65 protein-coding genes, 1 pseudogene and 1 riboswitch (1 of these 67 only partly in view) are annotated in these 56,361 nt (G+C 40.3%); of the genes and pseudogenes, 42 read left to right on the top strand and 24 right to left on the bottom strand.

Going from position 1 to position 56,361, the window contains the following annotated elements:
- Positions 1-1,557, bottom strand: partial view of an ABC-F family ATP-binding cassette domain-containing protein gene (locus JOC54_RS21130; RefSeq protein WP_035420375.1) — the 5' portion only. 30 nt of this gene lie to the left of the window's left edge; 1,557 of the gene's 1,587 nt are visible here — the first part of the coding sequence; its start codon is at positions 1,555-1,557; its stop codon lies beyond the left edge, outside the window.
- A 153-nt stretch (positions 1,558-1,710) separates the two neighbouring features.
- On the opposite strand from JOC54_RS21130, the gene JOC54_RS21125 reads away from it, so the two are divergent.
- A complete protein-coding gene (locus JOC54_RS21125; RefSeq protein WP_204468982.1) occupies positions 1,711-2,583 on the top strand; it encodes a hypothetical protein in 873 nt (290 codons plus the stop codon).
- Positions 2,584-2,606: 23 nt separating this feature from the next.
- Here JOC54_RS21125 and JOC54_RS21120 read toward each other — a convergent pair whose 3' ends face one another.
- Entirely contained in the window at positions 2,607-3,431 is an 825-nt protein-coding gene (locus JOC54_RS21120; protein ID WP_204468980.1) for an aldo/keto reductase, read from the bottom strand.
- A gap of 338 nt (positions 3,432-3,769) precedes the next feature.
- Between JOC54_RS21120 and JOC54_RS21115 the strand changes: the two are divergent.
- The 3 genes and pseudogenes from JOC54_RS21115 to ytxJ all read left to right on the top strand — a co-directional run.
- Positions 3,770-4,693: pseudogene (locus JOC54_RS21115) on the top strand (PQQ-dependent sugar dehydrogenase); the annotation flags it as partial.
- A 119-nt stretch (positions 4,694-4,812) separates the two neighbouring features.
- Positions 4,813-6,909, top strand: a complete 2,097-nt coding sequence (gene recQ, locus JOC54_RS21110) for a DNA helicase RecQ (RefSeq protein WP_239586862.1) — start codon at positions 4,813-4,815, stop codon at positions 6,907-6,909.
- A gap of 70 nt (positions 6,910-6,979) precedes the next feature.
- Complete coding sequence (ytxJ, locus tag JOC54_RS21105) at positions 6,980-7,312, top strand: bacillithiol system redox-active protein YtxJ (protein WP_035420368.1); 333 nt, start codon at positions 6,980-6,982, stop codon at positions 7,310-7,312.
- Between the two features lie 362 nt (positions 7,313-7,674).
- Here ytxJ and JOC54_RS21100 read toward each other — a convergent pair whose 3' ends face one another.
- Positions 7,675-7,827 (bottom strand): hypothetical protein, encoded by a 153-nt coding sequence (locus JOC54_RS21100; protein ID WP_204468976.1) that lies wholly within the window; start codon positions 7,825-7,827, stop codon positions 7,675-7,677.
- A gap of 147 nt (positions 7,828-7,974) precedes the next feature.
- Between JOC54_RS21100 and JOC54_RS21095 the strand changes: the two genes are divergently transcribed.
- Positions 7,975-8,196, top strand: a complete 222-nt coding sequence (locus tag JOC54_RS21095) for a hypothetical protein (protein ID WP_204468974.1) — start codon at positions 7,975-7,977, stop codon at positions 8,194-8,196.
- A 34-nt stretch (positions 8,197-8,230) separates the two neighbouring features.
- Here the strand turns inward: JOC54_RS21095 and sda are convergent, their stop codons facing one another.
- From sda to JOC54_RS21070, 5 genes are all read right to left on the bottom strand, one after another.
- Complete coding sequence (gene sda, locus JOC54_RS21090; protein ID WP_204468971.1) at positions 8,231-8,416, bottom strand: sporulation histidine kinase inhibitor Sda; 186 nt, start codon at positions 8,414-8,416, stop codon at positions 8,231-8,233.
- 175 nt (positions 8,417-8,591) lie between these two features.
- The gene (locus JOC54_RS21085) at positions 8,592-9,062 is read right to left on the bottom strand and encodes a hypothetical protein (RefSeq protein ID WP_094189976.1); all 471 of its coding nucleotides are present in this window, start codon (positions 9,060-9,062) and stop codon (positions 8,592-8,594) included.
- A 140-nt stretch (positions 9,063-9,202) separates the two neighbouring features.
- A complete protein-coding gene (locus JOC54_RS21080; protein WP_204468969.1) occupies positions 9,203-10,096 on the bottom strand; it encodes a 5'-3' exonuclease in 894 nt (297 codons plus the stop codon).
- A gap of 2 nt (positions 10,097-10,098) precedes the next feature.
- Positions 10,099-10,782 (bottom strand): bacillithiol biosynthesis deacetylase BshB2, encoded by a 684-nt coding sequence (bshB2, locus tag JOC54_RS21075; RefSeq protein WP_035420362.1) that lies wholly within the window; start codon positions 10,780-10,782, stop codon positions 10,099-10,101.
- Positions 10,783-10,803: 21 nt separating this feature from the next.
- Positions 10,804-11,154 (bottom strand): YojF family protein, encoded by a 351-nt coding sequence (locus tag JOC54_RS21070; RefSeq protein WP_204468966.1) that lies wholly within the window; start codon positions 11,152-11,154, stop codon positions 10,804-10,806.
- Between the two features lie 160 nt (positions 11,155-11,314).
- On the opposite strand from JOC54_RS21070, the gene ytvA reads away from it, so the two are divergent.
- The gene (gene ytvA / locus JOC54_RS21065) at positions 11,315-12,109 is read left to right on the top strand and encodes a YtvA family blue-light photoreceptor (protein ID WP_054793073.1); all 795 of its coding nucleotides are present in this window, start codon (positions 11,315-11,317) and stop codon (positions 12,107-12,109) included.
- On the top strand, positions 12,096-12,866 hold the full coding sequence (locus tag JOC54_RS21060) for a S1C family serine protease (protein ID WP_204468964.1): 771 nt from the start codon (positions 12,096-12,098) through the stop codon (positions 12,864-12,866). The genes ytvA and JOC54_RS21060 overlap by 14 nt, the downstream gene beginning before the upstream one ends.
- Here the strand turns inward: JOC54_RS21060 and JOC54_RS21055 are convergent.
- Positions 12,859-13,269, bottom strand: coding sequence for a DUF2188 domain-containing protein (locus tag JOC54_RS21055; RefSeq protein WP_204468962.1), 411 nt, complete (start codon positions 13,267-13,269; stop codon positions 12,859-12,861). The two genes, JOC54_RS21060 and JOC54_RS21055, sit on opposite strands and share 8 nt — an antisense overlap.
- 115 nt (positions 13,270-13,384) lie before the next feature.
- Between JOC54_RS21055 and JOC54_RS23290 the strand changes: the two genes are divergently transcribed.
- The 5 genes from JOC54_RS23290 to JOC54_RS21035 all read left to right on the top strand — a co-directional run bounded on the left by JOC54_RS23290 (position 13,385) and on the right by JOC54_RS21035 (position 15,764).
- Positions 13,385-13,516: a hypothetical protein gene (locus JOC54_RS23290; protein ID WP_275582736.1), complete on the top strand. Its 132-nt coding sequence runs from the start codon at positions 13,385-13,387 to the stop codon at positions 13,514-13,516.
- Between the two features lie 76 nt (positions 13,517-13,592).
- A complete protein-coding gene (locus JOC54_RS21050; RefSeq protein WP_367617848.1) occupies positions 13,593-14,741 on the top strand; it encodes an acyl-CoA dehydrogenase family protein in 1,149 nt (382 codons plus the stop codon).
- 9 nt (positions 14,742-14,750) lie between these two features.
- Entirely contained in the window at positions 14,751-15,059 is a 309-nt protein-coding gene (locus tag JOC54_RS21045; RefSeq protein ID WP_035420355.1) for an antibiotic biosynthesis monooxygenase family protein, read from the top strand.
- Positions 15,052-15,456: a hypothetical protein gene (locus JOC54_RS21040; RefSeq protein WP_054793076.1), complete on the top strand. Its 405-nt coding sequence runs from the start codon at positions 15,052-15,054 to the stop codon at positions 15,454-15,456. Before JOC54_RS21045 ends, JOC54_RS21040 begins: the two co-directional genes overlap by 8 nt.
- Positions 15,457-15,461: 5 nt before the next feature.
- Positions 15,462-15,764, top strand: coding sequence for a MazG-like family protein (locus JOC54_RS21035; RefSeq protein ID WP_035420354.1), 303 nt, complete (start codon positions 15,462-15,464; stop codon positions 15,762-15,764).
- A gap of 132 nt (positions 15,765-15,896) precedes the next feature.
- Here JOC54_RS21035 and JOC54_RS21030 read toward each other — a convergent pair whose 3' ends face one another.
- Complete coding sequence (locus JOC54_RS21030; protein ID WP_204468960.1) at positions 15,897-17,291, bottom strand: transporter permease; 1,395 nt, start codon at positions 17,289-17,291, stop codon at positions 15,897-15,899.
- 308 nt (positions 17,292-17,599) lie between these two features.
- On the bottom strand, positions 17,600-17,824 hold the full coding sequence (locus tag JOC54_RS21025; RefSeq protein ID WP_204468958.1) for a hypothetical protein: 225 nt from the start codon (positions 17,822-17,824) through the stop codon (positions 17,600-17,602).
- Positions 17,825-18,380: 556 nt separating this feature from the next.
- Between JOC54_RS21025 and JOC54_RS21020 the strand changes: the two genes are divergently transcribed.
- Positions 18,381-18,623: a hypothetical protein gene (locus tag JOC54_RS21020; protein WP_054793079.1), complete on the top strand. Its 243-nt coding sequence runs from the start codon at positions 18,381-18,383 to the stop codon at positions 18,621-18,623.
- Positions 18,624-18,637: 14 nt separating this feature from the next.
- On the opposite strand, the gene JOC54_RS21015 is transcribed toward JOC54_RS21020, so the two are convergent.
- From JOC54_RS21015 to JOC54_RS21005, 3 genes are all read right to left on the bottom strand, one after another.
- Complete coding sequence (locus JOC54_RS21015; RefSeq protein WP_204468956.1) at positions 18,638-19,084, bottom strand: GNAT family N-acetyltransferase; 447 nt, start codon at positions 19,082-19,084, stop codon at positions 18,638-18,640.
- A gap of 23 nt (positions 19,085-19,107) precedes the next feature.
- Complete coding sequence (locus JOC54_RS21010; protein ID WP_035442040.1) at positions 19,108-19,413, bottom strand: hypothetical protein; 306 nt, start codon at positions 19,411-19,413, stop codon at positions 19,108-19,110.
- Positions 19,414-19,511: 98 nt separating this feature from the next.
- On the bottom strand, positions 19,512-19,829 hold the full coding sequence (locus JOC54_RS21005) for a hypothetical protein (RefSeq protein ID WP_204468954.1): 318 nt from the start codon (positions 19,827-19,829) through the stop codon (positions 19,512-19,514).
- Positions 19,830-19,969: 140 nt separating this feature from the next.
- Here JOC54_RS21005 and JOC54_RS21000 point away from each other — a divergent pair, with 140 nt between their 5' ends.
- Both JOC54_RS21000 and zwf read left to right on the top strand, forming a co-directional pair.
- Positions 19,970-20,917, top strand: coding sequence for an alpha/beta hydrolase (locus tag JOC54_RS21000; RefSeq protein ID WP_367617847.1), 948 nt, complete (start codon positions 19,970-19,972; stop codon positions 20,915-20,917).
- A gap of 227 nt (positions 20,918-21,144) precedes the next feature.
- Entirely contained in the window at positions 21,145-22,632 is a 1,488-nt protein-coding gene (gene zwf / locus JOC54_RS20995; protein ID WP_204468950.1) for a glucose-6-phosphate dehydrogenase, read from the top strand.
- A 43-nt stretch (positions 22,633-22,675) separates the two neighbouring features.
- Here zwf and gnd read toward each other — a convergent pair whose 3' ends face one another.
- Both gnd and JOC54_RS20985 read right to left on the bottom strand, forming a co-directional pair.
- Positions 22,676-24,082, bottom strand: a complete 1,407-nt coding sequence (gene gnd, locus JOC54_RS20990; RefSeq protein WP_204468947.1) for an NADP-dependent phosphogluconate dehydrogenase — start codon at positions 24,080-24,082, stop codon at positions 22,676-22,678.
- Between the two features lie 123 nt (positions 24,083-24,205).
- Positions 24,206-24,937, bottom strand: a complete 732-nt coding sequence (locus tag JOC54_RS20985) for a class I SAM-dependent methyltransferase (protein ID WP_204468946.1) — start codon at positions 24,935-24,937, stop codon at positions 24,206-24,208.
- A gap of 295 nt (positions 24,938-25,232) precedes the next feature.
- Between JOC54_RS20985 and JOC54_RS20980 the strand changes: the two genes are divergently transcribed.
- Positions 25,233-26,276 (top strand): peptidoglycan-binding protein, encoded by a 1,044-nt coding sequence (locus tag JOC54_RS20980; protein WP_204468943.1) that lies wholly within the window; start codon positions 25,233-25,235, stop codon positions 26,274-26,276.
- A gap of 24 nt (positions 26,277-26,300) precedes the next feature.
- On the opposite strand, the gene JOC54_RS20975 is transcribed toward JOC54_RS20980, so the two are convergent.
- A complete protein-coding gene (locus tag JOC54_RS20975; RefSeq protein WP_204468941.1) occupies positions 26,301-27,191 on the bottom strand; it encodes a cation diffusion facilitator family transporter in 891 nt (296 codons plus the stop codon).
- 290 nt (positions 27,192-27,481) lie between these two features.
- Between JOC54_RS20975 and JOC54_RS20970 the strand changes: the two genes are divergently transcribed.
- The 6 genes from JOC54_RS20970 to JOC54_RS20945 all read left to right on the top strand — a co-directional run bounded on the left by JOC54_RS20970 (position 27,482) and on the right by JOC54_RS20945 (position 33,076).
- On the top strand, positions 27,482-28,567 hold the full coding sequence (locus tag JOC54_RS20970; RefSeq protein ID WP_204468939.1) for a branched-chain amino acid aminotransferase: 1,086 nt from the start codon (positions 27,482-27,484) through the stop codon (positions 28,565-28,567).
- A gap of 19 nt (positions 28,568-28,586) precedes the next feature.
- Positions 28,587-29,378 (top strand): HAD family hydrolase, encoded by a 792-nt coding sequence (locus JOC54_RS20965; protein ID WP_204468937.1) that lies wholly within the window; start codon positions 28,587-28,589, stop codon positions 29,376-29,378.
- A 62-nt stretch (positions 29,379-29,440) separates the two neighbouring features.
- A riboswitch (TPP riboswitch) is annotated at positions 29,441-29,542 on the top strand.
- A 112-nt stretch (positions 29,543-29,654) separates the two neighbouring features.
- The gene (locus JOC54_RS20960; RefSeq protein ID WP_204468935.1) at positions 29,655-30,263 is read left to right on the top strand and encodes an ECF transporter S component; all 609 of its coding nucleotides are present in this window, start codon (positions 29,655-29,657) and stop codon (positions 30,261-30,263) included.
- A complete protein-coding gene (locus tag JOC54_RS20955) occupies positions 30,260-31,702 on the top strand; it encodes an ABC transporter ATP-binding protein (protein ID WP_204468933.1) in 1,443 nt (480 codons plus the stop codon). Before JOC54_RS20960 ends, JOC54_RS20955 begins: the two co-directional genes overlap by 4 nt.
- Positions 31,686-32,486, top strand: coding sequence for an energy-coupling factor transporter transmembrane component T family protein (locus JOC54_RS20950; protein WP_204468931.1), 801 nt, complete (start codon positions 31,686-31,688; stop codon positions 32,484-32,486). The genes JOC54_RS20955 and JOC54_RS20950 overlap by 17 nt, the downstream gene beginning before the upstream one ends.
- A gap of 17 nt (positions 32,487-32,503) precedes the next feature.
- On the top strand, positions 32,504-33,076 hold the full coding sequence (locus JOC54_RS20945; RefSeq protein ID WP_204468929.1) for a DNA-3-methyladenine glycosylase: 573 nt from the start codon (positions 32,504-32,506) through the stop codon (positions 33,074-33,076).
- Positions 33,077-33,110: 34 nt separating this feature from the next.
- On the opposite strand, the gene kynA is transcribed toward JOC54_RS20945, so the two are convergent.
- From kynA to JOC54_RS20925, 4 genes are all read right to left on the bottom strand, one after another.
- Positions 33,111-33,935 carry a tryptophan 2,3-dioxygenase gene (kynA, locus tag JOC54_RS20940; RefSeq protein WP_204468926.1) on the bottom strand — a complete coding sequence of 275 codons (825 nt, stop codon included), beginning with the start codon at positions 33,933-33,935 and terminating at the stop codon, positions 33,111-33,113.
- A 1-nt stretch (position 33,936) separates the two neighbouring features.
- Positions 33,937-34,572, bottom strand: a complete 636-nt coding sequence (gene kynB / locus JOC54_RS20935) for an arylformamidase (protein WP_204468924.1) — start codon at positions 34,570-34,572, stop codon at positions 33,937-33,939.
- A complete protein-coding gene (gene kynU, locus JOC54_RS20930; protein WP_204468922.1) occupies positions 34,572-35,852 on the bottom strand; it encodes a kynureninase in 1,281 nt (426 codons plus the stop codon). The genes kynB and kynU overlap by 1 nt, the downstream gene beginning before the upstream one ends.
- 174 nt (positions 35,853-36,026) lie before the next feature.
- On the bottom strand, positions 36,027-36,926 hold the full coding sequence (locus JOC54_RS20925) for a C40 family peptidase (RefSeq protein WP_204468920.1): 900 nt from the start codon (positions 36,924-36,926) through the stop codon (positions 36,027-36,029).
- Positions 36,927-37,354: 428 nt separating this feature from the next.
- Here JOC54_RS20925 and JOC54_RS20920 point away from each other — a divergent pair, with 428 nt between their 5' ends.
- Together JOC54_RS20920 and JOC54_RS20915 are read left to right on the top strand one after the other, a co-directional pair.
- Positions 37,355-37,504, top strand: coding sequence for a hypothetical protein (locus JOC54_RS20920; protein WP_204468918.1), 150 nt, complete (start codon positions 37,355-37,357; stop codon positions 37,502-37,504).
- A gap of 48 nt (positions 37,505-37,552) precedes the next feature.
- Positions 37,553-37,948, top strand: coding sequence for a YheC/YheD family protein (locus tag JOC54_RS20915; RefSeq protein ID WP_367617849.1), 396 nt, complete (start codon positions 37,553-37,555; stop codon positions 37,946-37,948).
- A gap of 43 nt (positions 37,949-37,991) precedes the next feature.
- Here the strand turns inward: JOC54_RS20915 and JOC54_RS20910 are convergent, their stop codons facing one another.
- Both JOC54_RS20910 and JOC54_RS20905 read right to left on the bottom strand, forming a co-directional pair.
- Positions 37,992-40,106: an ATP-dependent Clp protease ATP-binding subunit gene (locus JOC54_RS20910; protein ID WP_204468914.1), complete on the bottom strand. Its 2,115-nt coding sequence runs from the start codon at positions 40,104-40,106 to the stop codon at positions 37,992-37,994.
- A 216-nt stretch (positions 40,107-40,322) separates the two neighbouring features.
- The gene (locus JOC54_RS20905; protein ID WP_204468912.1) at positions 40,323-41,531 is read right to left on the bottom strand and encodes a GNAT family N-acetyltransferase; all 1,209 of its coding nucleotides are present in this window, start codon (positions 41,529-41,531) and stop codon (positions 40,323-40,325) included.
- Between the two features lie 149 nt (positions 41,532-41,680).
- Between JOC54_RS20905 and JOC54_RS20900 the strand changes: the two genes are divergently transcribed.
- The 7 genes from JOC54_RS20900 to JOC54_RS20870 all read left to right on the top strand — a co-directional run bounded on the left by JOC54_RS20900 (position 41,681) and on the right by JOC54_RS20870 (position 48,107).
- On the top strand, positions 41,681-42,667 hold the full coding sequence (locus tag JOC54_RS20900; RefSeq protein WP_204468910.1) for an LLM class flavin-dependent oxidoreductase: 987 nt from the start codon (positions 41,681-41,683) through the stop codon (positions 42,665-42,667).
- 306 nt (positions 42,668-42,973) lie between these two features.
- Positions 42,974-43,747 carry a type II toxin-antitoxin system SpoIISA family toxin gene (locus JOC54_RS20895; RefSeq protein WP_204468908.1) on the top strand — a complete coding sequence of 258 codons (774 nt, stop codon included), beginning with the start codon at positions 42,974-42,976 and terminating at the stop codon, positions 43,745-43,747.
- 46 nt (positions 43,748-43,793) lie between these two features.
- On the top strand, positions 43,794-43,940 hold the full coding sequence (locus JOC54_RS20890) for a hypothetical protein (RefSeq protein WP_157684408.1): 147 nt from the start codon (positions 43,794-43,796) through the stop codon (positions 43,938-43,940).
- A 109-nt stretch (positions 43,941-44,049) separates the two neighbouring features.
- Positions 44,050-45,048 (top strand): LLM class flavin-dependent oxidoreductase, encoded by a 999-nt coding sequence (locus JOC54_RS20885; RefSeq protein ID WP_204468906.1) that lies wholly within the window; start codon positions 44,050-44,052, stop codon positions 45,046-45,048.
- 138 nt (positions 45,049-45,186) lie between these two features.
- Complete coding sequence (locus JOC54_RS20880) at positions 45,187-46,113, top strand: PLP-dependent cysteine synthase family protein (RefSeq protein WP_204468904.1); 927 nt, start codon at positions 45,187-45,189, stop codon at positions 46,111-46,113.
- The gene (locus JOC54_RS20875) at positions 46,110-47,246 is read left to right on the top strand and encodes a bifunctional cystathionine gamma-lyase/homocysteine desulfhydrase (RefSeq protein WP_204468902.1); all 1,137 of its coding nucleotides are present in this window, start codon (positions 46,110-46,112) and stop codon (positions 47,244-47,246) included. Before JOC54_RS20880 ends, JOC54_RS20875 begins: the two co-directional genes overlap by 4 nt.
- A gap of 102 nt (positions 47,247-47,348) precedes the next feature.
- Positions 47,349-48,107, top strand: coding sequence for an exodeoxyribonuclease III (locus tag JOC54_RS20870; RefSeq protein ID WP_204468984.1), 759 nt, complete (start codon positions 47,349-47,351; stop codon positions 48,105-48,107).
- Positions 48,108-48,129: 22 nt separating this feature from the next.
- Here JOC54_RS20870 and yxiS read toward each other — a convergent pair whose 3' ends face one another.
- Positions 48,130-48,420 (bottom strand): protein YxiS, encoded by a 291-nt coding sequence (gene yxiS, locus JOC54_RS20865; protein ID WP_035420699.1) that lies wholly within the window; start codon positions 48,418-48,420, stop codon positions 48,130-48,132.
- Positions 48,421-48,485: 65 nt separating this feature from the next.
- On the opposite strand from yxiS, the gene JOC54_RS20860 reads away from it, so the two are divergent.
- The 11 genes from JOC54_RS20860 to JOC54_RS20810 all read left to right on the top strand — a co-directional run bounded on the left by JOC54_RS20860 (position 48,486) and on the right by JOC54_RS20810 (position 56,258).
- Positions 48,486-48,944 carry an NUDIX hydrolase gene (locus JOC54_RS20860; protein WP_204468900.1) on the top strand — a complete coding sequence of 153 codons (459 nt, stop codon included), beginning with the start codon at positions 48,486-48,488 and terminating at the stop codon, positions 48,942-48,944.
- A 5-nt stretch (positions 48,945-48,949) separates the two neighbouring features.
- On the top strand, positions 48,950-49,255 hold the full coding sequence (locus tag JOC54_RS20855; RefSeq protein WP_204468897.1) for a hypothetical protein: 306 nt from the start codon (positions 48,950-48,952) through the stop codon (positions 49,253-49,255).
- A 131-nt stretch (positions 49,256-49,386) separates the two neighbouring features.
- A complete protein-coding gene (locus JOC54_RS20850; protein WP_204468895.1) occupies positions 49,387-50,295 on the top strand; it encodes an ATP-binding cassette domain-containing protein in 909 nt (302 codons plus the stop codon).
- Entirely contained in the window at positions 50,267-50,992 is a 726-nt protein-coding gene (locus JOC54_RS20845; RefSeq protein ID WP_204468893.1) for a hypothetical protein, read from the top strand. Before JOC54_RS20850 ends, JOC54_RS20845 begins: the two co-directional genes overlap by 29 nt.
- Positions 50,989-51,696 (top strand): hypothetical protein, encoded by a 708-nt coding sequence (locus JOC54_RS20840; protein ID WP_204468891.1) that lies wholly within the window; start codon positions 50,989-50,991, stop codon positions 51,694-51,696. Before JOC54_RS20845 ends, JOC54_RS20840 begins: the two co-directional genes overlap by 4 nt.
- A gap of 1 nt (position 51,697) precedes the next feature.
- Complete coding sequence (locus JOC54_RS20835) at positions 51,698-52,084, top strand: GntR family transcriptional regulator (RefSeq protein WP_035420694.1); 387 nt, start codon at positions 51,698-51,700, stop codon at positions 52,082-52,084.
- Positions 52,081-52,962 (top strand): ATP-binding cassette domain-containing protein, encoded by an 882-nt coding sequence (locus tag JOC54_RS20830; RefSeq protein WP_204468889.1) that lies wholly within the window; start codon positions 52,081-52,083, stop codon positions 52,960-52,962. Before JOC54_RS20835 ends, JOC54_RS20830 begins: the two co-directional genes overlap by 4 nt.
- Positions 52,962-53,699, top strand: coding sequence for a hypothetical protein (locus tag JOC54_RS20825; protein ID WP_204468886.1), 738 nt, complete (start codon positions 52,962-52,964; stop codon positions 53,697-53,699). Before JOC54_RS20830 ends, JOC54_RS20825 begins: the two co-directional genes overlap by 1 nt.
- Positions 53,699-54,418 (top strand): hypothetical protein, encoded by a 720-nt coding sequence (locus JOC54_RS20820; protein ID WP_204468884.1) that lies wholly within the window; start codon positions 53,699-53,701, stop codon positions 54,416-54,418. Before JOC54_RS20825 ends, JOC54_RS20820 begins: the two co-directional genes overlap by 1 nt.
- Before the next feature lie 82 nt (positions 54,419-54,500).
- Entirely contained in the window at positions 54,501-55,217 is a 717-nt protein-coding gene (locus JOC54_RS20815) for a YebC/PmpR family DNA-binding transcriptional regulator (protein ID WP_204468881.1), read from the top strand.
- A gap of 108 nt (positions 55,218-55,325) precedes the next feature.
- A complete protein-coding gene (locus tag JOC54_RS20810; protein ID WP_204468879.1) occupies positions 55,326-56,258 on the top strand; it encodes an ATP-grasp domain-containing protein in 933 nt (310 codons plus the stop codon).
- Positions 56,259-56,361: the final 103 nt, after the last annotated feature.

The following is a 56,361-nucleotide window of genomic DNA, read 5'->3' as shown; positions in this document are numbered from 1 at the left end:
CGAATCAACGTCAATAATACCATCTGGCGTTAGCTCAATGATGCGATTAGCGATTGTGCGAATAAACTGTTGGTCATGTGAACTGAAGATCATTGATTCTTTGAAATTAATTAGACCGTTGTTTAACGCTGTAATGGATTCTAAGTCAAGGTGGTTCGTAGGTTCATCAAGCATTAAGACGTTAGCTCCACTAAGCATCATTTTTGATAACATACAGCGTACTTTTTCGCCACCGGAGAGAACATTTGCTTCTTTTAGTACTTCTTCGCCAGAGAATAACATTCTGCCGAGGAAACCTCGCAAGAACGTTTCACTATCATCTTCTGGAGAGAACTGTCTAAGCCAGTCGACCAAGTTTAAGTCACAGCCTTCAAAGAAAGCAGCGTTGTCTTTTGGAAAATACGATTTAGATGTCGTAATTCCCCACTTAAATGTGCCACTATCTGGCTCCATTTCTCCAGAAAGAATTTTAAATAATGTTGTTTTTGCAAGATCATTTGAACCGACAAGTGCAATTTTATCGTCTTTATTCATACGAAACGAGACGTTGTTTAGTACATTGACGCCATCAATTTCTTTCGTCAAACCTTCGACAAGCAATACATCATTTCCAATCTCGCGTTCTGCCGAGAAGTGAATATATGGATATTTACGCGATGATGGTTTAATATCATCTAACGTGATTTTTTCGAGCTGTTTTTTACGTGATGTTGCTTGTTTTGATTTAGAGGCGTTCGCACTAAAGCGAGCTACGAAGCTTTCGAGCTCTTTTATTTTTTCTTCTTTTTTCTTATTGGAGTCTTGCGCTAATTTTAAAGCAAGTTGACTAGACTCATACCAGAAATCATAGTTCCCGACGTAAAGTTCAATTTTCCCGAAATCCAAATCAGCGATATGCGTACACACATTGTTTAAGAAGTGGCGGTCATGGGAAACAACGATTACCGTGTTTTCAAAGTTAATTAAGAAATCTTCTAGCCACTGAATCGCTTTTAGATCAAGTCCGTTTGTTGGCTCATCGAGCAGAAGGACATCAGGCTGACCAAATAGCGCTTGTGCAAGCAAAACCTTTACTTTGTCTGACTCAGCTAGTTCAGAAAGGGTTTTGTCATGCTGCTTTTCTGTAATGCCCAATCCTTTTAGGAGAACAGCTGCATCTGATTCGGCTTCCCAACCGTTTAATTCCGCAAATTCTCCCTCAAGCTCAGCCGCACGCATGCCGTCTTCATCAGAAAAATCTTCTTTCATATAAATCGCGTCTTTTTCTTTCATTACTTCATAGAGGCGGGCATGCCCCATGATAACAGTGGATAAAACCTGTTCATTTTCATATTCAAAGTGGTTTTGTTTCAATACGGCCATACGAGAACCTGGCTTCATTGATACATGTCCAAGCTGTGATTCTAGTTCTCCCGATAAAATCTTTAAGAATGTCGATTTACCGGCACCGTTTGCTCCAATAAGACCATAACAGTTTCCTGGGTTAAATTGAATATTTACATCTTCAAATAACTTACGGCCGCCAAATTGCAAACCAACGTTTGATACAGTAATCATATATAGAACCTCCTACGCTGTGAAGCGACTCAATCATTCATTCATTTTGTCCACATTCTAGTTTACCGTCAAAGGGCACTAGTGTAAACGAAAATCAGCGATTTTATACAAAAACGTTGCAATTCAGTCGCTCAAGCAGGAAAAAATAAGCGATTGTCGAAGTTTGTCTTTAGAAATGGGGAAGAAACGATGCTCGTTTGCCGACGATATGATGAAAAAATCGATAAAAAAAGAGTTTCTTCTTTTATCTCTCAAATCAATAAAAAAGGACACCATCCTTTATCTGAAGACAGCTATGTCATATACGAACATAACCAACTCACTGCAGCTGTATCTTTCTATCAGTCTTATTATCATCCTCATGTTGTTTATTGCAAGCCCTATTTTTCACTTGGGGAAGAACGAATTGAGCAGTTAGTTGCTTTAATAAAGCTAGAGGCAAACATACAATTACCAATCCAAATTTTATTTAATGAGAAAGAGATTTGGCGCCATATGCCACCCAGCTTTATACAAATCCGAACTACTTATATTGCTCGTTTATCGCTTGAACAGTGGCAAGTTCACTCTGAACTAGCTTCAGCAGAGCAACGCTCGTTAAATGAGTTAACGAAGCAAGAGAAACGTACTTATCAAAAGCTCGTTGCAAAGACGTATCAGGAAATGCATCTAGCTAATCCTGTGCGAACATTAACGGATAATGAGTGGAGAGAGCTCGTATTTGCAGAGGATTTATGTATGGACGATTCACTCGTTTATATCAATGGTGATGTTCAAGGTTATGTTCGTTGTCACACAACGGAAATGGATGATGAAGTAGAAATCGGCTGGATCGGAGAAAAGGGAGATTGTCAGCTGATTATTTATGATTTGTTGAGAGCGGTGTTTACTCGGCTGAGAAAGAGAGGGATTGCAACTGTTGAAGTGGAATTAGATTCAACCGATCCAGTTGCCATACGAGTTCTGGCAGCATTTCCTTTTGCAATAAAAACGCGTTTAGTGACAATTCAACAAAGACAGCCCTAGCCGGTAGGCTAGGGCTGTTGTTCTTAACGTGCGTGCATGTCGCTTGGGTCAGCACCTCGACGCTGATTGCGATCAAGAGCATGGAGTGCATCCATTTCTTCAGTTGATAGTTCAAAATCAAACACGTCAATATTTTCTTCAATACGTGTCGGTGTAACGGATTTAGGAATGACAATCGTTCCCTGCTGTAGATGCCATCTTAAGACAACTTGAGCAGCTGTTTTTTTGTGGCGCTCAGCAATTGCTGTAACAGCCTGATCTTGCAACAGCTCGCCCCCTTGATCAAGTGGACTCCACGCCTCTACATGGATTTGATGTTGGTTACAGAAATCTTTTAACTCGCGTTGCGCAAGGTATGGATGGCATTCCACTTGATTTAATACAGGTGGTACGTCACATTCTTTGAGTAAACGTTCAAGGTGTTCAATGTGGAAATTACAAACCCCAATTGCCCGAACCTTGCCTTCTTTATACAAATGTTCAAGCGCCTTATATGTATCAATATATTGGTCAAAGTCCGGTGTTGGCCAATGAATTAAATACAGATCAATATAATCAAGTCCTAGTAATGATAGGCTTGTTTCAAATGCGTTTAACGTCTGATCATAGCCTTGATCGGCATTCCACACTTTTGTTGTGATGAATAGTTCTTCACGATTGATGCCTGATTCAGCAATTGCTTGCCCGACTCCTTCTTCATTGCGATAAATCATTGCTGTGTCAATCGAGCGGTAGCCGGATTTTAAGGCATGTGCAACGGCTGGCTTTGCTTCTTCTGCTTTTACTTTCCATACTCCAAATCCAAGTTTTGGCATCGTAATGCCGTTATTTAATGTAATGTAATCCATCTTTTCAGCTCCCTTTTTGTCGATCAAATCAAGTATACAACATTGGCCGTTTCAGTCGGAAGCAGAACAACTTATTGATTTTTTCGGTAAATAGCATTTTTTTGAAAGAACGTTTTAACACAATGAAAATCGTTAATATAAAGAGTACAGATAGAGGAGGTGCCCAGATGAAAAAATGGTTGATGGTCACTGGTGGAGTGATCGTCCTAGCTGCTTGTACAGGAGCGGACGATGAGGAAGTAACGGATGGTGCGGCTGATACACCTGGATAAGAACAGAGTGAGCCGGTTCAAACAGATTCAGAAGGAACGGTTCTTGCAGAAGACTTACAAAGCCCTTGGAATACCATTATTCATAATGAAATGGCCTATATTCCGACGCGAGAAGGAATCATTTACGTTGTGGAAGATGGGGAACTCACAGAGCAAACGGTTCAACTAGAAGAAGACGTTTTGCAGGAGTCTGAGTCTGGGCTGCTTGGCATGGTTCTTCATCCTGGCTATCAAGAAAATAAATTAGCGTATTTGTATCATAGTTATCAATCAGGTGATGGCATTGCAAATCGAATTGTTCAAGTTTCTCATGATGAAGATGAAGGAACTTGGAGTGAAGAAATGGCTTTGGTTGAAGAGATTCCAGGGGCAGGCATCCACAATGGAGGTCGGTTAGCAATCGGTCCAGACGATAAGCTTTATGCAACGACTGGAGATGCGGCAGAGCCGGATTATGCTCAAGATGAAGAAAATTTGGCAGGAAGTATTCTGCGAATGGAGCTGGACGGTGCTGTTCCGGAAGATAACCCATTTACCAATTCCATTGTTTACTCCTACGGGCACCGTAATCCCCAAGGACTGGCATGGTTAAGTGATAATAAGATGTATAGTTCTGAACATGGGCAAACGGGTCATGATGAAATCAATCTTATCGAAGCAGGTAACAACTATGGTTGGCCAGAAATTGAAGGAGATGAAATGATGGACGGCATGGAGACGCCGATCATTCACTCGGGCAACGATACATGGGCACCTTCAGGTATTGCTGTTCACAATGATCAATTGTATATAGCTGGTTTAAGAGGAGAGGCTGTGTTTCAGTTTAATCCAGCAAACGAAGGTGGACTAAATACAGTTATTGAAGATTACGGTCGAGTTCGTGACGTGACGGTTGTTGCCAATTCACTTTACTTTATAACAAATAACACGGATGGACGAGGTGTTCCATCAAATACGGATGACCGCCTGATTGAATGGCAACTTGAATAAAGGATTGAAGCCGATTGCGAAATCATTAAGCGATCGGCTTATTTGAGGCTATGTCGTTTTCAACAAACGTTTCTTGCTTTATACTCAACGTATAATGGTTATGTATAGGAAGTGAGCTCTTGATAAATACACATATGGAACAAGCGAAGCAACTTTTAAAAAAAGCATATGGCTACGATTCTTTTCGTCAAGGTCAAGCAGATGTTATCAATGCTTTGTTAAACGATGATGATGCACTTGTTGTGATGCCTACTGGTGGCGGAAAATCTCTGTGCTATCAGATTCCAGCGCAAGTAAAAGGAGGGACAACCCTTGTTATTTCTCCGTTAATCGCTTTAATGAAAGATCAGGTTGATGCGTTAAATCAAATAGGGGTTCAAGCAAGCTATATTAATAGTTCTTTGACGAAAGAGGAAGAGCGAGCACGGCTTAGGGATGTGCAAAATAATCAATGTACGCTCCTGTATGTTGCACCAGAACGCCTGTACGAACCACATTTTATACAAGCAATTTCCCAAACAAAACTGTCACTAATTGCAATCGATGAAGCGCACTGTCTCTCGCAATGGGGGCACGATTTTAGACCAAGCTACTTACATATTAAGCAGTGGATTGACGGACTCGATGATCGCCCGCCACTCGTCGCCTTAACAGCAACAGCGACACATGAAGTTGCTGATGACATTCGCGCTCATTTAGGAATTGATGAAAACAAACAACATTTATTTGGCTTTAAACGAGACAATATTACGTTTCGACAGATAAAAGGTGAGAAGAAAGAAACGTATATTCCCCACTACGTGAGCTTGCATCAAAATCAATCAGGCATTATTTATACATCAACAAGAAAAGAAGCAGAAAAACTTTACGATCGCTTGAATAAAAGCCATCGCGTGGCTCTTTATCATGGAGGGTTATCTGAATTTGCCCGAACTGAGGCGCAAGAATCATTTGTTCGGGATGATGTCGACGTTATGATTGCGACAAACGCATTTGGTATGGGAATTAATAAAGCCAATGTTCGTTACATTGTCCATGCCAATATTCCTGGCACACTTGAAGCCTATTACCAGGAAGCAGGGCGTGCTGGACGAGACGGCGAACCGAGTGAATGTATTTTAATGTACCAAGCGCAAGACTTACAGACACAACGTTTTTTTATTGAGCAATCCAATGGCGAACCATCGAAAAAACAGCACGACTTTGAGAAATTACAGCAAATGAATCGATATGCCCACACGAATGAGTGTTTAGAGCAATTTATTTTGGCTTACTTCGGTGATGACGACACATCTCCTTGTGGAAAATGCAGCAATTGCACACGTACAGGTGAGAAAGAAGACGTTACAAGAGATGCGCAGATGGTGCTTTCCTGTGTGGTTCGTCTGAAAGAACGGTTTGGCAAAGGCATTGTTGCACAAGTGTTAACAGGGTCTCGAAACAAGAAAATGGAGCAATTCGATTTGACAAACTTACCGACGTACGGTCTTATGAGCAATCGAAGTGCTAAAGATGTTCAAGTGTTTATCGACTTTTTGATATCTGAGAATTATTTAGGGCTTACGCCGACCTCGTACCCAGTTATTCAGTTAACAGAACAAGGATTGGGTGTTTTAAAAGGAAAAGCGCAAGTTTTTCATTATAAAGAGCCGATCGAAGAAGCGGGAGAAGGCGACAACCAAGCATTTGAACAGTTACGGAAGAAAAGAAAAGAACTTGCAGACGAACAGGGAATACCGCCCTATCTCGTTTTTTCTGATAAGACGTTAAAAGAAATGATTAACTTGCGACCGCGTTCGCTCGAGGAATTTTCGCAAATCAGTGGTGTAGGCGAGCAGAAGCGTGAACAATATGGAGAAATGTTCATTGCATGGCTAGGTGAGCTTGGTTTAACTGAGAAGAAAGCAAGGAAGTCTTCAGGCAAAGCGAGACTTGACGTGAATCAAGCAATTGCTTTGTATCAAGAAGGTAAAACGATCGAAGCAATTGCTGAGGAACTATCTTTTTCAACCCAAACAATTGTCAAACATTTAATAGAGGCGGAAAAAGAAGATCAGATTTCAGGTCTTCTAGAGTTAGTGGACCAAGCAAAACAAGATCGAATTAATGAAGCAATCTCAAAGTGTGGGAAAGAGTTTCTTAAGCCAATCAAAATGGAAGTCGGCGAAGATATTTCATACACAGAAATTATGTTGATGGTTGAATTGGGGAGCTAACAAGATTCGTTGCATCTCTGTTAGCACTATGGTAAAACGTAAGTAGACAAGAAGAAAAGGATGGATAAAAATGACTCAATTAAACGAATTAAAAACAGAACAAGACTGGAATGACCTGTACGAGCAATCACAACAAAAAAAGGTGCTTTTGTTCAAACATAGTACGCAATGTCCTGTTAGTGCTGAAGCCTTTGAAGAATTTCAAGCTTTTGTTGAAGAGAATAGTGACCATACGTATGCTTATGTAAAAGTAATTGAATCACGACCCGTTTCAAATCAAATTGCTGAAGACTTAAATACCGTTCACAAATCACCACAACTCTTTATTTTGGAAAACAAAGAAGTAAAATGGACGGAATCACACTGGAACATTAAGAAAAAAACCATTGCAGAAGTCATCTAAGAAAACGAGATGAATGTTCATTTGAAGCTGTTGAGAAGCGATTTATCGACAGCTTTTTTGACTAATTGCTGATGTTAGAAGGTAGAGGATAACGTTGTTATTCTAATTGAACGAAAACCTTAGCCAATCCTCCTTGGCAAATTCAGTCATTGACAAATACCTTTTAAATAATACGAAGAGGTTGGGACAAAAGGAGCAGCGTACAAAGAGGATGAAAATTAATCGTTTATCGAAACGAGTGTAGAAGAAAGCATGACTTCTGCGGGGACAGCATGCGGTTGAGTCTCTAAAGCGTTTTTTCGCAGAAGAGGCCGAGGCTGTGCCCGCAAAAAGCGAAGGATTCTTCCTGCAGCGGGTTTGTTTCAATGTTCGTGTTTTCGAGTAGAATACGATGTTTTCTGACCGCTTTTTTGTTTAGCTGCTTTATCTTGTTTTAAAATACAATAATAGGTAAAAACGACAAAGCCAACAACAAATAATGAACAAACGCGTTGAACAACTGGAATCCAGTCCATTTCTGATCACCTCTAACAGATAGGGTTGCCAGTCGCGGGAGCACTATGCAAATGGCCTTGGCCATTTCTCCATTTTCAGACTTGGCAAGGCTGATAAACAAGCTTTAATTTTGGGATCTGCATACTTTACGGTATGGAGGTGATCAATTGAATTCAACTTTTTATGCGGTTAGTTTATTTGTTTTTATTGTACTAGGTATTACGAGTACGTTTGCTGCATTTTTAGCATTTGTTTCTGGTGCAGGAGCGTTTACGTTGTTGTCTTGGGTAGGTATCGCTGCTTTTTCGTTTCTCGTATTGTATGTGATTGAATTGAGTGAGCGAGTGGCTGTACTTGAAGCGCGCTTAGATGAGGAAGAAGAGGAATAGAAAAAAGCGACATCTGTCGCTTTTTTGCATTATGTTAGAGAGAATGAAGTATGGAATTATGTACCAAATGTAGATTCGCTAGCTTATTTTTGGCAATTGGATGTAGATCGCGTTGGTGAAGTTCACTTTCTAAAATAAAGATAAAATCTTCTTCAAGCTTATGTTGACGTGCTTTAACATAAGCTTCAAGTAAAACAGAATTTGATAAATGTGCAAGCATCGGACAAACTCTCCCTTTAAGATGATACGAATCTCTTTTTAGATACCCAATTTAAACAAGAATGAAACAAAAATATTTCGACAAAAATGAGTTCGTTTCTAACTAAAAGAAAAAGCATGATTCAACGCGTTACTAAGAACGTATTCAACCATGCTTTTATTAAATCGCGCAAGTATTAGCCAGTCCAATTAACGCGGCCATGCTTTTTTTCTTCATTAATTTCGACCGAGAATGAATGCTTTTTATAAAAATGAGTGAGTCTATCCAAATGAGCCCAATCGCGTTTTACTAAGTTCCCTCTTATTGTACAATTTTCAGCCCAAGCTGTTTCTTTGAGGTAAGCCATGCAAATCGAACCAAAACCTTGGCAAGGTTCTCCTTTTATATCATCAATAAAGAGAGCATGATCGGCTGTATATTCTGCCTGTAAAGCAAAATCCCATTTCCCTCTGTACGGAGAGCCACAATGATTGATCATCAACTGTAAGGTTTGATGATCACTTGTTTTGGATACAATCACCCATTCTTCATCATTCACTTGTTCAATACCAATAACTTCTTTATTCGATTCTTTTGCAATCTCTTTTACTTGTTGTTGCATACGAATAAGCTGTAATTCGGTTTGATCCGCTTTTCGTAATTCCATGGTTGTCACTTAATCACTCCTACTCTATGAAAGAAAATCCGTCTACCAGTATAAAAGATTCAGGTATAAGGTGCAAGGTTATTGAAATTGAAAAACCATTAAAGCCGATTACACTTAACCTGTAATCGGCTTTAACCGTGTTAGAAAAGACTTCCTTGTTCGAAAGGAACTCGAATCTTTAAGCGTGTAAGCTCTTCTTCAATGGTTTCTCGGTGAAGGGAGAGCGCAAAAGAAGAAAGACTAGGCAAATCTGGAATATCACGGATAATTGACGCGAGTTTTTTTGATAAATACGTGACGTCTTTCCCATTGTCTAGCTTTGATTTTACTCGTTTAAATTGGGGATCAAGATCTGCAAGCGTTTCATGAAGATTTTCAATAGATCCATAGGTTTGGATTAACGGCAATGCCGTTTTTTGCCCTACTCCAGGACAGCCAGGAATGTTATCGCCAGGATCTCCAAGTAGAGCTTTAACGTCAATCCATTGATCGGGTTGAATGCCATGCTCTAACTGAAAGGCCTGAGCATCATAGATGAATTCTTGTTTTTTCTTATTGATAATCTGGTGGGTACGTTCGCTGAGCAGTTGGTATAAGTCTTGATCATTGGAGTAAATCAAGCAAGATCCTGCCGTTTGCTGTTCCCATTGTAAGCTCAAGGCACCAATTAAATCGTCGGCTTCATAAGGGGCAAGCGTTAGTTGACTAATAGACATTTTCTCAAGAACTTGTTTGAGCAATACATACTGTTCAATCAATGGGTCTGGTAATTCTCCACGCGTTTGTTTGTACTCAGGATAGTCGAGACGACGAATTGATTCATCACGAGGAACATCCCAAGTAACAACACAGTGCGTAACTCCATGTGTTTGAATTAGTTTAAATAATTTTTGCATGAATACGCGTAAACCATTAACCGTTATACCATCCTCATTGCGTTCAAGCGCTTCAATAGGGCGGTTAAAGCTTGTTGCAAAATAGCCACGGCTTAACAAATTAAATCCGTCAATTAGTAGTAAGCGTTCGTTTTGCATCGTTAATTCCTCTCTAAATCAGACGAATAATAAGTCCAAAATCGCTCTTTTGTTAAACGTTCAACCGCTTCAGGCACACCCTCGTGGTAAGCTTTTTCCATGCTTGGCAATGTCCAAGCAAGCTGCGAGGCATGTGCACGTAATGTATCTAACTTCCGTGTTGCATAGTTGCTCACATCATGAATAATATCGGCTGGACCAATATCATTCTCATGGTTGTTTGAAAAAGCAACGGCATAAAATACAGGACGTGTAGTTGGATCTAATTCATTTAAAGCGGCAACCACGGCTTCACCAGTTGCGTCGTGGTCAGGGTGTACGGCATATCCAGGGTAAAAGGAAATAACTAATGAAGGCTGTAATTCAGCAAGTAAATCAAGCACCATTTGTTTCATTTTTTCAGGTTGCTCGAATTCAATTGTTTTATCGCGCAGCCCCATCATTCGAAGATCTGTTATTCCCATCACCTTAGCAGCCTCTTCTAATTCTTTACGGCGTATTTCTGGTAAAGACTCTCTCGTAGCAAAAGGGGGGTTACCTAAATTCCGACCCATTTCACCGAGGGTTAAGCAAGCGTAGGTTACAGGAATTCCAGCATCAATATATGAGGAAATCGAGCCGGAAACACCAAATGCTTCATCATCGGGATGAGGAAAAATGACGAGTACATGTTTTTCTTGTTTCATTCTAGTTCACTCCAAGCCAAATTAATTTTTAAAAGGGGTTTTTGACAGTTCTAAGGCAATTGCTAGTTTGCCGTCAGCTCCATGCCCTGCTAGTAAGAGTTGTTGATCGCCTATCATTTCAAAATGAGTCAATCCTTCCCCGTAAATCCAACCAATTTCAAGTTTCAAACCGACACGATAAGGTCCGTCTCCGGCGATTTTTCCATGCTCATACGTAACGAAAGCGTTGCGAATATAGGCGCTTGCCGAAAAAAAAGACTCATCAAAATGCGAAGCATAAGCACCATTTGTTGTTTCTAAGTGTAAATAAACTGCTTGATTTGCAAAGAAATCAATTAACGTTTGGACTTTTTCTTTTTCAATTGGTTCCATTAGTAGCCTCCAACAATAGGGTAATGTGTATCGCTTATTATAAGCGAACAGAACCATTCATTCAATGAAGTCGCTTTAGAGCATGGTGCCTAAATTGGGAAAAACGAGCCAAATAATGATATACTAATGCATATACTGACCTGCAGGAGGCCGTTGTTCCATGTTACAAGACGTTATTAAGCAAGCTGAATTATTAGTAAAAGTACTTGATTATACCCGTGTAGGTGTACTTATAACGGACCCTGATTTAGAAGACAACGCAATTGTTTATGTGAGTGAAGGTTTTTCAAAGATGACTGGCTACTCTAGAGACGAAGTCTTAGGGACAAATTGTCGATTTCTTCAAGGTGCCGATACGGAAAAAAGCCAAGTAGATGCTTTGCGACAAGCGATTGCAGCAAAAGAACCAGCATTAGTCGAGATTTTAAATTACAGAAAAGATGGCAGTTCTTTTTGGAACGAGTTAACAATTGATCCCGTTTATTTACCAGAACAGGACAAGCTTTATTTTGTCGGCGTTCAGCGTGATATTACCCAACAGAAAGAAGCAGAATTGGAATACAAGCGATCGGTCCAGCAAATTAAATCGATTTCTACACCAATTGTGCCTCTGTTAGATGGTTTGGCCATTTTACCGCTAATTGGAGAGATCAATAAAGAGAGATTTAATATGATGTTTGAGACCGTCACAGAAGAAGTTGGCAAAACGGGCATTAAAAAGCTTGTTGTTGATGTTTCTGGAATTACGAAATACGATTCCTTTGTTGTGGCAGGTATTTTTCAATTAAGAGATGTTCTTAAGTTAATAGGCACTGAGCTGGTCATTACGGGAATGGCCCCAGATCTCGCAATTAAATCAGTCATGATGGAAGCCAATCAGCTTGACTCGATCTCAACTGCACGGTCTGTTAAATCAATTTTACAGGAAGCATATGAGATTCGTGCGAAGAAGTGAGGACGAGCCAAGAAATGAGTTAGATGACTATGATGAGCCGCCGATTGAAGCATTTGAAGAAGACGAAGAGCCATTACCTTCCTCAAAAAGAAGAAGATTGATTGTTAAAGTTATCGCTGCTTTGATTGCCTTTGCTATGATTTTTCAAGTTGGTTCTTTCTTTTTGGAACACTTTAATTTAAATGCGCTACAGTTTTTAAGTGAAAGCAATGAGTTAGCGGAGGATGGTTCTTTTGCAGAATTAGAAGAAGCTGTTGTTGCCGTGCAAACAGGAACAGGTCACGGAACAGGGTTCTCCATTACAAAAGAAGGGCAAATCCTGACGAATGAGCATGTAGTTAGGGATGCTCTTGAGATCATTGTCTCGTTTTCTGACGGTGATTTGTATTATGCCGAAGTAGTGAAGGCGGAAAGGGAGAGTGATTTAGCGTTGCTGAAGTTAATAGATACAAAGGGCCGCAATTTTCCTTCTTTATCGATTGCTTCTGCACCAGCAGAGCCAGGAGATAGCGTATTTGTGATGGGTCATCCATTAACACATTCTTATATTATCAATGAGGGTGTTGTAAAAGAATCAACACGGGCCTATCAAGTGGTTGATATTACAAATGCAGTCTATCCAGGACATAGTGGTTCACCCGTCCTCACAACTCAGCAGGAGGTTGTTGGCGTTGTCTACGCACGACAAGCTGGAGGAGACGAGAGTGGTCAAGGTCTCGCTGTTCCTCTCCATGTCGTCAATACGTTCCTTAATTAATAATGGTCACTTTAGTTCCTTTGTTTTCCGCAATCTCATTTGCGCGCTTAATCGCACGTTGTTTGTCGGAAAAGACGTCAGAAGCTTGTTTTGCTCCATCAGCAATAACAGCCCAGCCATTGTCATGCTTTACTACCTTCTGATTGCGGTTTGTCAACGACGGTGATGAGTGTGTTTCTCTTGTTTTTGCCGGTAACACTTGCGCATTTTGATTAAAATCCTCTATTTCTTTTTTGCTAGCATTTTCGATCCATTCTTTTGCTTGTTTTGTTGCAATTGGCAAAGCGTCCCTTTCATTATAGCCATCATCAATCATGGCATTTGCTATTTCAATTGTCTTTTTTCGGATAGGTTTATCAAAATTTTTTAATGAATCAGGGTAATTTTCCATTGTCCAAGGCATGGCGATCACATCCTTTTTTGAATGTAGATAGCCTTTATGAAAAAAATGAAACATGATTGGCAAGTATCTATAACGGGTAAAGTATAAGTGGAAAGCGAAGAAAGGAGTGGAACTCATGAACGACGAGAAAAAGAAAAACAAGGATGAATCAGGCGAGGAAAAAGTAAAGAGACAATTTGACGAAGCGCTTGAGCAAGGCACGGCTGAAGATGATAAAAAGAAAGAACAAGAGAAAAGCGATAAATAAATGAAGAAAGCATGTGTAACACATGCTTTCTTTGTATTCTGTTTTAATCTGAATTTTCGGAGAAGGTGTGTGTAACGTGTCCTTACTTAACTTAACGACAGCTGATGAACGAATGAAGAAACTAACCTCTTTAATAAAACCATTTAAAGAAATAGGTGCTGTACATGATCGACAACAAACGGTGCCTGTTGAGAATATTCATAAATTGCGTCAATCAGGCTATACGGCATTGCCTGTTGAAAGACGTTTTGGTGGAGAAGAAATCTCATTAACTGAATTAATTTCCATGCAGGAACAAATTGCTCAAGCTGATGGGCCAACAGCACTTTGCATTGGTTGGCATATGGGAACGATGTATCAGCTTGCTCAGGAAAAAAACTGGCCTGCCGCTATGCAGGAGCGTATATTAACCGAAGTTGTCACGAAAGGAGTTCTTCTTAATACAGCCGCAACGGAAAAAGCTACAGGCAGTCCAACCCGGGGTGGTATTTTTCAAACAACAGCTCGAAAAGTTGGCGAAAACTGGATTCTAAATGGGAGTAAGACGTTTACAACGCTTGCAGAAGAGCTCGATTATTTTCTTATTTTGGCAATGGTTGAAGGTGAGCAGCAGCCAGGACTCTTTCTTGTACCACATGAAACGGCAGGTATTGAGATTGAAAAGACGTGGGATATGATGTCTATGGGTTCTACGGGAAGTCACGATTTACATTTAAAGGATGTAACGCTACCAGCTGAATTCTTCTTGAAATACCAAGTGAAGGCGAACACACCACAAGCTTGGTTGTTACATATTCCTGCATGTTACCTAGGAATCGCGCTCGCGGCTTTAAAAGAAGCGAGCGCTTTTGCAAAATCCTATTCGCCAACAAGTATTAAAGGGACGATTTCAGAACTGCCAGCAGTAAGACAAAAATTAGGAGAAGCTCGCATCTTATATGAACAAAGTAAACGCACTCTATATAGTGTTTCAACGGAATGGGATGGCGGAAATGAAGACTATCGAAAAACGATGACCGCTGCGCTGGCAATTGCAAAGTACACGGTTGTAAACCAAGCACAGCAAATAGTGGACTTGTCGATGCGAGTTGTTGGCGCCCATAGCTTAGCTCACGCATCGCCACTGTCAAGGCATTATCGAAACGTGCGTGCCGGCCTGCATAACCCGCCGATGGATGACAAAACGATTGAAGATGCCGCAGCACTAATACTTTCAGAAGAATAGAGGGGAACCATGTACGTAGTTCATTCAACGTTTCGTGCGCCAGACGAAAAGGCAAATGAAGTCATTGAGATTTACAAAAATCGATCACGAAAAGTGGATCAAGCCAAGGGGTTTCGCTCATTTCGGTTGTTGCAACACCATAAAAAACAAGGTGAGTTAACAGTAGAAATTGAGTGGGACTCAAAAGTAGATTATTTAAACTGGGTTCGAAGTCAACAATTTAAAGACATTCATGATTTGGAAAAAAAGTATCCAGATCAAGATTTAGCGGCGATTGTTCCATCTGTAAAGCAATTTGAGGTGATTATTGATGAATGAACGCTTACCTGAGTATTATGATCCGATTGTCAGAGCGCTAGCTGCGGACATTTATCAAGCATTCCCGGCATTACAGCAGCGTTATGGTGAAAAGGGCTGGAAGCATACAATTGAAGACAATGAACATCACTTTCGCCATTTAGAAGCGGCATATGCGATTCGTGATCAACAAGTATTTGTTGATTATGCTCTTTGGTTAAATGGCATTCTGACAAAACACGGGATGACAACCTATCTTGTCATCGATAATTTTGAACGAATTCAAACCGTTATTCAAAATCAGCTTGAAACCAAAAAAGAGCAGGCTTTTCAACTTTATCTTGAAGCTGCTATAGAGCATTTAAAAACAACGGATGATTACGATAAAAGTGATAAAAGACCGTTCAAAGGAGAATAAATTCAATGGAGTGGCAGGCATTTCAGCAATATGTAGAAACCTTTTGTGAGAAAAAAGGATTCACGGAAGTAAGCGATGAAGCAAGGTACTTGTTCTTGATGAGTGAAGTAGGAGAAATGAGTAAAGAGCTGTTAAAATTAAGCTGGGTTGATGAATCAGAAAAACCACAAGTAAAAACAGCATTAAGCCATGAGCTTTTTGATATTATTTGGAACACGGTAGAAATCGCAAACAGACATGAGATTGACTTAACGCAAGCATTCTCGGAAAAAATGAAAATCAATGCTGGACGAAATTGGACAAAATAAATCAAAAGTGACCGTCATAGCTATAGCTATGACGGTTCTTTTGATCGAATTGTTACTAACACCAGATTCTGATTCGTATGCTTTGATGAAGCTTTAAATCAGTCTAATCATTCGTTTGCTATAGTATCGTGATTACCATAAAAGCAAAGCAACCAAAGTAGAAATCAATAGCCCGACAACGACTGGAATAAAACAGAGGCGGACAAGTTGCTGCACGTTCACTTTGGCAACACCAGCAACGGCTACGAGAGAGGACCATGCAATTAATGTTCCTCCACCTACCCAAATAGCGCCCATCTGGCCAATTGCCGCGAGTGTCGCAGGTTCAATTCCAGAAACCGGCGCGAGAGCTCCAGCAAGGGCACCAGTTAATGGCAGACCTGAAAAACCTGAACCATCTAGCCCAGTCAACATTCCAACAAAAAGTAATCCAAACGCAGTAAATGCTGGGTGAGAAGGAATGAGATGTTCTCCCGCTCTGACTATGTCAAAAAGAAACGAAGGTGCCTGTTCAATCCCCAAAATAGCTGAGGAAAAATCACCGCTTCCAAGGAAAAAGAAACCGGCGATGGGAATGACTGGTCCCATTGCTTTAAAAGCGAATAAAAAGCCATCAACTAAATGATTGCTGACATCATCAAGTACGTGTTTCGGACGATAGAAACAAGAGATAAGCACAAGCAGGATAACAGAAACACCACCAATTAACGCAGCACCCGAACTTCCTTCATACTGAAGGTCGGTAAACAATGCCGTATAAAGCATATAAAGAATAACTGCCGCAAAAACAACTGGGGTGAGCGTAGAGAAAAGGGTCGATTTCCATGTCCGTGTACGAGCATGTTTAATCTTAAAATCACGTGCACCTGAGCGCTTTGATTTATCTGTAAACTGTTTTCTCTCGTTGCGAAAGAAGAGATACATTAGAATCATTGCTACAACACCAGTTATTAACGACAACACAAGAGCACGATCAGCAACAGAGGAAACAGAGACGCCAGCTGCAGTAGCACTTAGCATCGGTGCAATTTGAATCATATAATCACTTGATAATGCCATTCCTTGCCCCGCCAGAGCAATTGCTCCTGCAGCATAAAGTGGAGGAAGTCCCGCCCGCACCGCAACAGGAAGTAGAAGCGCCCCGACTAGCGGTACAGCTGGGGTTGGCCAGAAAAAGAGAGAAATGCCATAGGTTACTGCGATGAGAACGATATAGGAAACGGTTGCATTCGTCATAACTTTTGAGAAAGGGCGTACCATTTGTTCGCTTGCACCAACGGAATCTAAGCTTTGTAATAAAGCGGTCATGATCGCGATAATTAAAAAGATATTAAATAATTCACTGGCTGCAACGAGGCTTGACATAAAAATCGTTTGAAAACCGGAAATGATTGAGCCGCTAAAAGCAAACCCAACAACAAATGTCATTAGTATTGCTGGAACTAAAACATTTTTGCGGAACAACATAGTCAGTACAATGAGTAAGATGCCGATGAGATAGATCCAATGAGACGCTACTAACTCCATACTTGTTCCTTCTTTCGCTTGTGGTAGTAGTAGCGTATGAAGGAGAACGCTATTAGGTGATTGACTATAGAGGTCAAGATAGATGTTTCGTTCTTTTAGATGGTGACAAACTATTTTAGTGAGCGTCTATAGATCATTAGGAATTTCCTATTTAAATGAGAGGAGGCGCTAAGGAGTAATTGCGGATTTATCTATTATTCGGACTTTCTTATAGAACAGGCATAACGATGCTAATCGCGACTGGATGGACAGTGGCTAGGATTTAACTTAGTTGGAACAGTTTTTAATTTTAAAAAAACACAGATTTATTAGGAGTCTGGCAAACATAAATCAGTCGCGTCTTCTAGCGCATCTTCTTGAATAAATAAGGTTGCACTCCTCTGTTCGTATAGAATGGCATTCTCAAGCAAACAAGTTTTAAGTCGATTAGTATGTTGCCATTGGGTATTAAAATGTCCATTATATGTAAAAGTATAGGCGATTGCCCAACCGATTAGAAACATCATGCTTACAAATAAAAGTTGTTTTTTCAAAGTAAAATCCCTCCTTGATTAATTTTTTTTAAGCAGAAGGAATGATCTAGTAAAAGAATTTACCAATAGCTATAATAAAGATAAATTCCCTAATATTTGGAGGTAAACCTTTGGAAACCAAATAGCTTACTTCTTTATGATTAGTTTGTTAGCATCTGGACCTCTACTACTTATCGGCCTTATCTGCTTCTTTATGAAAAAAAGAGCAAAACCATTTTTATCGCTTCTGCGTTAACGGTTCTTTTAAACATTCTCATCTTGATAATCGGAGTTCTTTTACGTGGTCAGACAGAGCTTTTTTCAACTGGAAGTGAATTTGTAAAATAGTCTGGGCGATATCAGGCGTACGCTTGATAAAAAGGATCAACACCGATTACAATCTAAGCCTTTATTCTGGTGGAATATTTGTTAGGCAATAATCGTATCAATATTACGTACGCAAGATAAACAAAACAGTTGGCAGAATCCTTAGGACAATCATACTCAAACTAATAGATAAATCGTATGATGAAAAGATAAGTTTCGTTCGACCAATTAGAGGGAGGAGGAGATTTCAATGCAGGTTGATTTAATTGATCTAGATAATGAAGAGTTATTGCATCAAGTAAGAGGCAAAGAAGCGGAATTATTGTTAGCTCATGTGACGAGTGTCAATAAAATTCGACTCCGTGTGAATAAAGACGTATCGTTTTTAGGGGCAATTGCGGAAATCATTTACGACCTTGATTACATTCGTGGTACTCCAGCCCAACGTATCGAGGTGCGCTTAGCAAATGTACAAATTAAGCGATTAAGTTAGAAAAAGAAGAAGATCTAGGAAATGAGATCTTCTTCTTTACGCATTAAGACATGTGGGATGTTATCCTCCATAAATAGATCTGAATCGGGCTGATAGCCTAATTTCTGATAAAATGGGATGGCCTGCTGTTGACCATGTAAGTAAAAATGCTTTATCTCTTGAGCTCTTGCGATTTTTTCTAAGTAGGTAACAATTGAATGGCCAACTCCACTTTTTCGAATGGATTCCAGAATACAAATTCGCTCAAGCTTTGCTTTACCATCAACAAAACGGATACGGCCAGTACCGATCGGCTGATCTGTTTCAGAAACAGCAAGTATGTGGATGCATGAAGCATCTAAGTGATCGTACTGGTCAAACTCCTGTTCTAGGGGACAGTGTTGCTCATGGACGAAAACCAATTCACGTAGATGAAGCGCTTGTTCGAGTTCAATTATTGTTTTTACTTGCTTGAGCTTCATGATTTCCTCCAGTTTCACAGATTCTAAGGAACCTTCGTATATTGCTTGCTTAAATCATAAAACCACTGCTTGTCCTTCGTCAATAAGGCAATTTCCTGGAGAGCTCGTATATCAGCGCTTTTTAGTCTCGACTGGCTTGGAAGCAAGTCTTCTTCATTTGCTAAAAGTGGTTGTTTGCCGTTTAAAAAGCGTTGCGTCGTATAAAACTGATACATCGTTTTGATAGGCACATTTGAAGAATCGGACGCAATGACTTTTGCCTCGTTAATCCAACCTAAAATACTTGTTCGACCTGATTTATACACAACCCAATCTCCATTTCCGAACATCCTATCAACTCCTTTTAACAAGCGTATTCTTAGTTCGGAGTGATTATGATATCTTTTGAAGATAAAATTAAGTTGACCTATTTAGGTCAACTTAATCATTAGATTGCTGTAATGGTACAAATTTGTGAGGTTGAGAATCGTAATGTTTGGATTCCATCTGTAAAAACAACAGTACCCGTGCTTACATCAAATCCAATAAATGTTCCGGTGTAGGTTAACCCATTAGCTGTAATTGTTACAGCTGTGTTTGCTGGTAAACTTAAAACAGTTAACCCAACTGTTGCTAAAGGTTGGCATCCATCACCTCTTGAAATTGGAAATGGGAAGAAACATCGTTTAAAATTACAGTTACAATCACAGGAATCATAGTCTTTTTCTTTACCTCTGCCTTTGTCTTTCTCATCAAAACAAGACATACTATCCACCACCTTTAAACTAGGATACTGTAGCTTATTCAATTGACTAGTGAGATGAATAGATGAATGATAGAGGATAAGCACACATTTTTTAAGAATTTGGACAGATGTTATTTTTAAATGAAAGTGGGGCCGTTAACGTGAAGAAACTCAACAAAAAAACCGCTTTTGCATTAAGTGGGACTTTACTAACAGGTGTATTACTTGGCGCAACTGAATATTTTTATCGAACTGCTATAAAGCGTACTGTGGTGGATGATGATAGGGAGGCCCTTTTTTTTGAAAAGTTCGGGATTGAACAGCAAAAAGAAGAGGATGAGGCTTGGCTAAACAAACAAGCATTAACGGAGGTTGCCATCACTTCTAATGATGGCTTGCAGCTAAAGGCTACTTATATTCCTGCGCGAATGGAAACATTAAAGTGCGTGATTCTAGCTCATGGATACGGAGGAAAAGGAGAAGAAATGTATGGGTTTGCGCGTTTATACGCGGAAAGCTTAAATTATAATGTGCTGATCCCTGATGCACGAGGGCATGGAAAGAGTGAAGGGGATTACATTGGCTTTGGCTGGCATGAACGGAAAGATTATCTGAAATGGATTCATTATTTATTGGCGAGACATGGGAGACAAGCCTTGATTGCTCTCCATGGCATTTCAATGGGGGGAGCGACGGTCTTAATGACCAGCGGTGAAGAATTGCCAATGCAAGTGAAAGCGATCGTCGCGGATTGCGCCTATACATCGACTTCAGAGATTCTAACACATCAGTTAAAACAAATGTATCAATTACCAGCTTTTCCGTTTTTACCATTAGCTAGTTTGTACACAAGGCTGCGCTCTGGTTTTTCTTTTTACGAAGCGTCAGCGTTGAAACAGGTACAGCAAGCACATGTACCGATTTTGTTTTTCCACGGTGATCAAGATAAAGTTGTACCAGTCGAAATGGTTTACCGTTTAAGCGAGACTGCCCCTGAAGGAAGTGAGCGAGTCGTTGTAAGTGGAGCTGAGCACGGCATGGCCTATCGAACGGATTCAGTCCAGTATGAAGACAAACTGCGCGGTTTTTTAGCACGTAACATTCGTTAATTGAACAAACACCTTTTCCTTTTTGGGAATGGTGTTTGTTTTTGTGAGGAACGAATCTTCTGGGTATAGGCTGCTTCATTTGACAAGATACTAAAAAAAGAACAATAATAAAATGCCACTAATTTGCCGTGCATCTTTATTTAAAGAACGGTATAATGGAGCGTGGTGAATGTTAAAGACACAACATGAAAAAGTAAAGCATTAGTCTAGAAAGAGGTTTTTTAACAATGAGACAGAATGAACAGGCTGAAGCTGTTTTTGTTATTTTTGGTTCCACAGGAGATTTAGCAAAAAGAAAATTATTCCCATCTATTTTTAATTTGTATCGCAAAGGGAATTTAACAAATAAATTTGCTATTATTGGCTTGGGTCGACGCGAGTGGGATAACGAAAAGCTAAGAAGTGTTGTGAAAGAGTCGATAAAGGAAGAGCATGGAGAGGCTGTGGCTGAAGGTTCAAGTGAATTTCTTGATCATTTTTCTTACCTGTCTTTTGATGTGACTGACAAAGATTCTTATGCAAACTTGCTAGATGAAATGGTGTTGAAAGAAGATGAGTTTTCGATTCCCGGAAATCGAATCTTTTATATGGCAATGGCACCAGAGTTTTTTGGGTCGATTGCGCAATCAATTTACTCTTCTGGCTTAAAAGAAACGAGTGGCTGGACGAGACTTGTGATTGAAAAGCCGTTTGGTACAGACTTGTCGACTGCGAAACAATTGAACGAAGAAATTCGAAAAGCGTTCTCAGAAGATGAGATTTACCGAATTGATCATTACTTAGGAAAAGAAATGGTGCAAAACATCCAGGTTATCCGTTTTGCCAATGCGATGTTTGCGCCACTATGGAATAACAGACATATTGCCAATATCCAAGTAACATCAAGTGAAAAACTCGGTGTAGAAGGACGCGGCAGCTATTATGAGAAATCTGGTGCTCTGCGAGATATGGTCCAAAATCATATGTTGCAAATGGTTTCATTGCTTGCGATGGATGTCCCACTTCGATTAACGACAGACGAAATTCGTAGTGAAAAAATTAAAGTATTACGGGCGCTACGTCCAGTTGTTGGGGAAACGATTAAAGAAAATGTTGTCAGGGCTCAATATAGCGCAGGTAGTGTAGAACAAACGGACGTTCCTGGTTATCTTCAAGAAGACAACGTGGATCCTAGTTCACATACTGAAACCTATGTTGCCGCACGCTTGTTAATCGATAACCATGATTGGGCAGGAGTACCGTTTTACATTCGAACGGGAAAGCGGATGGCGGTAAAATCTACAAAAATTGTTGTTGAGTTTAAGGAACTTCCTCATAATTTATACGCAAAAGAAGCAATAAAAACAGGGCCTAACTTATTAATTATTCACATCCAGCCGGATGAGGGCATTACCATTGTGTTAAATGGGAAGAAAATTGGCTCTGCGGATACGACTCCTGTTCACCTTGAATACCGACACGACAGTGAAGACCGAGTAAATACGCCTGAAGCATATGAACGGTTATTGTTTGACTGTATGATGGGTGATGCAACGAACTTTGCCCACTGGGATGAAGTAAGCTTATCTTGGTCACTCGTTGATGCAATCTCAAATGCTTGGACTGAGAGTGACAACCAGCCTGTTAGCTATAAAGCGGGTTCAATGGGTCCAAAAGAAGCAGATAAGCTGCTTGAAGCGGACGGTTTCTCTTGGTGGCCAGTTGAACAAATGTAACAACAAAAAGACTCAGGTTCGCATTTGCGCCTGAGTCTTTTTGTTAAATCCAGTTCGTATGAAAAATGCCTTCTTTATCAATGCGTTTGTACGTATGTGCACCGAAATAATCACGCTGAGCCTGCAGTAAGTTCGCTGGCAAGCGTTCACTCCGGTAGCTGTCATAGTAAGAAATCGCACTTGCAAAGCATGGAACAGCAATGCCGTTTTCAATAGCAATCGCTAGTACGCGACGAAGTGATTGGTGATAGTTTGAGGCAATTTGCTCAAAGTAGCCATCAAGCAACAAGTTTGGTAGCTCTTTGTTTTCTGAGAATGCATCGGTAATATTTTGCAAGAAAGCGGCCCGGATAATACAGCCGCCTCTAAAGATGCGAGCAATTTCACCGTACTGTAAATTCCAATTCTCTTCCTCAGACTTTGTTTTCAATTGGGCAAAGCCTTGGGCATAAGATAAGACCTTACTGAAATAAAGGGCCTTGCGAATTTCTTCGATAAGCGCTTCTTTATCACCTGTAAATGCAGATGCTTCTGGCCCAGGTAATGTTTGGCTTGCTCTTGTGCGTTCCTCTTTCATCGCCGATAAGAAACGAGCAAAAACGGATTCCGTCACGATTGGAAGGGGAACGCCGAGATCAAGCGCGCTTTTGCTTGTCCATTTTCCAGTTCCTTTTTGACCGGCTGAATCCAAGATGACATCAACAAGTGGTTTGCCTGTTTCTTCATCCATTTTAGTGAAAATATCTGCGGTAATTTCAATTAAATAGCTGTTAAGTTCTCCTTGATTCCAGTTATCAAACACCGTATGCAGTTCAGATGCATCAAGGCCAAGGACTTGTTCAAGAAGTGAATACGCTTCACTAATTAACTGCATATCGCCATATTCAATCCCGTTATGAACCATCTTGACGTAATGCCCGGCGCCATCAGGACCTATATACGTTGTACAGGCTTCACCGTTTACTTGTGCAGCGATCTTTTGAAAAAGGGGCTTAACAAGTTCATAAGCATCCTTTGGCCCACCTGGCATAATTGATGGTCCTTTTAAAGCACCTTCTTCTCCACCAGATACGCCAGCACCAATAAAGTGAATGCCGTGAGCTTCCACATGTTTTGAGCGACGTACCGTATCGGTATAATAGGTGTTACCACCATCAATTAATATATCTTTTTCATCTAATAATGGAATAAGGGAATCAATGACTTGATCCGTTACTTCACCAGCTTGTACCATCAGCATAATTTTGCGTGGCTTTTCTAAAGAAGCGACTAATTCTTCGAGTGAATATGTACCGACTAAGTTCTTCTTTTCTTCCAACGCAATAATTTGCTTGATTCTTTCGGCTGAAACGTCATAAAGAGAAACGGAAAAGCCTTTGCTTTCGAAATTAAGTGCCAAGCTGCGCCCCATAACGCCAACCCCGACTATTCCGATGTTTTGTTTTGTCATTTTCTTCTTCCTTTCTAAATAAACCATTCATCAGTAGAGTACAACTCTACTGATGAGGATAACAGATCAGATTACTAAATCGTTATGAACATACCACATGTAAGCGATTTCGATCAAGCGGATTTATTCTTTCTTTCCAGAGTCAGCTTTTGCTTTAAATAAAGTATGCCCGATCTTATGTCCATATAATTGCATCATGTTTGCATGAGCAGAGACTTGATCAAAGCGGTGTTGCGGAATATCTCGAGAAGGAATCATATCATTGCCTTTATCTGATTCATCTTGCTGTAATTCTGCCGCTGATACTTCCTCAATCATTGTCGCTTGAGAAAAGCCAGATCTCTCTACTATTTTTGCCCAATCTGAAAAACGGTTTAGCGTTTGAAATGAATAATGGGACATGATTTCTGCACGTTCACCTTCCGATAAAAGTTCGAGGCAACTAAGTTCATTTGCAAACAGTAAACCATTTGGTTTTAACAACCGATGGATTTCTCCTAAAGCCTCTTCTAGTGAAACAAAGGAAAGCACAGATTCACAAATAACATAATCAAACTGATTTGAAGGTAGACCGGAGTTCTCAATTGATTTGTTAAGTACGGGGATGTTTAACCATTCCTCTTTGAATCGTTTTCGCGCTTTAGCGGCCATAAGTGGATGAGGCTCAATTGCGGTAATTTGGCAATTAAACAGCTGTTTTATATAAGCAGACGTCTGGCCTGTGCCACAGCCGCAGTCGAGTATGACTGTTTGCTCACTTATATCCATTTCCATAAGCATTTGTCTTGATTTGGAGAAACCGCCAGGATGAGCGCTACCAATTCCAAAAGCAGCCAACATATCTGTGTAACTCATTTTATTACCCCTTTCAAATCCCATTTAAACTAACGTATGCATTTGCACTAAAAGATGCGAATGTCTTTCATAGCAAGCAGTTAGCGCGAAAAATAGACCTCGATTTATGTTACAAAAACGTTACAAAACGATTAAATAGCGTGTAACTTGGATTATTTTGGGACAGATAGGAGTAGGTATGGTAGCAGCTTATGGAAAGGGAGGCAAACAAAATATGGCTCAATTAAATGCAGTTAAATGCCACCATCAGTCTCGAATGTCAGATTCATTACAAAATAGTAAGGGGAGATATAGTATGAAAATGCAAGCGGTTATTTTTTCATTGGGGTTTTTTCTTACAGTGCTCTTGTTTTTACCGACATATGTTCAAGCGGAAAGTTTTGATAAATTACATAAGGGTGACACTGGCGAAAAAGTAGAATGGCTTCAGTCTGAATTAGTTGAACGCGGTTACTTAGCAGAAGCTGATGTAACGGATGTTTTTGATGAAAGCACACAGACGGCTGTCAGTGAATTTCAACAAAACCTTGGCTTACATGTGGATGGTGTTGCAGGTAAACAAACATTAGGTGCGATTAAAGTATTAAGAGAAGGAAGTGAAGGGCCGCTTGTTGAGGAATTACAAAAGCGCTTAGCAGATTTAAATTATTATAGCGATTCGATTGATGGGAAGTACGGTCCATTAACAAAAGCCGCCGTACTCAAGTTCCAGACGCAAAACGGCCTAATGGTTGATGGGATTGCTGGGCCGCAGACGCATAAATACTTATACTACAACGGTACGGTTCAGTCTAAACAGGCAAAACAAACGACTCAAGCTCCCGCTGAACAAAAACAAGCGTCAGCAAATCAAGCAAATGCAAGCGAGAAACCAAAGCAATCTAGTGAACCGAAACAATCATCGGACCAACAAAATCAATCAAGTGAGTCAAAGCAAGCAAATGAATCGAAATCATCAAGCGAAACAAAAGCAGAAGATAAAAGCGCTTCGTCGAATTCATCAAGTGAAGCAAGTTCTAGTGCCTCTTCTACAGAGTCGAAGCCTGCAGGGAAAACGATGCAAATGGAAGCAACGGCTTATACGGCCTATTGCAACGGTTGTTCAGGCGTAACACGCACTGGTATTGATTTACGTGCAAATCCAAATCAAAAAGTCGTTGCCGTTGATCCGAACGTCATTCCTTTAGGAACGCGCGTATATGTTGAAGGCTATGGGGAAGCAATTGCTGGTGATACTGGTGGGGCGATAAAAGGAAACAAAATCGATTTGTATGTCCAAACAAAAGATGAGGCTTTAACCTTTGGGCGTCAACAAGTGCAAGTGACCATTTTAGATTAATTCAAAAACCAGGCGCGAAAGCCATTATGCTTTCGTGGCTGGTTTTTCTTGTCGAGGCTCAATATGAACAGTTGTATGAACAATATCATGTTCTTCTCTTAAGATGTGTTCGATGTGATCGGCAATGTCATGACTCGCCTGCACCGTTAGCTCGGGGTTCACTTCAATCGTAACATCTGCATAAATTGAGCTACCTACTTGCCTTGCTTTAATTGTTTTTAAGCAGCACTGATCGCATTTCTCATGAATCGTTTTTTTGAACGGTTTAAGCTCTTCTTCGTTAAAGCCATCTGTTAAAGAGTGGGTGGCATCTCTGAAAATAGTCCAAGCCGTATAACAAATAATAAGGCCGACAAGCAGCGCCGTTAATGAGTCGAGCCAACCAAGATGCAGATGCGATCCGATGATCCCAATTAATACACCAATACTAACAAGTGCATCGTTTTTATTGTCTTGAGCAGCAGCAGCAAGCGCTTGACTGTTAATTTTTTCAGCAAGCCGTTTGTTGTAGCGATAGACAAGCAGCATCACGACAGCACCACCTGCAGCAACATACGCGGTAATTAAACTTGGTGCTTCAATTATTTCTCGACTAAATAAGGCGGAGGCAGCACCATATAATACTTGTAAACCGATAACTGCCATGATAAAACCAGCGAGTAGAGCGGCGATGTGTTCTGCTCGAAAGTGACCATAGGGATGATCCTGATCGGGTGGTTTTTGAGAAATTCGTAATCCAATTAAAACAGCAACAGAAACAATGATATCAGCAGCATTATTGTATCCGTCGGCAACGAGCGCTTGTGACATGAATAAATAACCAATCACTAATTTTACTATGGCTAGCGTAATATACGTTCCAATACTTAACCAAGCGCCTTTTTCTCCTTTTCGTAATTCCTCATATCTCTCCATTTTTTGAAAGCCTCTTTTCTTAAAATCTAATAGGTATTCGTCTGATTCAGATGGTTCCTTAGTGTAGCTATCTAGCTTGATTCGCTTGTTTATTGGTATAGAGAGTCTGTTTTCCTACTAATAGTAGAAAGAACAAATGAACAATATGAATACAAAAAACTGTTTGAATAAATGAATTCATGATATAGTGAAGGGATAAAATCAACCTTTATCCTTAAGTATGGACAAGGATTTTATTTTTATAGGGAGATTCGTTAAATAAAGAGAAATCGGAAAGGACGCTTTTTCTTATGACCACTCAATCACTTGAAATCATGAAATGCACGCATGAAAAGCAGAAACCAAATGTAGATGAACTGGCGTTTGGTAAGTACTTTACGGACCATATGTTTATTATGGATTATGCAGAAGACAAGGGATGGTACAGTCCGCGAATTATTCCATATCAACCGCTAACGCTTGATCCTGCGGCAATGGTGTTTCACTATGGACAAACTGTTTTTGAAGGGTTAAAAGCCTATCGCTCAAAAACAGATGACAACGTTCGTTTATTTCGTCCAAAAGACAATTTTACGAGATTAAACTTATCTAGTGATCGTTTAAGCATCCCGCCAATCGATGAGCAACAGGTCTTGGACTACTTAAAAGAATTAATTCGTCTTGATAAGCAGTGGATTCCAACTGAGCCAGGGACGTCTTTATATATTCGTCCATTTATCATCTCAACGGAGCCTAATTTAAGCGTTGCGCCCTCGCAATCGTATAAGTTTATGATGATTTTATCACCAGTCGGCGCTTATTATGCGGAAGGTATGGCACCAGTTGGCATTTTAGTAGAAGAGCGTTATACCCGGGCTGCCCCAGGTGGAACAGGCATGGCAAAGACTGCAGGAAATTATTGTGCAGCATACAAAGCACAAGAAAAAGCCGTTGCAAAACAAAAAGCGCAAGTCTTATGGCTTGATGGTAAAGAAAAGAAATACATTGAAGAAGTAGGCAGTATGAACGTGTTCTTTAAAATCAATGGCATTGTCCATACGCCAGAATTATCAGGCAGTATATTAGATGGTGTAACACGTCGAAGCGTGATTGAACTTTTAAAAAGCTGGGATGTTCCTGTTGAAGAGCGTCGTATTTCAATCAATGAGATTATTGATGCCAGTGAAACAGGTGCGTTGGAAGAAGTGTTTGGAACAGGAACGGCAGCCGTTCTTTCACCGGTAGGAGAACTGCTTTGGCAAGAGCAATCCATTGTCGTTAATCACAATGAGACAGGTGCGCTTGCAGCGAGATTATATGATGCGTTAACAGGCATTCAGACGGGAGCTGTTGACGATCCATTTGGTTGGACAACGGTACTGGAAGAAGATGAATAAGGTGTAAGCGGGGGAGCTTATGATTAAAGCGATTTTTTTTGATTTAGATGATACATTGTTATGGGATAAACAAAGCATACAGCTTGCTTTTGAACAAACCTGTTTATTTGCCAGGCAAGAACACCCGGACCTTGATCCAGTTCAATTGGAACAAGACGTACGCGAAGCAGCAAAAAAGCTCTATCAATCGTATGACAGTTATGCGTTCACGCAGAACATTGGCATTAATCCATTCGAAGGACTGTGGGGACAGTTTCGTGATGAGATGGAAGGCTTTGAGCAATTAAGAGATATTGCACCGAGCTATCAACTAGCTGCTTGGGAAAAAGGGCTCGAAAAAAGCGGGATAGTCGATCGGAACTTTGCTCAAGTTTTAGCAAATCAATTTCCTTTAGAACGACGAAAGCATCCCATTGTTTATGAGGATACGTTTCAAGTACTCGATCAGCTTCATCATACTTTTCAACTTTTGCTTTTAACGAATGGCTCGCCTGATTTGCAAAATACAAAACTGGAGATTACGCCGCAGCTCGTGCCGTATTTTGATCATATTATTATTTCGGGATCGTTATTAAAAGGCAAACCCGATTCAAAAATGTTTTTGGAAGGTTTATATCGCGCAGGGATTCATAAAGAGGAAGCGATTATGGTTGGTGACAATTTGCATACCGATATTAAAGGCGCAAACGCAACAGGCATCTATTCGATCTGGCTTAATCGAGATCATGTAATAAACGAAACAGATATTGTGCCGAATTTAGAAATTCATTCATTAGAAGAGTTGTTGCAGTTACCTATATTAAAAAAATAGATTGCTAATTAAAACAGACTATGGTCTAATGAAACTATCAATTTCATATGTAAACAAACTGTTTAATCCACTAGGGGTGCACATAAGCTGAGAGAGGTTTTAAAAACCTTAACCCTTTACCTGATCTAGATAATGCTAGCGAAGGGAAGTGCGATGTATTGTTTGAAGAAAGTTAGTCTTATTTATTGATGAGATATGCTTCTTCGCTACGTCGTTCCATCTCTCAGGTGGAGCGTTTTTTGTGCGTTGCTGGTGGGGAAGGAGAAGTGAAATGAGATGAAACAAAACAAGAAAAGGTTAACGCTAATTGATATCGTTGTAACCGTTATGATTGCAGTTGTATTTGCGATTGTTTATCGATTATGGACCCCGGTTAGTGATGTAGTAGGTTTATTTGGGCTACAAGCCGAGCAGTTGATTTACGGCATGTGGTTTATCGCAGGAACAATAGCTGCTTTATTATTACGAAAACCTGGAGTAGCTTTTCTTGCTGAAGTCGCTGCTGCATCAGGTGAATTAATTGCAGGCTCGCCTTATGGTCCACTTTTACTAATGTATGGTATTTTTCAAGGAATTGGAATGGAATTGGCATTTGCACTATTCAGATACAAGTACTTTAATATGTGGGTGGCGGCGCTTGGTGGCATGTTTGCTTCATTTGCTTCGCTTGGTTTGGATTATTACAACGCATACTTGGCAGATTTACAGACGTGGCTACTCACGTTACGAATCGTTTTTAGAACAGTTGGCGCGGTATTCATCGCTGGGTTTCTTGCTGCAGCCCTTGTAAAAGCACTTGATAGAACAGGAGTTAGCCAGCTTTTGCGGCCAGTAGACCAGAAAGATTATGACTTGTTTGAAAAGCGAAAAGGAGATGGTAAATGAAGCGTTCAGACTCAGTTATTTATTTAAAACAGCTCTCACTCGCTTACCCAAAAGCCGAAAAACTATTGTTTGATGACCTCTCACTTCAAATTAAAGATGGAGAGAAAGTATTGCTGCTTGGACCAAGCGGTGCAGGCAAATCGACTCTCTTGCAAGTTATGGCTAATCTCATTCCAAGAGTGGTAGATCTTCCTCTACAAGCAGCGGAGCTGACAATTCCCGAACAAACTGGATACGTGTTTCAAGAACCAGATAGTCAGTTTTGCATGCCCTATGTGGACGAAGAACTTGCATTTGTACTGGAAAACCGAAAAGTGCCACGAGAACAGATGTTGGATCGAATACAAGAATTGTTGGACCTTGTGGGTTTAGCTGGACTACCATCGCTTCATACATCCATTCATACCTTGTCGCAAGGGATGAAACAACGGTTGGCTGTTGCTTGTGCACTGGCTTCTGAAGCAGATGTGATGTTGTTCGATGAACCAACTGCTTTAGTCGATCCCGCTGGAGCCAAAGCGTTATGGGAGATAATCTTTAGAACGTGTTCAAATCAAACGATGGTGATTGTTGAACATCGAATTGAAGAAGTATTGCCATATATTGAGCGAGTGATTTTGTTTGATGAGGCAGGGCAAATTCAAGCAGATTGTACGCCGGAAGCTTTGTTTCAACAGCATGAAAAGCAGTTAGATAAATACGGGGTATGGCACCCAGCGTCTTGGCCAACATTTCTAGAGGAAGAGCCAGCTAGTAGCGTATTGTCTGATTCCAATGAGCAATTGCTTTTAGAAGAATGGGGCGTGTGGCGGCGAAAACAGCAGATGCTTTATTCAAACAAAGCGAGTGCGTATAGAGGGAGCTGGATTTGCATCACCGGTAGAAACGGAGCGGGTAAAACGACATTTTTATATGGTTTGATGAACCTGTTAAAAACAAGCGGTTCCTATAAACTTTTACAAAAGAGGGTTAAGAAAAAAACAGCTGTCACTCCTTCGGTCCATTTTGTATTTCAAAATCCGGAGTTTCAGTTTGTAACAGATCAAGTGGATAAAGAGCTGCTCGTTGGCTTGATGAAACAAGCAGGTGAAGAAGAGGTCAGCGCCGTTTTAAGTCAGTTTGGTTTATTCAATCAACGCTCGCAGCATCCATATACGTTATCGACAGGTCAGAAAAGACGGTTAAGTGTTGCGACCGCTTTTATGGAGAGCAAGCCGTTTTTATTTCTTGATGAACCGACGTTTGGTCAAGATGCGAAGCATACGTTTGAATTGCTGAAGAAATTAGAATCGTACCGTGCTCAAGGCGGCACCATTCTAATGGTGACTCATGATCAACAGATCGTTGAGCACTTCGCCACACATGAGTGGATTATTGAAGCTGGTGAGCATCATACAACTAAACGAGGAAGGAGGCTCGATCATGCAATACGAGATTAGGGAGACATGGCTTACCCTTGTAAATCCGAGCCTTAAATTCCTCCTCATTATTAGTAGTTATTTGATTGTGTTGTTTACACACAATCCAAACACGCTCTTTATGCTCCTCGTCCTCGCAATGGTACTTGTGCTGTTTTTCTCTGGTCATCCGTATCGATTTGTCTTGTTGTACATGACGTCATTTTTACTTTTGTTTGTTTCATCAGCATCGGCAATGGTTTTCTTTGGTAGAGGGGATACAACATGGTTTCATTACGGCATCGTTCATATTACGGAAGAAAGTTTTTATCGTGGAATTCATATTGGTTTACGCGCGGCTGTTTTTGCGATGTTTGGTCTTTTATTTGTATTAACTACAAAGCCAGTACACTTGTTTTACTCGTTTATGCAGCAACTGAGGTTAAGACCAACGCTTGCCTATTCATTTATGGCAGCCATACGAGTCTTACCAATAATGGTGCAAGAATTTCAGACGCTGCGTTACGCCTATCAAATTCGTGGGCTGAATACGCGTAAGGGCCTGAGCAAGTTTTATAATCAACTGCAGTTTTTTAGCATTCCGTTATTAGCACAAGCGATTCGCAGGGCGCAGCGTCTTGCTTTAGCGATGGAAGCAAAACAGTTCACATCTTGCAAAAAGCGAACATTTTTTTATAAAATAGGCTTTAGTCAGAATGACATTCAATTTTCACTACTTTTGTTAGCGATGATTGCTACTAGTGTTTATTTCGGGGCAGAGAAATGGATATTTCCTGTCATTGATGTCCGATATTTACATAGTTAGAAGCAAAGGAGGAAGCGATGAATTCAAATCCACTTCCGTATTCATTTTATAAACAGGATACCATTCATTTGGCTAAAGCTTTAATTGGAACCCATCTTATGCATACTGTAGCTGGGGAAATCGTAGTTGGTCGGATTATTGAAACAGAGGCGTATTTAGGCGTGCTTGATAAAGCTTGTCATAGTTATTCGAATAAGCAAACGAAACGAACAGCCATTTTATTTGGTCCTCCTGGACGTGTTTATACTTACACGATGCATACGCACTGTTTATTAAATATTGTTGCAGGAAAAGAGGATCAGCCAGAAGCGGTGTTAATACGAGGAGTCAAGCCTGTATTCGGTTTTGAAAAGATGGAAGCATTAAGAGGGATGAAAGCTACCTCTACAACATTTTCCAACGGACCAGGCAAATTAACAAAAGCGCTTGGTATCACAATGAATCATTATGGACATTTTCTTTGTGAAGATCCATTAATTATTTGCGAGGGAAGTGAGCCAACCAGAATTGAGGTGACAAATCGGATCGGCATTGGAAAAGCAGATCAGGCTAAACATTACCCGTGGCGTTTTATTGAAAAAGAGATATAAAAAAGACTGCTGAACTTCCAGCAGTCTTTTTTAATTAAATCGTTGTTCGCAGTTCCCATAGCTCTGGAAAGAAATAATCATCTAACACTGCTTTTAAGTAGTGAACACCTTTTGAACCACCTGTACCTTGCTTCATCCCAATGATCCGTTCAACGGTTTTTAAATGACGAAAACGCCATTGCTGATGCCAGTCTTCCAAATCAACAAGTTTTTCTGCAAGCTGATACAAGTTCCAATAACGATCTGTATTTTCGTAAACTTGTTGCCATGCCTGAAGGACCGATGGAGATGACTGGTGCGATTCAGTTGGATCACGCTCTAAAACGGATTTGTCAATGGATAAACCTGCGCGGGCAAGCGCATGAATCGCTTCATCATAAAGACTTGATCGGTTATAGTCGTGAAGAAGCTCCTGATAAATGGCATCCTCTTCTTTATAAATCGATAATATATGTGCGGTTTTTTTCCCTAAGGCGAATTCCAGCTGTCTGTGTTGATAAGATTGAAAGCCTGAAGCTTGTCCAAGAGAATCGCGGAACTCAATGTACTCACTTGGGGTAAGTGTCGAGAGCACGTCCCACGCTTGGATGATCTGTGCTTGTGTTTTAGAGACGCGAGCGAGTTGCTTAAAAGCTGGCTGGTATTGATCATGCTTAATTGACTCAATTGCGCCTTTAATCTCATGAAGCATCAGTTTCATCCAAAGCTCACTTACTTGATGAATAATGATAAAGAGCATTTCATCATGATGACCAGATAAACGCTTCTGACTTGATAAGAGCGGTTCCAATTGAAGGTAATCGCTATAGGTCATTTTTTCTTTGAAATCAGTATGAACACCTTTGTATGGTTGATCCATCTTAGCGCACACTCCTTTTAAGTGGTCGGATAACTGCACGAACAGGACTACCGTCTGCTTGTTCAATCCGCAGAGGCAGGGCAATAAACTCATATAACCCAGCTTGAACATGATTAAGAACAAGGTTTTCGATAATAAGTATATTCGCTTGATGAAGGCTATGGTGACCTGTAAGCTCTTTACTTGTTAACGGATCGACACTTGGACTGTCTACACCAAGCAATTGGATACCTTGCTTTTGCAAGTAAGCTGCGCCATCAGCTGTTACGTAAGGAATCTCTTCAGGAAAATTGGAAAAGTCGGACGTTGTTTTCGTTTTTATTAAAAGGCGCTCAATTCCTTCTAAATCCGCTTGTTCAAATAAGGACTGATCAAGTTTTTTTGCACCAATCGCTTCAAAAACAAGGGCGTCTCCAATATAGCGATCTAGTGGCAGCTGATGCATTTTCTTTCCATCTTCCTTGTAATGAAAGGGGGCATCAGCATGAGTTCCAGTGTGCGTACTCATCTCAATCGAACCGATATTAACAGAACCTGTCTCGGCAATCGTTGCAGAAAGCCGATAAGTGAAGGGCGTGTCGCCAGGCCAGTGGGCAACCGTGTTTGATAGCGGCATCGTAATATCAATCCAAGACATTAAGCAATCACTCCTCGACTATTCTCATATTCTTCATAAGCCTTATCTCGCATAATTTCTGCAAGTGTCGTTAATGCTTGATGTACATCTGTAAATGTATTGTACAAGGCAACAGGCGCAAAGCGGATCCCATTTGGTTGACGGAAGTCTGGAATAATGCCTTTAGCTTTTAAGGCTTTGCAAATACGTGCAGCTTCAGGGTGCTCAAGCAAGACGTGACCCCCACGAGCATGTACTTCACGCGGTGTGCGGACGGTAAATGAGCTGAGCTCAGGGAATGTATCAACGAGCTCAATAAAAAAGCTTGTTAAGGCGATCGATTTTTCTCGGATACGAGCAATAGAAGCTTCCTCCATGATGGCAAGAGAGCCAATTAATGGTGCGATGGAAAGGAGGTGGGGCGTTCCTAATTGAAAAGCACCTGCACCATCTGCTTTTGTAAAACTCGCGTCCATATCGAATTGAACCGATTTGTCGGAACCAAACCAGCCTCTTAGTCCGGGAGTAACGTGATGGTGTTTTTGATTAATGTACATGCCGGCGACACTTCCTGGACCGCCATTTACATGTTTGTATGTACACCAAAAGGCAAAGTCAACGCCCCAATTGCTCAGTTCATGGGGCACAGAACCAATCGAATGACACAAATCAAACCCAATAAGAATTCCGCGCTCGTGAGCCGCCGTTGTTAGTTTCTGAAGATCAAGTAACTGTCCACTGCGATAAAGAACGCTCGATAACACAATAATGGCCACATCATCGGTCATCGCCGCAATAATGTCATCCTCAGACAGTGTGTAGCCATCATTACTCGTAACAAGACGTAAACTACTGTTCTCCTGATAGCCATGTAGCTGAATATGCGACTGCATCGCATAAAGGTCGGTCGGAAAACTAAGTGCCTCACTTAAAATGACATGTTTTTTCGCAGTGGGTTTGTAGAACGTAGCGAGCATTTGATGAAGATTAACAGTCGTTGAGCCACTAACGATCACTTCACTAGAATTCGCACCAACGAGAGAAGCCATTTGCCTGCCAAGTTGTTCAGACATTGTAAACCAAGGGTGTTTTCCTTCAGTCCATCCATCAATCGCATGTGTTTTCCATGCTTCTAAAAGTTCGAGCACGGCTTGTTCAGACCGCTTATTAAGCAAGCCGAGAGAGTTACCATCAAGATAGATTTGGTTTGTAGCTGAATGTGTGTAAAATTCTTCTCGATAGGGATGAAGAATATCGTGTCCATCCATTTTTTCTGCAAATTCGAACTGTAATCCTGACATTTGTGTGCTCCTTTATGTAAATAGTCTCTATGTAAACGTACCAAAAAGTAGAGCAATTGAACAGTGGTTTTCTGTGTTATTAAACTCAATTGCTGTAGAGATAGTTATTGGTTTCGTTAATGTTTATTTTGTAACAACAAAAAACCCCTCACAAAGTGAGGGGTTTTCTAGATCTTATAAGCTTCCAGCACCAACGTAGTGGTTGCTCCAGTAGCTGCTGTTTAGGCTGGCTTTTTCAACACCGCGTGAGCCGGAGTGAACGAACTCACCGTTGCCAATGTAAATTCCAGCATGCGAGATGTATGTGCTCGAGTTATATGTTCCTGTGAAGAAAACAACATCACCAACATTTGGATTAGATGTTTTTGCAGAACTATCGTACATACCTTGAGCAGTTCTAGGAATAGATTGTCCTTGAGAATTGTATACGTAGTTGATGAAACCACTGCAATCAAATCCACTTGGAGAAGTACCGCCCCATGCATATGGTGCACCAATTTGATTAAGTGCTGACTGGACAAGGCCACTAGAATTTGCTGATGAGTTTGTTACTTGTGTTCCAGCAACTTTAGATTGTGATTCTTCTGTCACGGTATTCGAAGCACTTGCTGAAGATGAAGAACTTGAATCTGATGACGACGCATTTGACGTATTTGCAGATGCGGTAGAGTTAGAAGAAGGCGTTGAAGCTGTCGAACCACTTGTAGCGTTTAGTGCTTTTTGAGTTTGTGGACCAGCAACACCATCGACTTGTAAGCCGTTATTGGATTGGAACTGACGAACAGCACGCTCAGTTTGCGGGCCAAAGTTGCCATCAGTAGAAATACCTAGTTTTTGTTGAATGTTACGAACGGTTTCATTATTATCACCATAGCGAACAACAGTAACAGCTGTTTGCGGTGCAGATGTTTGTGATTGTGATTGAACTGTAGATGATTTCTTTTCAGCTGCTTTTACCTTGTCCATATCGACACTGGCATCAGCCGTTTGGCTTGTTGCAATAGTTGCGGTAGTAGCAAGTCCTAATACGATAGATGTACGCACGATTAATTTTTTCATACTAGCTTTAAACATTATGTTATTCCCCCATATAAAAATATTAAACATGAATTAGGTTCACGTTTTCCCTAGTTCCCAATTTAACGCACGAATATGACACGATGATTGACATCATATTACGGTTTTATTACAAAATGGTTATGTTTTCCTTTGTTTTTTGTAATGTTTTGGCATAAAAACGGATAAAATGAGTGTTTTAACTGGTTATATCCGTTGATCTTTTGCATTTTAACAAGAATTGTGTGTTTTATGCATTTATTTGGTCTAAGCGTGTTTGAATCCTATTCATAAGCTAGTAAAGAAACGAAAAAATGAAATGGATGGAGGGGGTTTTATGAAAACACTCAAATCGTATGCCAATTCCAACATTCATCTATCGACGCCACTTAAAACAAAAAAACTTCGTCGCCTTTAAACAGAGGTATCAAAAACAAGGGAGCATTTTGTTTAATACACTTCGTCCAGATAAATGGCTCGTTCATCAACAATTTATGAAAGTTGCTTCGTTAAACCGTTATTTAGCGAAAACGGAACAATGGACTCATGAAAGCCAATTAGAAAAGTGGCTAAAAAACCAATCAAAATTCGTATAAAAGCCCATTTTGAACTCGCAGGGGAGAGGCATTGTTATTGTTTAAAGCATTAAATCAAAAGGACTTCCTCTTATTTTTCTTAAGGAGATCCACTCCTTTGATTGTAGGCAAGCCTTATTGAAAGAAGAAATTACCAACTTATCGAAAGGAGGAAATGCCTTATCGTTGAAACAAACGGTCTTCAAAGATGAGAAAGACATTCGTGCTCAAATAAATAGGGCTTGCAAACGCATGACACAAGCACTGGAGGCGATCTGTCCAGAAGATTGCTTTATAGAACTTGGGATTGATTTAGCACTTGATGAAAAGCAGAATAAGCTCTTTTTAATTGAAGTTAATTTTAGGCCAGGGTATAAAGGATTAAAAATAATCGATCAACAAGCCTATTATCGTGTATGCTGGGCTCCATTTAGCTATAGTGCTTACCAACAAGGTTTTAAATAAACGTAAAAAATCCCCTGATAGCAGAGCTATCAGGGGATTTTTATTAAACGGTAACAGGTTGTTTTATAACGAGTTCGTCCTGTTCTGTCTCAACAATAATGTGACTAACTGAATCGAAATCAATCAATAAATCGGTAATATCGTCTTCAATCGTGTCTTGAATGACGCGTCTTAACGGACGGGCACCGAAAGCAGGGTGATAGCCTTTTTTAGCTAAGAGTACTTTTGCTTCTTTACTAACCTCCAAGCTAATGCCTTGAGTCGCTAAGCGAGAGCGAAGGTCATCAAGCATGACATCAACAATTTGAACAAGATTTGCTTCATCTAACTGATTAAATTCAATTAAGGCATCGAAGCGGTTTAGGAACTCAGGTTTAAAATAATCTTTTAAACTTTCAAGGATGCCAAGTGTCTTTTGCTGTTCAGGTTGAAAGCCAAGAGCAGGCTTTGCTGTGCCCACACCGGCATTTGAGGTCATAATAACCATCGTATCTTTAAACGATACCGTTCGACCATGACTATCGGTTAAGTGACCATCCTCCATAATTTGCAAGAAGATATGCTGAACATCCGGATGGGCTTTTTCAATCTCATCTAGCAAAATGATGCTATACGGATTGCGACGTACTCGTTCGGTTAATTGGCCACCTTCTTCATGTCCAACATAACCAGGGGGAGACCCAATCAATTTGGAAACAGCATGCTTTTCCATGAATTCACTCATATCAAAGCGAATCATGCTTTCCTTTTTACCGTATACTTCTTGTGCAAGTTGTTTAGTTAACTCCGTTTTACCAACGCCGGTTGGCCCTACAAATAAGAAGCTGATCGGACGGTTACCCGCCTTTAAGCCAGCGCGACTACGTTTTACAGCTTTAGCTGTTTTTGAAACGGCATCATCCTGACCAATCACTTTAGCAGCTAATCGAGTGCTTAAATCTTTCATTTTTTTCTGCTCAGCTTTTTGTAGCTTTTGTACAGGGATACCAGTCTGGCGTTCAATTAGTGCTTGAATATCTTCAATGCGAACAGTAATTGGTTCAAGTTCAGATGCTGCAGCATTCAGCTGCTCTTTAATTTGAACTTCTTCATCACGCAAAGAGGCTGCTTGTTCATAATCTTCTTTTTTAGTTGCCGTTTGTTTTTGTGCTTGAATTGTAGCAAGTCGTTGTTCAAGCGTTGCTTTGTCTGTTGTGTCTGTCGTTAATGAGAGAAGAGACCCTACTTCATCGAGCAAATCAATCGCTTTGTCCGGTAAAAAACGATCTTGAATGTAGCGATCGGAAAGCTTAACGCTTGCTTCAATCACTTCATCTGAATAACGTACGCCGTGATACGTTTCATAAACGTTTTTAAGTCCTTGTAAGATCTGAACGGCTTGATCGACCGTTGGCTCTTTGACAGAAACAGGCTGAAAGCGACGTTCAAGTGCAGCGTCTTTCTCAATCTTACGGTATTCAGACAGTGTAGTTGCACCTATTAACTGCATATTTCCGCGGGCAAGGGCAGGTTTTAATAAATTGCTTGCATCCATATTGCCCTCGCCAGATGCACCAGCACCGACCATCATATGAAGTTCATCAATGAAAAGAATCAAGTCATCACGTTCGCTGACTTCATCAATTAACTGCTGCATTCTCTCCTCAAACTGACCACGATAACTAGTGCCAGCGACAAGTGAAGCGAAATCGAGTGAGAAGATCTGCTTGTTCATTAATTTACTAGGAACTTTGCCCTCAACGATACGTAAAGCAAGGCCTTCAGCTATTGCTGTTTTACCGACCCCGGCTTCACCGATTAATACAGGATTGTTTTTCGTACGTCTGCTTAACACTTGGATCACACGTTCAACTTCTTCATCGCGACCAATAACGGGATCAATCGCTCCTCGACGTGCGTCATCGGATAAATTACGACCAAACTGTTTGATAAAATCTGGTTGATCGTCTTGCTCTTGTTCTCTTGTGTTTGTTGTTTGCTGTTGGTTTTGTTCCCCCATGAAGGATTGAAACATAGACTGCATTTGATTGGTGGAACCATTTTCTTCTTTTATATCGTGAAAGCAGGAATCACATAAAGCGATTTGTTTTTTATGCTGATTTAAAACAATATTTAACGAAACAACGGCTTCACGATTTTGACAATGTTGACATTTCATAAGTGAATTCCTCCTTGAGAATAATTTGTTTGATATTGACTTTGACTATATTTGACCAAATGCTTTAAAAGCAACAGCTATCTAAGTAGGATAGCTGTTATTTATACTGATATTATAATTGACCATTCCTGACTAAGCAAGTTATCTGCTTATTAAAATCATGTTAGTTGGTCAGGAAAATCAGATTATCACTTCATTGTTTTCTTGTCAAGCTGCTTAAAAATAATCAGAGAACCAAGGGTGGTTGTCTGGAATGATGGCTTCTAAATAAGCAATCGTTTCATCCGATGCTTCAATACGACCAATCGCTTTTAAGTCCTTTGCACGTTTGTAATTTAGCAGTAGCGTTACGAGCGTCTGAATATCTGTTTGTACATCGATTGCTTGACCAGGTTGATCTTCTGTAATGGTTTGTTCCCCGGAAAAAGATAATGTAAACGTACCGGTATTCCACTCTAAAATCGGATCACTTACAGATAATGTTAGTGGTTTACTTGCTTGTGAAGTGAAAGGGTAATGACGTAAGAACTCTTTTAAATCAACGATGCGAGCCATGTAGTAAGGAGATATGCGTTCTTCAATTTCCCCGTCTTCTAGAAAGAAGGACAGTGGTTCATTCCTAAAGATTTTACCTTTCACGTGGTAAACCATTGAAAAATGAGCGCCAATAAAGTTCCAAATGCCTCGGCGCGCCTCCTCATTTGTATAAATCATTTCTTTCACATAAAACGTTTCATTTTCCACTTTGTAGTACATGTAACCTAAAGGGTTTTCATCTTGATCGTAATAGACACATGCTGTTAATTCATCCCGCTCCCATTTAAAATGCTCATCCCAAGCAATATCATTTCGAATCATGGCTACATTCTCTTTTTTGGAAAAGTCATTGTAGGTTTTCTTAATATCCCGATGATGAAAGGATACGCGCTCGATCCGTCCAGGAACAGCCGATGGTTTTGGAATTTGTGTGTCTCGGACAGAATAAGAAATGACATCAGAGACTATTTCCCAGCCTTTTTTGCGATAATAAGGAATAGAGTAGGGGAATAAATAAGAGATCGTTTGTCCCCGCTCTTTCATTGTCGTTAAGCTTTGCTTCATTAAATCATTCATTAATCCAAGTCCGGCGTATTCTGGATAAGTTCCGACTCCCGTAACCCCACCCATTTTATAGGCGCGACCGTGGATATTAACGGAGAATGGATAAACGACCATTTGTGAAATTAATTTATTGTTTGAGAACCATCCTAAAACAGAACATTCTTCAAAAATTGGTTTTTTCCATAAAGCCATTTGTGACTTGCCAATTTGCGATACATCTTGATTTGTTACTTGAAATACATACTTAAGTAAGTCGATTGAATCATCGGCGTGTTCATTTGTGACTTGCTGTAATGTAAGTTGATCTTTTCGGTTTTGACTCATAAAAATCCCTGCTTCCACTCATAAAATTCACTGACTGATTATCAGTCATTTTAATCAATCAGTGAAGCAGAGTCAAATCGTTTGAATTGAACTTCGGTAGAAGCACCGCTACAATAATAGCATTCGACAAAATTAAAAGGATGATATGTATGAATCAAGATATAAAACTATCGGCTTTAAATTTAGCTCCTGTGCGTGAAGGGAAATCAATTGGCGAAGCGTTAAGACAATCAATTGCCAGTGCGCAAGCGCTCGAAACATACGGTTACCATCGTTTTTGGGTTGCGGAACACCACAATATGCCTGGCATTGCCAGTTCCGCCACAGCTGTTTTAATTGGTCAAATCGCACAAGCAACTTCAAAAATACGTGTTGGATCTGGTGGCATTATGTTGCCTAACCACGCACCACTTGTAATCGCTGAACAATTCGGGACACTTGCAGCTCTTTTTCCGAACCGAATTGATTTAGGTCTGGGTCGTGCGCCAGGGACAGATCAGCTAACGGCGCAAGCATTGCGACGCCACGGTCAAACCGCGAATGAATTTCCAGAGCTAGTTGAAGAGTTACGGCAGTACTTCCAGCCAGAAAGTGCGACAAAACGTGTTCGCGCATTTCCGGGTGAAGGGGAAGTTGTCCCTGTTTGGTTACTTGGTTCTAGTGGCTTTAGCGCTCAACTGGCAGGGGAGTTAGGCTTACCGTTTGCATTTGCTGGTCATTTTTCTCCTAAAAATATTGTTCCCGCATTAAATGTTTATCGGGATACCTTTAAACCTTCTGACGTGTTATCAGAACCATACAGTATGGTTGCGGTCAATGGTATTGCAGCGGCATCTCAAGAGGAAGCTGAGGTTCTAGCATCTTCACTTTACCAGCAGTTTCTTTCAATGATACGCAATCGACCAGGCAAGTTACAGCCGGCCCTCACTAACATGGATCAAGAATGGACAGCATACGAGAAACAAATGGTGATGGAACAGCTTGGGGGATCTTTTATTGGAGAAGGCGCTGCTGTTGCTGAGGAATTAAAACAATTTGCTAATCAAACAAAAGTGAATGAAGTGATGATTCAATCGACAATTTACGACGAAGAGAAACAAATCGATTCATTTAAACGGATTGCTGAAGCTTGGTGAACTGAAGGAAGTATAAGCTGTCTCAAAAGCGGAAGGTTTAAATAAAAACCTTCCGCTTTTTTTGGATGGGTTTTGTTTCGCACTAGCTTTTTTCGTTGAAACAGGATGTTAGTGGAAGTTTTTCTGACTTAGCTTAACAAAGACTGCTGAGGCTCAACCGTTCCTCCATGTCATGCTTTCGCCTGGATTGGAATTCAACGCTTTCAAACTTCGCTTTTTCTTATTTATTTCCCAACTAAATCTGACACTTTTTTAAAGCTTGCCATCATATACTTTAAAAACGGTCTTTAGGGGGGTTAGTCACTTATGATACTGATCTATCAACTATTTGTTTGGCTAATCGTAGTAGGTCTCGTTTTTTATGTATTTGCTTCATGGAAATGGGAGGAGGCAACAAAGAGACGTCTTCCTCTTATTCGTAAATGCTGGTACGCTGCGTTTGTCATTGGTGCTGCACTAAGTTGGACACTTCATCCTGAAAGCCTCTTTGAGAATTGGCAGCACTATTTAATTGTCGCTTGTTTATTTGCTGTAATTGATGCATTTGTTTTCTTAAGTGCGTATGTAAAACGGTTTGGATCAAATGTCTTTACAATCGATACAGGACAGTTAATCGAAGCGAACGATGAAGTCTTGCAAAATCAACAAAAAAGACTGTTGGCTTTTTTTCGATTATTAAAAAGTGACTCCATTAACGTCTATTACGGGGGGCATCGTGCATATATTACCGGTGTGAGGGAAATTCTAATGAGATTTGCAGAGAAAACGGAAGTGGAGGCTAGTGTGTTTCCCTATGTAACGAAAGGTGATAAGGATCATTTGTTGATTCATTTCAAAGATCGCTCTGCTGTCAGTGCAACACTCGAGCGTCAAGATGTGTATTACGGTGAAAAAGATAAACTGATCTTTATTCCTGTTATCTTGCAAGGGGAGCATCATATCATTAAGCTCTCGTCAGAAGAACGGTTAACGGAATTTGATGCGCTGTTGTTTGCGACACTCGTGGCAATTTATGATTTATTATCTTCAGGTGGAGAAGATGGTGAAGACCAGCATAGTCAGGCGCACCATTTAAATTGAACAAGAATAAGGTAAGGTATCATAACTTGGTTGAGTGGGTGAAAGAATGAAAAAAACATCCAAGAAATCCACTGATAGTGTGCTACCAGCATTTGCAACGTCTCCTTTTACAACCAATTTACAAAAGAAAAACAAAGAAGCGATTCAGCTATTTAAAAATTGGAAAAAGGATACGAAAAAAGGAAGACGCTAAAAGAGGATGGATTAACCGCGATTTGCGTACTTTAAGAGGGTATTGTTTGCTTAATTCGACTAAATTCGATACGGTAATAGGAACATCTTATGAAAGTAGGTTCGATCGGATGAAGCTCAGTATCCTCGATCAAGTACCGCGCTCGAGTGAAACAACAAATGAAATTGCTTTAAAAGAAACTGCCGATCTCGCTTTAGCTGCAGAAAGCTTAGGCTATAGTCGTTATTGGATCGCGGAACACCATGATCTCCAAGGGCTTTTATCACCAACACCTGAAATTTTACTAGCGTATATTGGCGCAAAGACAAACTCAATTCGTTTAGGTGCTGGAGCCATTCTTTTGCCACATTATGCTCCCTATAAAGTAGCTGAAAGTTTTAATATGCTTAGTAACTTATTTCCTGGAAGAGTGGACTTGGGGTTAGGTCGTTCACCTGGTGGATCAGCCGAAGCGTCGGAAGCATTGTCAGGAAATTTTATAGAACGAATTGCCTCAATGGATGATCGAATCGAGGAGTTAATGCATTTTATTCGCCGAGATTTCCCAAGTGATCATCGCTATCATTCACTTAAAGCAGCACCTGTTCCTTTTGAAGCACCAGCAGTTTATATGCTAGGAACATCAAAGAAAAGTGCTGATTTAGCAGCAAAACATCGATTAAATTATGTATACGGTCATTTTATGAATACTGAAGATGATCATCATGTTATCGGCCATTACAGGAGTCAAAGGAAGCAGGGACAAGCTTTTGCCTGTGTATCGGTTCTTTGCGCTGATACAACTGAAAAAGCGCGAGAATTGTATCGGTCTGTTCTTGTATGGCAGGCATTTAATCAAACGCAGGAACCGCTCTTGGCAATTCCAACGGTAGCAGAGACCGCGTATTTAGTGAAGCAATTAAGTGAAGCGACGCAAGATACGATGGAACAGCAATTAAATGAGGCAATTGTTGGCGACAAAGCATACGTCAAGAAGCGCCTTGATGACATCGCTGAATCACTCCAGCTGGATGAATTAATGGTGTTAACCCATGCACCAGAGCTACGAGATCGACTGCATTCTTATCGCTTGCTAACAGAAATTTATCCGCAACTTGTATCCTTATAACGCTTTGGCTAACTAGCTAAGCGTTTTTTTATGTTTATATTAATTTCACTTACCGTATTATCAAGTAAAAACTAGGCACAAACACAATACAATAGCATAAGCTACAAGATCAAATGAAAAAGCGAGGAGCTAGAATCAATGAATCGTTATCGTCATGTCCATGAGCTAATTGGTCAAACGCCAATGATTGAATTGACTTCGTTTGCTTTACCAAATCATGTTCGTCTATTTGCCAAACTTGAATTCATGAACCCTGGTGGAAGTATAAAAGATCGCCTAGGCCTTCGCTTGATGCAAGAAGCAATCGATAAGGGGAAAATCACCAAAAAAGGTACATTAATCGAACCAACAGCGGGAAATACAGGGATTGCACTCGCTCTTGCCGCAATTGGGACTGATGTTAACGTTATTTGTGTTGTTCCTGCCTCGTTTAGTATTGAAAAGCAGCAAATCATGCGTGCGTTAGGTGCAACCGTAATTCATACACCTACAGAACTTGGTATTAAAGGCGCAATTGCCCATGCTCTGGCGCTTGAACTAGAAATGAAAGATGCGTATTGCCCACAGCAGTTTCATAATCCAGTTAACCCAATTACGTATTACGAATCATTAGGACCAGAGATTGTGAGGCAGGTTGATCAGCCCATCACGACTTTCATAGCTGGAGGTGGAACAGGTGGCACCTTTACGGGGACTGCACGATACTTAAAGGAATTAAATATAAACATTCGTACCGTCATTGTAGAACCAGAAGGATCGATCTTAAATGGTGGGACGGTTGGACCACATCGAACAGAAGGAATCGGAATGGAATTTATCCCAACATTCGTCAATCAAGAATGGTTCGATGGTGTATATACAATTTCTGATCGAACGGCTTTTAGGCGAACAAGAGAACTCGCTAAAAAAGCGGGCTTGCTTGTTGGAAGCTCCTCTGGCGCTGCCTTAGATGCCGCATTACAGGAGGCTAGTAAAGCACCACCCAATTCGATTCTTGTAACGGTTTTTCCAGACGGGGGAGAACGGTACTTAAGCAAAGGGATCTATGAGGAGGAAATCGATTGAGACAAAAAACGAAGTTGATTCATGGGGGCAGAGGGTTTGATTCAACGACTGGTGCAGTGACACAGCCAATTCAATTAGCTAGCACTTTTAAGCAAGATGGCATTGGCAACTTTATCTATGAATATGCACGAACAGGAAATCCGACTAGAAGTGCGCTGGAAGAACTCCTTGCAGATATTGAATATGGCACGGACGGTTTTGCATTTTCTTCAGGAATGGCTGCGATTACAGCGGTTATGAAACTTTTCGTGCAAGGAGATCACATAGTTGTAACAGATGATGTTTATGGAGGAACTTACCGACTATTCTCGAACGTTCTGCATAAAGAAGGTATTCACGTCTCGTTTGTTGATACGACTGACTTACTTGCACTCGAAGCCGCGATTCTTCCTGAAACGAAAGCCATTTTCCTAGAAACGCCGACAAATCCTCTCTTAAAAGTAACGAATCTATTTAAAGTAACAGAGTTAGCTAAACATCATCAGCTGCTAACTATTGTCGATAATACGTTCTCTACACCGTATTGGCAGAATCCTTTACGTCTCGGGGCAGACATTGTTCTTCATAGCGCAACGAAATATCTAGGTGGACATAGCGATGTGGTCGCTGGAGCTGTCATCGTAAAAGATTCCTCGCTTGCATCGCAACTAGGTTATATACAAAATGCAACGGGAGCAGTACTAGGTCCAAGTGATAGCTGGTTACTGATGCGGGGGATAAAAACGTTAGGGATCCGCATGGAAGAAATTGAAACAAGTTCAAGGCAGCTTGTTAAATTTTTGCAAAGTCATCCGAGTGTGACCAAGGTCTATTACCCAGGCCTAGTGAAGCATTCAGGCCATGCCATACATGCTTTGCAAGCAAGAGGATACGGAGGAATAATTTCATTTACCGTATTATCTGAAGAAATTGCTTTAAACACAACAAACAATACCCATTATTTTACCCTTGCTGAAAGTTTAGGGGCTGTTGAAAGTCTCATTTCAATTCCCGCTAAAATGACACATGCTTCAATTCCAAAAGACAGACGAGAACAATTGGGGATCACGGATTCGCTCATTCGAATTTCTGTCGGATTAGAAGATGTTGAAGATTTAGCGGAAGACTTGGAAATTGCCTTAACTCATAAATAATCAAACTAGAGATTACGAAATCGTAGTCTCTTTTTGTCGTCTACTAAGTAAAACAATGCTACACTAGGTGAGAATGACCGATTAAAGGAGTATAGTTAGATGATTAAATGTATCTCATGGAACGTAAACGGAATTCGAGCATGCGTGAAAAAAGGTTTCTTAGATTTCTTTCACAGTGTTGATGCTGATTTCTTTTGTTTACAAGAAACAAAACTACAAGAAGGTCAAATTGAACTAGAATTGCCAGGTTATTATCAATTCTGGAACTACGCTGAGCGTAAAGGCTACTCAGGTACGGCTATTTTTACTAAACATAAACCGCTTTCCGTTGTTCACGGTATTGGTGAGGAAATGGAAGATCTTGAAGGGCGTGTCATTACGCTTGAATACGATCATTATTATGTTGTCACAATGTACACACCCAATTCAAAACGTGATTTAACTCGTCTTCCCTATCGAATTCTATGGGAAAAACAGGCACGAGCCTATCTATCTCGTTTAAATCAAGATAAACCGGTCATATTCTGTGGTGATTTAAATGTTGCCCATACGGAAAAGGATGTCAAAAACGATCGGGCCAATATTGGCAACGCTGGGTTTACTGATGAAGAGCGGCACCATTTTGAAGAGTTGCTTCAAGCTGGCTTTATTGATACGTATCGCTATTTTTACTCTGAAGAAGATGAGGCGTTCACATGGTGGTCTTATATGCCTGGTGTACGTGATCGTAACATTGGCTGGCGTATTGATTATTTCTTAGTCGGAAATCAGCTTGCAGAAGATTTGCTTGATGCAAAAATCCATGCAAATACGTATGGGAGTGATCATTGTCCCGTTGAACTTCAGCTTCAACTAAAATAAGACTAGCTTGATTTAGCTAGTCTTATTTTTTAGATTGAGCAACTGCATAAGCCAGTTCTTCATTACCAAAATACTGCAGCACCTGACAAACCGTATTCGTATCAATAGGTTCAGCCTCATCTTTTGAAACAGTGAGGTCCAACGCTCGCTGAAGCTCCGGATTATTGACTTGATCTGGATAAACGCTCTGGTAGAACGAAAATGGGTCAATTTCATTGTTTACACACCATTGTGCAAAAATTAAAATCATCATCGCTTCTTCTTGCTGGTACGTATCAATAATTTTCTTTTCTAGTTCATTTTGATCGTTCAAGGGGGATCACTCCTTTTCCTTATTACATTGTTTATCCTATCATACTGCTAAGGAGTTGAATAGAAATGGAACGCAAAGCTGTCGGTGCAGTGATTCTAGTTGATTCAGACAAGCTAATTGTTGTAGAAAAACAAACAATTGAAACCGTGAATGGGAAAGTTTATCGCGCACCAGAAATTGATTTTGTTAAAGGTGGTATTCAAGCAAATGAACGGTTGGAGGAAGCGCTATTTAGAGAGCTATACGAGGAAACAGGTAGTGATGCTTATGAACCCGTGGCAGCAATTGAACAGCCATTAACCTTTACATTCCCTACTAAAGTAGCAAACCAGATCGGTTTTCTCACGCAAAAAACCTATTTTTACATTGTTGCTTTTCAAGGACGCTTAGATGAATTAACAGCAAATGACGAGGAAATTAAAGCCATCCATGTTATAAAGCGAGAAGACATCATGAGCCAATTAACGCATTCAGAAACGAAAGATTATTATGAAACCTACCTAGTTAATCACGTAAGGAGTTGAGCAGAATGTTTGTTAAAATGTATCAATACCATATTTCACTAGATAAAGTAGACGAGTATCTTTACATTCAGCAACAAGCAAAGCGGCTTTACAATAAGTACATACGCTATCAGTCGACTCACTTAAACAGCAATAAAGATCGCACAAAATGGATTGAGCTCTCCATCTACGAATCTGAAGAAGTGTATCAAAGCAGCATAACGTTCATCAACCAAGAAAAAGAGATCCAGTCGTTGTATCGCCAATTTGAATCAATCGTAATTGATCGATCAGAGATAAAGGAAGAGGATTTCACTAAGTATCAACTGTAACTACCAGTTTTAAAATGTAAAAATTTTTTAAAAAGTTGCTTTTGAGGCAACTTTTTTTGTTGCCAAGAATAGGATTTTGAAATATACTACATTACAACAGTAATGTACTATGTTACGAACGGAGGATTTGGATGATTGAAGTTAAAAAAGCATCGTATCGAAAGCGGAAAAAAACGAGAATGGAGGACATCTCATTTACAATTAATGAACCGTCAATAACTGGTTTAGTCGGTGCAAATGGCGCAGGAAAAACAACGTTGCTAAACGTCATCGCAGGTCATTTAAAACCAACAGCTGGAGAGAGCTTGTGGGAAGGCGAGTCTGTTTTCCAATCACTAGCTGCTTCTTCTGCCACTTACTTTAGTCACGAAGATCTTTTCTTTCCATATGACCATTGCATTCGTGATATTTTTACGGACTTGGCGTCCTTTTATCCAAACTTCAACCGAGACATTGCTTATTCGTATTGCGAGTACTTTTCATTATCCGTAGATGCAAAATACTATCGTTTATCAACGGGTCAGGCGAGCGTGGCACGAGCGATTTTCGCATTTGCTGTCCGAACACCCTTACTGCTGCTTGATGAACCAACAACCGGTATGGATGAAAAAACGCGAGTGATGTTTCATAAATGCCTATTAAAAGAATTTGTTGAACACCCCCGTTTTGTTCTAATGTCAACTCACTACATTGAGGAAACAGAGAATTTACTTGATTCGATTTTATTAATAAACAAAGGTAAGCGCGTATTTCACCACTCTTTAGAAGAAATAAACAAGCTCGGACTGAAGGTATCTGGCAAAACCGATGATGTTCTTTCCTTTGTAGAACCGTACAACACAATTGCAACGGAAACATCCGCCGACTTTCTCTACACAACAAGCTATATTGAACATTCCTTGTCTGAAAATGCGTTGTGGAAAATCGAAGCAAAAGGGTTAAAAATCCAACCAATGAGCGTTAAAGAAGTGTGTAATCTATATAGCATGAAGAAGAAGGGACGGGTAGAGGATGTCTTCGAAACAAGCAACAACGAGTGATTGGCAAAATACAAAACAACTTTTTCGTTACCGTGTTCGGACACAGCTTCATTTAGTTTATTATTTGCTGTTTTTTCAGCTAATTGGCTTAGCGATTATGTTTTTTGGGGCAGACAACTCGTTTAATATTAATGGAGGATTGGTTGAATCCTATGCATCTACGAACGTAACTTTCTCCTTATCATTGCTAGCGATTGGTTTAGTCTCCTTTTTGCTTTCGCTTCAATCACAGCGGAGACACTTTTTTGCCTACGTTCGCACAACAAGAACAGAGCATTATTCAGCTTTCTTATACTTATTGGCGCTTTGCTTTATTGCAACGACTACGTCGATCGCGACCCCTTACCTCACAAGCATATTTTTTTATACGAGTTATTCTGCCGTTATTCATTCAGACTTACCATCAAATTTCACATCGGTTAGCGGTTTTTTACTTAGTTTTGGTGTTGCTTTAACCTATTTTATTTTAATTAGTGCGTTGGGCTATTTTATCAGTAGTTTAATTCAGATAAGTCGTTTTTTTATTAGCCTGCTTATCTTTCCGTTTATTTTGTTTCCTACTTTGTTCAGTAATATCCTTATATTCTTTATGATTGAAAATCATCCAGTTATATTTTTTATAAAAACGATCGGTATCTCCATTCTTCTTTTACTTGGAGCAATGGCTCTACTGAATAAGGAAGAGGTGGCGTCATGAATGGTTGGTTCGTTTTTTTCATTTTCGGATCTTTATTTATAGTAAGCCTCATTCTTTATAAACAACGAGGAAACCGATCACTTTTATTCGGATACGGAGGAGCAGTCATCTATGTAAGTGTGCTTTTACTTTCGATTCCTTTGTTTTACTTTCTACCAAAAGAGACGATTGAGGTAGAATCGACCAGTTCTTATAAGCTAGAACAAGCTTATCACCAGTTCCAAACAGATTTAGTTGAGCAAGACCGGGTGACCGACTCCACTTTTCTTGTTAATAAGCAAAGCTTTACGCTAGAAGGAAGCGATTTGCAAATTACAGACGTTCAAACGAACGACTATTTTGGTGCCCAGTTCGTGATTACTAAAGACCATTCCATCAATCAGATTGAAGTTAGCGAGTATCAGTATGTCTCATTTGATGGCACTGCTCAATTAAAAAGTGAATATTTACCTGCTCTTTCGGTTAAATACAAGCAAGGTGAGTTAACAATCTCGCAGTCAACCGACCTAATTCAGCTTGTGCAAATTGGCGAAAATCTTTATTCATCTCAATTCAATTCCGATCAACGTTCAGAAGATTTTTTTATCAGCGTCAGTTCGTCGGGGATGGGCTATGGACAAAGCTTCATTGACATTCGTGTGCCGGCACATATAGATATCAAGGTCGCGGGTACGGAGCTTTTTATCATAAAGGAGGCGCAGTAACGTGCTGTTATCCGGTGATACAAATAAACCGATCTATGTCCAAATAGCGGATTGGCTTGAAGGTGAAATCGTAACTGGTAGCTTTCAAGTAGATGACAAAATTTATTCACAGTATCAGCTTGCGGAAATGTTTACGGTGAATCCTGCAACAGCTGCTAAAGGCTTAACGCTATTGCTTGAAGACGACATTTTGTATAAAAAGAGAGGGCTTGGGATGTTTGTAGCGGATCATGCGGCAATTCGAATTCAAACAAAGCGAAGAGAGGGTTCCTTAATGCGTTTAATTGAGCAGCTGTTAACAGAGGCAAATCAGCTAGGAGTGAGTAAAAAAGAACTGATGGAGCTCATTGAGACAATGATGCAGGAAAGGGAGGAGGGACCAAAGTGAATGCACTCATAAAAGTGGAGCAAATAAAGAAGGAGTTTGGAAAAAAGCGCGTCATTCATAAGACTAACCTAACATTAAACCAACCTGCAATTGTTGGTCTTGTTGGCGCAAATGGCGCTGGCAAAACAACCTTACTAAAATTAATTGCTGGTCAATTAAAGCCATCAGGTGGGCAGATTGAGATTAATGGTCATGCACCTTTCCAATCACTTGCCGCCGCAGAACAGCTTATTTTCATTAATCATGCAACACCGATCGGCCAAACGACTACGGTAAAAGACCTATTTCTTCAAGCAAATCGTTCCTACGAAGGCTGGGATCAGGAGCTTGCTGAACGACTACTTGATTATTTTGATATTTCCTACCCCTCTGCTGTTTCACAACTGTCAAAAGGAAAACAAAGTCTGGTTCGCAGCTTACTTGGCATCTGTTCACACTGTCCGATTACCTTACTTGACGAACCAACAAACGGGATGGACGGTCCAACAAGAGAAGGATTTCATCGTGCCTTATTAAAAAGTAATCTACAAAAACCGCGCTTATTTCTCGTTTCAAGTCATCATTTAAACGAAATAGACGCAATTCTTGACCACATCCTTTATATGAATAACGGTCAACTGCTTTTATCTTTATCAAAAGAAAGAGCGGAGCAGTACGCAACTGGTATTTCTGGATCAAAAGAGGCCGTCTTCGCTTACATTGCAAATAAAACGGTTTTGTATACGGAAGTTTTTGATGAACGTCTTGCTTATTCAGTTGTATTGACTGAGGACATTGAGAAAAGCAACGTTTTACCCCACTCATTAACTCAATCAAAAGTCGCAATAACCGATCTCTTTCGCTATTTAAGTGATTCAGTAGCAAAAGGAGGTTCATGATGTTCCTCAAGCATGTTCTGTCACAGACTATTTTTAAAGGCAGCGTTTATCGCCAGATCTTTATGACTGCTTTCATCCTTCAACTAATTGGCTTTGCTTTTACGTTTCTGACTACTTCAATGGAGTATCAAGATCTTTATTATATTAAGTATTATTCATCCGATACCATGTTTACGTTCACATTTCTTTCCATTTTTTATTTCGCTATTTTAATCAATTTAGCAAAACAACGAGAACAGTCGCTCTTCTTTGTGACGAATGGATTTGTAGAAGTGTGCAGTGCATATATCTGGGTGATGATTTACAGCACGCTGTCTGCCTTGCTGTTTGCACTTGCTCCATTTGCCCAGAGAACCATCATGTCCGTTACCGCAACGGTTTATGAAAATGAGTATACGCTTACGTTTGCTGGACAGTGGTTGGAGTTCCGAACAACGCTGTTCTACTATTTACTTCTTGCCACAGTCGTGATGACCAGCACGTTATTTGTACAGTGGAAACCTGCGTTTTTAGTTGGAATTGTTGCATTGTTTTGCTTGTTCTTTTATGGCCTTTTTACACTAGATACGTACGACCAAGCTCAAACACATTTTATTGAAGAGACATTTACATTTTTTTTCGATCTGTTTTTAACTGAATCAAACCCGTGGTTGTTCAGTCTAAAACTAGGCGGGCTTTGTTTCGCTTTATTTGCGTTAGGATTCATTCCGGCAGCAAAAAAGGAGGTGCAGCGCTAATGTTTTTTGCGACACTTTTTCTGCCGCTTTTCATCATCGCTCTTTTTGCTGTTGTTTTTTTGCTCGCTAAAAACCTAACCCGGTGGAACATTCATACGTATGTGTATATTGTTGTGTTGCTACTGTTTTTACTAAGCCCCATCCTCTATTATTTAATGCCAGGCAAGGAGATGGAGACGAACTTTTTCCCAGTGGAATATGAAGAGCTAACAGAAGACTTTTTTAATCTTGCAGAATTAGAAATTGATAGCGATCCATCTTCCTATTTGCGAAAGGAAGAGACAATCGAATTAGGTGATCCATCACCGCTTTTAATTGAGACGTACAATTTTTCTTTATCCTTGCTGTATATTGAGCGAGTTGCGGACTTAGACAACGAGATGCGTGTTTATCAGTACGACGCAGAAGACCGCAGTGAGCCTTTCTATGTTTCTTATTACACAGATGAATGGGAAGAAACGAACCATGTTTTACACATTGGACATGACGACCATGATCCAACCGAAGTGAATTTGTTTAAACCTTCATTTATTACATCCACCTTTAGAGGAGATTCTTTAAATGAAGAAATAATGGAAGAAGCAGTAAAGATCGATGTTTCAGAAGACGGTTTTTTCTACGAGCGGCCGTCCAAAGCGTATAAACAAGGGATTCATATTCAAATTCCAGCTGATTTAGAAATTCAAGTTCCAACACTAAATCCGATTACTTCTGAATAGAATGATCTACGCACATGCTAGAAACTACGCTATAATAGATTGAGAAGAAACTAGATTCTTTTTTGAAAGAGAGTGACTTGTCATGGGACGTAAATGGAATAACATTAAAGAAAAGAAAGCGTCAAAAGATGCTAATACAAGCCGTATTTATGCAAAGTTTGGTCGAGAAATTTATGTAGCTGCGAAACAAGGAGAACCTGATCCTGAGGCCAATCAAGCGCTTAAAGTCGTGCTGGAACGTGCTAAGACCTATAATGTGCCTAAAGCGATTATTGATCGGGCGATTGAAAAAGCAAAGGGTGGAGCAGAAGAGAATTATGATGAGCTGCGCTATGAAGGGTTTGGTCCAAACGGTTCGATGATAATTGTCGATGCCTTAACAAATAACGTCAATCGGACTGCATCTGATGTTCGCGCTGCTTTTGGCAAAAACGGTGGCAATATGGGCGTCAGTGGGTCGGTTGCGTATATGTTCGATGCTACGACAGTTATCGGCTTTGAAGGAAAAAACGCTGAAGATACACTTGATCTTTTGCTTGAAGCGGATGTAGACGTAAAAGACATTTTAGAAGAAGAAGACGTCACGATTATCTATGCTGAACCGGATCAGTTTCACCGTGTTCAAGAAGCGGTTCGCGGAGCAGGGATCGAGGAATTTACGATTGCAGAAACGTTAATGTTGCCACAAACTGAGATTGCACTGGATGAAGAGGCACAAACTCAATTTGAAAAAATGGTCGATGCCCTTGAAGATTTGGAAGATGTGCAACAAGTTTACCATAACGTTGACTTAAACTAGAAAGAGCGATGCTCTTTCTAGTTTTTTGTTAAAGCACTTTCATTGTGCTTAATTGAAGGACTTGCTATCATTTAAGCAGATACAGATTTTCAAAGGAGGACAACTTAGATGAAGGTTTACGTAATACATGAAAATCAAGAATGGACAGCACCTTTATTTGCGCGTTTAGATGAATTACATATACCCTATGAGGACTGGCATTTAGAGAATGGACAATTTAATTTAAGCAGTGTTCCTCCAGAAGGCGTCTTTTACAATCGGATGAGCGCGTCGTCACATACACGTAACCACCGCTTCGCACCAGAGCTAGCAAGTGCCGTCCTCGCGTGGTTGGAACGTTACAACCGTGTTGTTGTTAATGATTCAAGAGCCCTGCGCTTAGAATTAAATAAAGCGGTCCAAGCGATGCAGTTAGAGACATTTAATATTAAAACGCCAAAAACGATTGTGACGGTAGGTAAAGAACAGTTAATTGAAGCGAGTCAGTCATTTGCTGGTTCCCCTTTTATTACGAAACATAATCGGGCAGGAAAAGGACTTGGCGTTCAACTGTTTCAAAATCCCGAAGCATTAAAAGCCTACGCTGAAGGAACCGAATTTGAAGAACCAATTGACGGAATCACGCTGCTGCAACAATACATCGAAGCGCCAGAACCATTTATTACCCGCTGTGAATTTGTTGGCGGAAAATTCATTTATGCCGTTCGCGTAAATACATCAGAAGGATTTGAACTATGCCCAGCCGATGCCTGCTCAATAGAGGACATGTATTGCCCTGTTGGTGAAGAGCCAAGCGCCAAATTCACCATTGATCCAACGTTCAACGATCCTGTACTTGTGAACTATGAAGCATTGCTCGCAGCAAACGGCATTCAGATTGCTGGAATTGAATGCATCCGCGCCAAAGACGGCCAATTGTATACGTACGATATTAATACAAATACAAATTATAATTCCGAAGCAGAAGAAAAAGCGAACCAATTTGGAATGCTTGAAATCGCCACATACTTAGGTTCCTTGCTACAAAAAGCTAAAGCGTAAGAGCATTCTAAAATGTACCCTATAAAGTAGACACGAAAAAAAGTCTACCTATAGGGTACTTTTTTGTATAATGACAAGTAGACAATATAGTAGAAATTGGGGA

It is taken from the genome of Shouchella xiaoxiensis, from assembly GCF_016907895.1.
Classification (GTDB): domain Bacteria; phylum Bacillota; class Bacilli; order Bacillales; family Bacillaceae_D; genus Shouchella; species Shouchella xiaoxiensis.
Note: the sequence above shows the minus strand (reverse complement) of the source record. Positions and strands in the feature narration are given on the sequence as shown.

Coding starts and splice junctions, on each gene's coding strand:
- JOC54_RS21120 (WP_204468980.1), bottom strand. CDS start 3,431: ATGGATTACATTACATTAAATAACGGCATTACGATGCCAAAACTTGGA.
- ytxJ (WP_035420368.1), top strand. CDS start 6,980: ATGACTCAATTAAACGAATTAAAAACAGAACAAGACTGGAATGACCTG.
- JOC54_RS21100 (WP_204468976.1), bottom strand. CDS start 7,827: ATGGACTGGATTCCAGTTGTTCAACGCGTTTGTTCATTATTTGTTGTT.
- sda (WP_204468971.1), bottom strand. CDS start 8,416: ATGCTTGCACATTTATCAAATTCTGTTTTACTTGAAGCTTATGTTAAA.
- JOC54_RS21085 (WP_094189976.1), bottom strand. CDS start 9,062: ATGGAATTACGAAAAGCGGATCAAACCGAATTACAGCTTATTCGTATG.
- JOC54_RS21080 (WP_204468969.1), bottom strand. CDS start 10,096: ATGCAAAACGAACGCTTACTACTAATTGACGGATTTAATTTGTTAAGC.
- bshB2 (WP_035420362.1), bottom strand. CDS start 10,782: ATGAAACAAGAAAAACATGTACTCGTCATTTTTCCTCATCCCGATGAT.
- JOC54_RS21070 (WP_204468966.1), bottom strand. CDS start 11,154: ATGGAACCAATTGAAAAAGAAAAAGTCCAAACGTTAATTGATTTCTTT.
- ytvA (WP_054793073.1), top strand. CDS start 11,315: ATGTTACAAGACGTTATTAAGCAAGCTGAATTATTAGTAAAAGTACTT.
- JOC54_RS21055 (WP_204468962.1), bottom strand. CDS start 13,269: ATGCCTTGGACAATGGAAAATTACCCTGATTCATTAAAAAATTTTGAT.
- JOC54_RS23290 (WP_275582736.1), top strand. CDS start 13,385: ATGAACGACGAGAAAAAGAAAAACAAGGATGAATCAGGCGAGGAAAAA.
- JOC54_RS21045 (WP_035420355.1), top strand. CDS start 14,751: ATGTACGTAGTTCATTCAACGTTTCGTGCGCCAGACGAAAAGGCAAAT.
- JOC54_RS21040 (WP_054793076.1), top strand. CDS start 15,052: ATGAATGAACGCTTACCTGAGTATTATGATCCGATTGTCAGAGCGCTA.
- JOC54_RS21035 (WP_035420354.1), top strand. CDS start 15,462: ATGGAGTGGCAGGCATTTCAGCAATATGTAGAAACCTTTTGTGAGAAA.
- JOC54_RS21030 (WP_204468960.1), bottom strand. CDS start 17,291: ATGGAGTTAGTAGCGTCTCATTGGATCTATCTCATCGGCATCTTACTC.
- JOC54_RS21020 (WP_054793079.1), top strand. CDS start 18,381: ATGCAGGTTGATTTAATTGATCTAGATAATGAAGAGTTATTGCATCAA.
- JOC54_RS21015 (WP_204468956.1), bottom strand. CDS start 19,084: ATGAAGCTCAAGCAAGTAAAAACAATAATTGAACTCGAACAAGCGCTT.
- JOC54_RS21010 (WP_035442040.1), bottom strand. CDS start 19,413: ATGTTCGGAAATGGAGATTGGGTTGTGTATAAATCAGGTCGAACAAGT.
- JOC54_RS21005 (WP_204468954.1), bottom strand. CDS start 19,829: ATGTCTTGTTTTGATGAGAAAGACAAAGGCAGAGGTAAAGAAAAAGAC.
- zwf (WP_204468950.1), top strand. CDS start 21,145: ATGAGACAGAATGAACAGGCTGAAGCTGTTTTTGTTATTTTTGGTTCC.
- gnd (WP_204468947.1), bottom strand. CDS start 24,082: ATGACAAAACAAAACATCGGAATAGTCGGGGTTGGCGTTATGGGGCGC.
- JOC54_RS20985 (WP_204468946.1), bottom strand. CDS start 24,937: ATGAGTTACACAGATATGTTGGCTGCTTTTGGAATTGGTAGCGCTCAT.
- JOC54_RS20980 (WP_204468943.1), top strand. CDS start 25,233: ATGAAAATGCAAGCGGTTATTTTTTCATTGGGGTTTTTTCTTACAGTG.
- JOC54_RS20975 (WP_204468941.1), bottom strand. CDS start 27,191: ATGGAGAGATATGAGGAATTACGAAAAGGAGAAAAAGGCGCTTGGTTA.
- JOC54_RS20970 (WP_204468939.1), top strand. CDS start 27,482: ATGACCACTCAATCACTTGAAATCATGAAATGCACGCATGAAAAGCAG.
- JOC54_RS20965 (WP_204468937.1), top strand. CDS start 28,587: ATGATTAAAGCGATTTTTTTTGATTTAGATGATACATTGTTATGGGAT.
- JOC54_RS20960 (WP_204468935.1), top strand. CDS start 29,655: ATGAAACAAAACAAGAAAAGGTTAACGCTAATTGATATCGTTGTAACC.
- JOC54_RS20955 (WP_204468933.1), top strand. CDS start 30,260: ATGAAGCGTTCAGACTCAGTTATTTATTTAAAACAGCTCTCACTCGCT.
- JOC54_RS20950 (WP_204468931.1), top strand. CDS start 31,686: ATGCAATACGAGATTAGGGAGACATGGCTTACCCTTGTAAATCCGAGC.
- JOC54_RS20945 (WP_204468929.1), top strand. CDS start 32,504: ATGAATTCAAATCCACTTCCGTATTCATTTTATAAACAGGATACCATT.
- kynA (WP_204468926.1), bottom strand. CDS start 33,935: ATGGATCAACCATACAAAGGTGTTCATACTGATTTCAAAGAAAAAATG.
- kynB (WP_204468924.1), bottom strand. CDS start 34,572: ATGTCTTGGATTGATATTACGATGCCGCTATCAAACACGGTTGCCCAC.
- kynU (WP_204468922.1), bottom strand. CDS start 35,852: ATGTCAGGATTACAGTTCGAATTTGCAGAAAAAATGGATGGACACGAT.
- JOC54_RS20925 (WP_204468920.1), bottom strand. CDS start 36,926: ATGTTTAAAGCTAGTATGAAAAAATTAATCGTGCGTACATCTATCGTA.
- JOC54_RS20910 (WP_204468914.1), bottom strand. CDS start 40,106: ATGAAATGTCAACATTGTCAAAATCGTGAAGCCGTTGTTTCGTTAAAT.
- JOC54_RS20905 (WP_204468912.1), bottom strand. CDS start 41,531: ATGAGTCAAAACCGAAAAGATCAACTTACATTACAGCAAGTCACAAAT.
- JOC54_RS20900 (WP_204468910.1), top strand. CDS start 41,681: ATGAATCAAGATATAAAACTATCGGCTTTAAATTTAGCTCCTGTGCGT.
- JOC54_RS20895 (WP_204468908.1), top strand. CDS start 42,974: ATGATACTGATCTATCAACTATTTGTTTGGCTAATCGTAGTAGGTCTC.
- JOC54_RS20890 (WP_157684408.1), top strand. CDS start 43,794: ATGAAAAAAACATCCAAGAAATCCACTGATAGTGTGCTACCAGCATTT.
- JOC54_RS20885 (WP_204468906.1), top strand. CDS start 44,050: ATGAAGCTCAGTATCCTCGATCAAGTACCGCGCTCGAGTGAAACAACA.
- JOC54_RS20880 (WP_204468904.1), top strand. CDS start 45,187: ATGAATCGTTATCGTCATGTCCATGAGCTAATTGGTCAAACGCCAATG.
- JOC54_RS20860 (WP_204468900.1), top strand. CDS start 48,486: ATGGAACGCAAAGCTGTCGGTGCAGTGATTCTAGTTGATTCAGACAAG.
- JOC54_RS20855 (WP_204468897.1), top strand. CDS start 48,950: ATGTTTGTTAAAATGTATCAATACCATATTTCACTAGATAAAGTAGAC.
- JOC54_RS20850 (WP_204468895.1), top strand. CDS start 49,387: ATGATTGAAGTTAAAAAAGCATCGTATCGAAAGCGGAAAAAAACGAGA.
- JOC54_RS20845 (WP_204468893.1), top strand. CDS start 50,267: ATGTCTTCGAAACAAGCAACAACGAGTGATTGGCAAAATACAAAACAA.
- JOC54_RS20840 (WP_204468891.1), top strand. CDS start 50,989: ATGAATGGTTGGTTCGTTTTTTTCATTTTCGGATCTTTATTTATAGTA.
- JOC54_RS20825 (WP_204468886.1), top strand. CDS start 52,962: ATGTTCCTCAAGCATGTTCTGTCACAGACTATTTTTAAAGGCAGCGTT.
- JOC54_RS20820 (WP_204468884.1), top strand. CDS start 53,699: ATGTTTTTTGCGACACTTTTTCTGCCGCTTTTCATCATCGCTCTTTTT.
- JOC54_RS20815 (WP_204468881.1), top strand. CDS start 54,501: ATGGGACGTAAATGGAATAACATTAAAGAAAAGAAAGCGTCAAAAGAT.
- JOC54_RS20810 (WP_204468879.1), top strand. CDS start 55,326: ATGAAGGTTTACGTAATACATGAAAATCAAGAATGGACAGCACCTTTA.